This is a genomic window from Klebsiella sp. C360, assembly GCF_048822415.1.
Taxonomy (GTDB): Bacteria; Pseudomonadota; Gammaproteobacteria; order Enterobacterales; family Enterobacteriaceae; genus Klebsiella; species Klebsiella quasipneumoniae.
In genome coordinates, this window is the sequence record NZ_JBMEZZ010000002.1 from 222191 (window position 1) to 276469 (window position 54279).

Annotated in this window: 64 protein-coding genes, 1 tRNA gene and 1 pseudogene (2 of these 66 only partly in view); 56 read left to right on the top strand and 10 right to left on the bottom strand. The window is 56.4% G+C overall.

All coding sequences use genetic code 11. The features are described 5' to 3' along the window. From ACOI7D_RS07105 to ACOI7D_RS07235, 27 genes and pseudogenes are all read left to right on the top strand, one after another. On the top strand, positions 1-256 hold the 3' portion of the coding sequence (locus ACOI7D_RS07105; protein ID WP_281166458.1) for a structural cement protein Gp24. It extends 239 nt beyond the left edge of the window; 256 of the gene's 495 nt are visible here — the last part of the coding sequence; the start codon falls outside the window, past its left edge; it ends in the stop codon at positions 254-256. An 11-nt stretch (positions 257-267) separates the two neighbouring features. Then, positions 268-1206: a DUF2184 domain-containing protein gene (locus tag ACOI7D_RS07110; RefSeq protein WP_281166459.1), complete on the top strand. Its 939-nt coding sequence runs from the start codon at positions 268-270 to the stop codon at positions 1204-1206. A gap of 39 nt (positions 1207-1245) precedes the next feature. Then, positions 1246-1527: an STY1053 family phage-associated protein gene (locus ACOI7D_RS07115; RefSeq protein ID WP_085846333.1), complete on the top strand. Its 282-nt coding sequence runs from the start codon at positions 1246-1248 to the stop codon at positions 1525-1527. Further along, complete coding sequence (locus ACOI7D_RS07120; protein ID WP_021312708.1) at positions 1496-1915, top strand: DUF4054 domain-containing protein; 420 nt, start codon at positions 1496-1498, stop codon at positions 1913-1915. Before ACOI7D_RS07115 ends, ACOI7D_RS07120 begins: the two co-directional genes overlap by 32 nt. Next, positions 1912-2418: a hypothetical protein gene (locus ACOI7D_RS07125; protein ID WP_025269952.1), complete on the top strand. Its 507-nt coding sequence runs from the start codon at positions 1912-1914 to the stop codon at positions 2416-2418. The genes ACOI7D_RS07120 and ACOI7D_RS07125 overlap by 4 nt, the downstream gene beginning before the upstream one ends. Then, a complete protein-coding gene (locus tag ACOI7D_RS07130; RefSeq protein WP_281166460.1) occupies positions 2418-2822 on the top strand; it encodes a head-tail adaptor in 405 nt (134 codons plus the stop codon). Before ACOI7D_RS07125 ends, ACOI7D_RS07130 begins: the two co-directional genes overlap by 1 nt. Next, positions 2815-3366, top strand: a complete 552-nt coding sequence (locus ACOI7D_RS07135; RefSeq protein ID WP_109226937.1) for an LIC_12616 family protein — start codon at positions 2815-2817, stop codon at positions 3364-3366. The genes ACOI7D_RS07130 and ACOI7D_RS07135 overlap by 8 nt, the downstream gene beginning before the upstream one ends. A 1-nt stretch (position 3367) precedes the next feature. Beyond that, the gene (locus tag ACOI7D_RS07140; protein WP_281166461.1) at positions 3368-4519 is read left to right on the top strand and encodes a DUF3383 family protein; all 1152 of its coding nucleotides are present in this window, start codon (positions 3368-3370) and stop codon (positions 4517-4519) included. 10 nt (positions 4520-4529) lie between these two features. Beyond that, complete coding sequence (locus tag ACOI7D_RS07145; RefSeq protein WP_025269949.1) at positions 4530-4970, top strand: DUF3277 family protein; 441 nt, start codon at positions 4530-4532, stop codon at positions 4968-4970. A 3-nt stretch (positions 4971-4973) separates the two neighbouring features. Then, a complete protein-coding gene (locus tag ACOI7D_RS07150) occupies positions 4974-5393 on the top strand; it encodes a phage tail assembly chaperone (protein WP_040181217.1) in 420 nt (139 codons plus the stop codon). A 41-nt stretch (positions 5394-5434) separates the two neighbouring features. Next, complete coding sequence (locus ACOI7D_RS07155; protein WP_049073657.1) at positions 5435-5587, top strand: DUF6889 family protein; 153 nt, start codon at positions 5435-5437, stop codon at positions 5585-5587. After that, the gene (locus ACOI7D_RS07160; protein ID WP_281166462.1) at positions 5577-7499 is read left to right on the top strand and encodes a hypothetical protein; all 1923 of its coding nucleotides are present in this window, start codon (positions 5577-5579) and stop codon (positions 7497-7499) included. The genes ACOI7D_RS07155 and ACOI7D_RS07160 overlap by 11 nt, the downstream gene beginning before the upstream one ends. Then, a complete protein-coding gene (locus tag ACOI7D_RS07165; protein WP_117242083.1) occupies positions 7499-8074 on the top strand; it encodes a phage baseplate protein in 576 nt (191 codons plus the stop codon). Before ACOI7D_RS07160 ends, ACOI7D_RS07165 begins: the two co-directional genes overlap by 1 nt. Further along, the gene (locus ACOI7D_RS07170) at positions 8075-8377 is read left to right on the top strand and encodes a phage baseplate plug family protein (RefSeq protein ID WP_021312699.1); all 303 of its coding nucleotides are present in this window, start codon (positions 8075-8077) and stop codon (positions 8375-8377) included. Positions 8378-8379: 2 nt separating this feature from the next. After that, on the top strand, positions 8380-9444 hold the full coding sequence (locus ACOI7D_RS07175; RefSeq protein ID WP_281166463.1) for a hypothetical protein: 1065 nt from the start codon (positions 8380-8382) through the stop codon (positions 9442-9444). Next, positions 9444-9776, top strand: coding sequence for a hypothetical protein (locus ACOI7D_RS07180; protein WP_281166464.1), 333 nt, complete (start codon positions 9444-9446; stop codon positions 9774-9776). The genes ACOI7D_RS07175 and ACOI7D_RS07180 overlap by 1 nt, the downstream gene beginning before the upstream one ends. Positions 9777-9778: 2 nt before the next feature. Continuing rightward, positions 9779-10162, top strand: coding sequence for a hypothetical protein (locus ACOI7D_RS07185; protein WP_281166465.1), 384 nt, complete (start codon positions 9779-9781; stop codon positions 10160-10162). Positions 10163-10201: 39 nt separating this feature from the next. After that, positions 10202-10855: a Gp138 family membrane-puncturing spike protein gene (locus ACOI7D_RS07190; RefSeq protein ID WP_281166466.1), complete on the top strand. Its 654-nt coding sequence runs from the start codon at positions 10202-10204 to the stop codon at positions 10853-10855. A 1-nt stretch (position 10856) separates the two neighbouring features. Continuing rightward, positions 10857-11210, top strand: coding sequence for a hypothetical protein (locus ACOI7D_RS07195; protein WP_110247645.1), 354 nt, complete (start codon positions 10857-10859; stop codon positions 11208-11210). After that, positions 11210-12409 (top strand): baseplate J/gp47 family protein, encoded by a 1200-nt coding sequence (locus ACOI7D_RS07200; RefSeq protein ID WP_070544617.1) that lies wholly within the window; start codon positions 11210-11212, stop codon positions 12407-12409. Before ACOI7D_RS07195 ends, ACOI7D_RS07200 begins: the two co-directional genes overlap by 1 nt. Further along, entirely contained in the window at positions 12406-13179 is a 774-nt protein-coding gene (locus ACOI7D_RS07205; RefSeq protein ID WP_281166467.1) for a DUF2612 domain-containing protein, read from the top strand. Before ACOI7D_RS07200 ends, ACOI7D_RS07205 begins: the two co-directional genes overlap by 4 nt. Beyond that, positions 13179-13952, top strand: a complete 774-nt coding sequence (locus ACOI7D_RS07210; RefSeq protein ID WP_151675835.1) for a phage baseplate protein — start codon at positions 13179-13181, stop codon at positions 13950-13952. Before ACOI7D_RS07205 ends, ACOI7D_RS07210 begins: the two co-directional genes overlap by 1 nt. A 77-nt stretch (positions 13953-14029) precedes the next feature. Next, complete coding sequence (locus tag ACOI7D_RS07215) at positions 14030-16183, top strand: hypothetical protein (RefSeq protein WP_281166468.1); 2154 nt, start codon at positions 14030-14032, stop codon at positions 16181-16183. 7 nt (positions 16184-16190) lie between these two features. Next, positions 16191-16433, top strand: coding sequence for a hypothetical protein (locus ACOI7D_RS07220; RefSeq protein ID WP_226453139.1), 243 nt, complete (start codon positions 16191-16193; stop codon positions 16431-16433). A gap of 92 nt (positions 16434-16525) precedes the next feature. Beyond that, positions 16526-16738 (top strand): hypothetical protein, encoded by a 213-nt coding sequence (locus tag ACOI7D_RS07225; RefSeq protein WP_281166469.1) that lies wholly within the window; start codon positions 16526-16528, stop codon positions 16736-16738. Between the two features lie 18 nt (positions 16739-16756). Next, positions 16757-16939, top strand: a pseudogene (locus tag ACOI7D_RS07230) (hypothetical protein); the annotation flags it as partial. 202 nt (positions 16940-17141) lie between these two features. Next, positions 17142-17615 carry a gp53-like domain-containing protein gene (locus ACOI7D_RS07235; protein ID WP_281166470.1) on the top strand — a complete coding sequence of 158 codons (474 nt, stop codon included), beginning with the start codon at positions 17142-17144 and terminating at the stop codon, positions 17613-17615. 34 nt (positions 17616-17649) lie between these two features. Here the strand turns inward: ACOI7D_RS07235 and ACOI7D_RS07240 are convergent, their stop codons facing one another. The 3 genes from ACOI7D_RS07240 to ACOI7D_RS07250 form a co-directional block, all read right to left on the bottom strand. Then, entirely contained in the window at positions 17650-18810 is a 1161-nt protein-coding gene (locus ACOI7D_RS07240; protein WP_281166471.1) for a tyrosine-type recombinase/integrase, read from the bottom strand. A gap of 164 nt (positions 18811-18974) precedes the next feature. Then, positions 18975-19046: transfer RNA gene (locus ACOI7D_RS07245), tRNA-Arg, on the bottom strand. 89 nt (positions 19047-19135) lie between these two features. After that, on the bottom strand, positions 19136-20065 hold the full coding sequence (locus tag ACOI7D_RS07250) for a formate/nitrite transporter family protein (RefSeq protein WP_109547080.1): 930 nt from the start codon (positions 20063-20065) through the stop codon (positions 19136-19138). 289 nt (positions 20066-20354) lie between these two features. Here ACOI7D_RS07250 and mlaA point away from each other — a divergent pair, with 289 nt between their 5' ends. Then, positions 20355-21116 (top strand): phospholipid-binding lipoprotein MlaA, encoded by a 762-nt coding sequence (gene mlaA / locus ACOI7D_RS07255; protein ID WP_032453618.1) that lies wholly within the window; start codon positions 20355-20357, stop codon positions 21114-21116. 58 nt (positions 21117-21174) lie between these two features. Here mlaA and fadL read toward each other — a convergent pair whose 3' ends face one another. After that, the gene (gene fadL, locus ACOI7D_RS07260) at positions 21175-22497 is read right to left on the bottom strand and encodes a long-chain fatty acid transporter FadL (RefSeq protein ID WP_023290543.1); all 1323 of its coding nucleotides are present in this window, start codon (positions 22495-22497) and stop codon (positions 21175-21177) included. 373 nt (positions 22498-22870) lie between these two features. Between fadL and ACOI7D_RS07265 the strand changes: the two genes are divergently transcribed. The 4 genes from ACOI7D_RS07265 to sixA all read left to right on the top strand — a co-directional run bounded on the left by ACOI7D_RS07265 (position 22871) and on the right by sixA (position 27463). Next, positions 22871-23155 (top strand): YfcZ/YiiS family protein, encoded by a 285-nt coding sequence (locus tag ACOI7D_RS07265; RefSeq protein WP_023290542.1) that lies wholly within the window; start codon positions 22871-22873, stop codon positions 23153-23155. A gap of 158 nt (positions 23156-23313) precedes the next feature. After that, entirely contained in the window at positions 23314-24624 is a 1311-nt protein-coding gene (fadI, locus tag ACOI7D_RS07270; protein WP_048336257.1) for an acetyl-CoA C-acyltransferase FadI, read from the top strand. Continuing rightward, the gene (gene fadJ, locus ACOI7D_RS07275) at positions 24624-26768 is read left to right on the top strand and encodes a fatty acid oxidation complex subunit alpha FadJ (RefSeq protein ID WP_109547081.1); all 2145 of its coding nucleotides are present in this window, start codon (positions 24624-24626) and stop codon (positions 26766-26768) included. Before fadI ends, fadJ begins: the two co-directional genes overlap by 1 nt. A 209-nt stretch (positions 26769-26977) precedes the next feature. Beyond that, positions 26978-27463 carry a phosphohistidine phosphatase SixA gene (gene sixA, locus ACOI7D_RS07280; protein ID WP_004201794.1) on the top strand — a complete coding sequence of 162 codons (486 nt, stop codon included), beginning with the start codon at positions 26978-26980 and terminating at the stop codon, positions 27461-27463. Positions 27464-27481: 18 nt separating this feature from the next. Here sixA and smrB read toward each other — a convergent pair whose 3' ends face one another. Next, entirely contained in the window at positions 27482-28033 is a 552-nt protein-coding gene (gene smrB, locus ACOI7D_RS07285) for an endonuclease SmrB (protein WP_004201792.1), read from the bottom strand. Positions 28034-28200: 167 nt separating this feature from the next. Between smrB and prmB the strand changes: the two genes are divergently transcribed. Genes prmB through ACOI7D_RS07315 form a run of 6 tightly spaced genes read left to right on the top strand, consistent with a single transcriptional unit; the run spans position 28201 to position 32758 of the window. After that, positions 28201-29133: a 50S ribosomal protein L3 N(5)-glutamine methyltransferase gene (gene prmB / locus ACOI7D_RS07290; protein ID WP_023290538.1), complete on the top strand. Its 933-nt coding sequence runs from the start codon at positions 28201-28203 to the stop codon at positions 29131-29133. Positions 29134-29175: 42 nt separating this feature from the next. Beyond that, a complete protein-coding gene (gene aroC, locus ACOI7D_RS07295; RefSeq protein WP_044524280.1) occupies positions 29176-30261 on the top strand; it encodes a chorismate synthase in 1086 nt (361 codons plus the stop codon). A 2-nt stretch (positions 30262-30263) separates the two neighbouring features. Next, entirely contained in the window at positions 30264-31088 is an 825-nt protein-coding gene (gene mepA / locus ACOI7D_RS07300; protein ID WP_109547082.1) for a penicillin-insensitive murein endopeptidase, read from the top strand. Next, on the top strand, positions 31088-31897 hold the full coding sequence (locus tag ACOI7D_RS07305) for a sulfite exporter TauE/SafE family protein (protein WP_004201787.1): 810 nt from the start codon (positions 31088-31090) through the stop codon (positions 31895-31897). The genes mepA and ACOI7D_RS07305 overlap by 1 nt, the downstream gene beginning before the upstream one ends. Next, positions 31897-32445: an elongation factor P hydroxylase gene (locus tag ACOI7D_RS07310; protein ID WP_032453614.1), complete on the top strand. Its 549-nt coding sequence runs from the start codon at positions 31897-31899 to the stop codon at positions 32443-32445. Before ACOI7D_RS07305 ends, ACOI7D_RS07310 begins: the two co-directional genes overlap by 1 nt. A 31-nt stretch (positions 32446-32476) precedes the next feature. Then, positions 32477-32758: a YfcL family protein gene (locus ACOI7D_RS07315; protein WP_023290534.1), complete on the top strand. Its 282-nt coding sequence runs from the start codon at positions 32477-32479 to the stop codon at positions 32756-32758. Between the two features lie 159 nt (positions 32759-32917). Here the strand turns inward: ACOI7D_RS07315 and mnmC are convergent, their stop codons facing one another. Further along, positions 32918-34906, bottom strand: a complete 1989-nt coding sequence (gene mnmC / locus ACOI7D_RS07320) for a bifunctional tRNA (5-methylaminomethyl-2-thiouridine)(34)-methyltransferase MnmD/FAD-dependent 5-carboxymethylaminomethyl-2-thiouridine(34) oxidoreductase MnmC (protein WP_048336328.1) — start codon at positions 34904-34906, stop codon at positions 32918-32920. Between the two features lie 158 nt (positions 34907-35064). Here mnmC and fabB point away from each other — a divergent pair, with 158 nt between their 5' ends. Both fabB and ACOI7D_RS07330 read left to right on the top strand, forming a co-directional pair. After that, the gene (fabB, locus tag ACOI7D_RS07325; protein WP_002913291.1) at positions 35065-36285 is read left to right on the top strand and encodes a beta-ketoacyl-ACP synthase I; all 1221 of its coding nucleotides are present in this window, start codon (positions 35065-35067) and stop codon (positions 36283-36285) included. Between the two features lie 209 nt (positions 36286-36494). Beyond that, positions 36495-37670: an MFS transporter gene (locus ACOI7D_RS07330; protein WP_048336254.1), complete on the top strand. Its 1176-nt coding sequence runs from the start codon at positions 36495-36497 to the stop codon at positions 37668-37670. 86 nt (positions 37671-37756) lie between these two features. On the opposite strand, the gene flk is transcribed toward ACOI7D_RS07330, so the two are convergent. Continuing rightward, a complete protein-coding gene (gene flk / locus ACOI7D_RS07335; protein WP_109547083.1) occupies positions 37757-38734 on the bottom strand; it encodes a flagella biosynthesis regulator Flk in 978 nt (325 codons plus the stop codon). A gap of 110 nt (positions 38735-38844) precedes the next feature. On the opposite strand from flk, the gene pdxB reads away from it, so the two are divergent. The 10 genes from pdxB (at position 38845) to ACOI7D_RS07385 (ending at position 48672) form a co-directional block, all read left to right on the top strand. Continuing rightward, positions 38845-39981: a 4-phosphoerythronate dehydrogenase PdxB gene (gene pdxB / locus ACOI7D_RS07340; RefSeq protein WP_048297940.1), complete on the top strand. Its 1137-nt coding sequence runs from the start codon at positions 38845-38847 to the stop codon at positions 39979-39981. A 63-nt stretch (positions 39982-40044) separates the two neighbouring features. After that, the gene (locus tag ACOI7D_RS07345; protein ID WP_023290529.1) at positions 40045-41058 is read left to right on the top strand and encodes an aspartate-semialdehyde dehydrogenase; all 1014 of its coding nucleotides are present in this window, start codon (positions 40045-40047) and stop codon (positions 41056-41058) included. Further along, entirely contained in the window at positions 41058-41870 is an 813-nt protein-coding gene (gene truA / locus ACOI7D_RS07350) for a tRNA pseudouridine(38-40) synthase TruA (RefSeq protein ID WP_032453605.1), read from the top strand. Before ACOI7D_RS07345 ends, truA begins: the two co-directional genes overlap by 1 nt. Before the next feature lie 26 nt (positions 41871-41896). Then, positions 41897-42556 (top strand): DedA family protein, encoded by a 660-nt coding sequence (locus ACOI7D_RS07355; RefSeq protein ID WP_002913221.1) that lies wholly within the window; start codon positions 41897-41899, stop codon positions 42554-42556. Positions 42557-42742: 186 nt separating this feature from the next. Continuing rightward, positions 42743-43663, top strand: a complete 921-nt coding sequence (gene accD, locus ACOI7D_RS07360; protein ID WP_004201773.1) for an acetyl-CoA carboxylase, carboxyltransferase subunit beta — start codon at positions 42743-42745, stop codon at positions 43661-43663. A 75-nt stretch (positions 43664-43738) separates the two neighbouring features. Then, entirely contained in the window at positions 43739-45007 is a 1269-nt protein-coding gene (gene folC, locus ACOI7D_RS07365; protein WP_023290525.1) for a bifunctional tetrahydrofolate synthase/dihydrofolate synthase, read from the top strand. Then, a complete protein-coding gene (gene dedD / locus ACOI7D_RS07370; RefSeq protein ID WP_023290524.1) occupies positions 44997-45692 on the top strand; it encodes a cell division protein DedD in 696 nt (231 codons plus the stop codon). The genes folC and dedD overlap by 11 nt, the downstream gene beginning before the upstream one ends. 218 nt (positions 45693-45910) lie before the next feature. Continuing rightward, on the top strand, positions 45911-46399 hold the full coding sequence (gene cvpA / locus ACOI7D_RS07375; protein WP_023290523.1) for a colicin V production protein: 489 nt from the start codon (positions 45911-45913) through the stop codon (positions 46397-46399). Between the two features lie 33 nt (positions 46400-46432). Beyond that, positions 46433-47950 carry an amidophosphoribosyltransferase gene (purF, locus tag ACOI7D_RS07380; protein ID WP_004180758.1) on the top strand — a complete coding sequence of 506 codons (1518 nt, stop codon included), beginning with the start codon at positions 46433-46435 and terminating at the stop codon, positions 47948-47950. A gap of 137 nt (positions 47951-48087) precedes the next feature. After that, a complete protein-coding gene (locus ACOI7D_RS07385) occupies positions 48088-48672 on the top strand; it encodes a UbiX family flavin prenyltransferase (RefSeq protein WP_023290522.1) in 585 nt (194 codons plus the stop codon). A gap of 65 nt (positions 48673-48737) precedes the next feature. On the opposite strand, the gene ACOI7D_RS07390 is transcribed toward ACOI7D_RS07385, so the two are convergent. Further along, the gene (locus ACOI7D_RS07390; RefSeq protein WP_032424512.1) at positions 48738-48899 is read right to left on the bottom strand and encodes a hypothetical protein; all 162 of its coding nucleotides are present in this window, start codon (positions 48897-48899) and stop codon (positions 48738-48740) included. A gap of 40 nt (positions 48900-48939) precedes the next feature. On the opposite strand from ACOI7D_RS07390, the gene argT reads away from it, so the two are divergent. From argT to hisP, 5 genes are all read left to right on the top strand, one after another. Further along, positions 48940-49722 carry a lysine/arginine/ornithine ABC transporter substrate-binding protein ArgT gene (gene argT / locus ACOI7D_RS07395; protein ID WP_004180753.1) on the top strand — a complete coding sequence of 261 codons (783 nt, stop codon included), beginning with the start codon at positions 48940-48942 and terminating at the stop codon, positions 49720-49722. A gap of 267 nt (positions 49723-49989) precedes the next feature. After that, complete coding sequence (gene hisJ, locus ACOI7D_RS07400) at positions 49990-50772, top strand: histidine ABC transporter substrate-binding protein HisJ (protein ID WP_002913209.1); 783 nt, start codon at positions 49990-49992, stop codon at positions 50770-50772. A 66-nt stretch (positions 50773-50838) separates the two neighbouring features. Then, positions 50839-51525, top strand: a complete 687-nt coding sequence (locus tag ACOI7D_RS07405) for a histidine ABC transporter permease HisQ (protein ID WP_023290521.1) — start codon at positions 50839-50841, stop codon at positions 51523-51525. Beyond that, positions 51522-52238, top strand: a complete 717-nt coding sequence (gene hisM / locus ACOI7D_RS07410) for a histidine ABC transporter permease HisM (RefSeq protein ID WP_002913207.1) — start codon at positions 51522-51524, stop codon at positions 52236-52238. The genes ACOI7D_RS07405 and hisM overlap by 4 nt, the downstream gene beginning before the upstream one ends. 7 nt (positions 52239-52245) lie before the next feature. Beyond that, positions 52246-53019 carry a histidine ABC transporter ATP-binding protein HisP gene (hisP, locus tag ACOI7D_RS07415; RefSeq protein WP_002913206.1) on the top strand — a complete coding sequence of 258 codons (774 nt, stop codon included), beginning with the start codon at positions 52246-52248 and terminating at the stop codon, positions 53017-53019. A gap of 5 nt (positions 53020-53024) precedes the next feature. Here hisP and ACOI7D_RS07420 read toward each other — a convergent pair whose 3' ends face one another. After that, positions 53025-53552 carry a GNAT family N-acetyltransferase gene (locus ACOI7D_RS07420; RefSeq protein WP_109547084.1) on the bottom strand — a complete coding sequence of 176 codons (528 nt, stop codon included), beginning with the start codon at positions 53550-53552 and terminating at the stop codon, positions 53025-53027. A 128-nt stretch (positions 53553-53680) separates the two neighbouring features. On the opposite strand from ACOI7D_RS07420, the gene ACOI7D_RS07425 reads away from it, so the two are divergent. Next, positions 53681-53788, top strand: coding sequence for a hypothetical protein (locus tag ACOI7D_RS07425; protein WP_032429195.1), 108 nt, complete (start codon positions 53681-53683; stop codon positions 53786-53788). Here ACOI7D_RS07425 and ACOI7D_RS07430 read toward each other — a convergent pair. Then, on the bottom strand, positions 53768-54279 hold the 3' portion of the coding sequence (locus ACOI7D_RS07430; RefSeq protein ID WP_109547085.1) for a TIGR01777 family oxidoreductase. Its footprint extends 382 nt past the window's final position; the window shows 512 of its 894 coding nt (coding positions 383-894); its start codon lies off the right edge, out of view; it ends in the stop codon at positions 53768-53770. The genes ACOI7D_RS07425 and ACOI7D_RS07430 overlap by 21 nt on opposite strands.

Consider the following 54279-nt stretch of genomic DNA (forward strand, 5'->3'; position numbering starts at 1 on the left):
GCAGGTAGGCAGCGGTAAAAACTTCACCGGCGATTGCCTGGTACGTGGTTACGTCACGGTAAACATCGGCGCGGATGCATCCAGCGTTGCGCTGCATAGCCCGGTCTACATGCGAGTGGCCACACCATCCGCCTCAAGCCCTCTCGGCGCGTTCCTTGCCGCCGCTGATGGCTCGAATACCGTCCAGATCACCAATGCTTACTTTAATGGCCCTGGTGACACCAGCGGCAACATTGAGCTGGCCTTCAATATTTAAGGAAATCGCAAATGCAGACATTTGACCAGGCGACAGTCGACGGTACTGGTGCCTTTCTTATCCATGAACTGGAACGTCTCGATCAGACACTGAATCTGCCGCTGGTGAATTACACCTGGTCGCGCGATATCCAGTTGCGTGAAGACGTGTCTATTGCTGACGAGATCAGCTCGTTCACTAACACCACCTTTGCCGCTGCCGGTACACCGAATGCCAACGGTAAAAACTGGCTGAGCAAAGCCGCGACCGCGATGGCTGGACTTAACGTCGACATCGCAAAAACTGGCTTCCCGCTCACACTGTGGGGTATGGAGCTTGGCTGGACCGTTCCAGAACTGCAGGCAGCTGCGCAGGTTGGTCGCCCGATCGACACGCAGAAGTACGACGGCATGCAACTGAAGTGGAACATGGACACGGACGAGCAGGTTTATATCGGCGATGCCGGTCTGAACGTTAAAGGCCTGATGAACCTGACGCAGGTTACGCCGACCAACGCCGCGAAGACCTGGGCGACCTCCACCGCTGACGAAATCCGGGCGAGCATTAATGCCGGGCTAAGTGCAGCGTGGGCCAACTCGGCTTACTCCATGGTACCGACGGACCTGCTGATCCCGCCGGAGCAGTTCTCTCTGCTGGCAAGCACCATCGTATCCAGCGCTGGTAACCAGTCCCTGCTGACCTATCTGGAAACCAACACCATCGCATACCACCAGAACGGGCGTCCTCTGAACATCCGTCCGGTGAAATGGGCGAAAGGTCGTGGCGTGTCGAACTCTGATCGCATGATGTTCTACACCAACGACAAGAAATACGTTCGCTTCCCGATGGTTCCGCTGATGAGCGTGCCGATCCAGTATCGCGGCCTGTATCAGCTCGTAACCTATTACGGCAAGCTGGGTGCAGTAGAGCCGGTTTATCCGGAAACTCTGGCCTACGTCGACGGCATCTAACCTGCGGCGGCCCGAAAGGGCCGCTCATGAGGACTTGCAATGAAAAAGATTTACGTACTCTCCCCGTTTAACTTCAACGACGGCAAAGAGCAAAAGCATTTCCAGGTTGGCTTCCACGACGTCGATGATACCGTTGCTGATCACTGGTTCGTAAAAGCGCACTGTTCACCGGATGGCGAAGCGCCAGCGGTCGCAGAAGACCCGCGCATTGCTGAGCTGGAAGCAAAAATCGCCGAGAAAGACGCGCGTATTGCTGAACTCGAAGCGCAATTGCCGGAGACTACCGATAATGGCAAGAAATCAAAGTCTGCCGACGCCTGAGCAGTTCAGGTTAACCTTTCCGCAGTTCGCTGACGAAACAAAGTACCCCACGCCAATGATCCAGACTCGACTAAATCTTGCTGATGCCATGCTGAGTGAGTCGCGCTTTGGCGTGGATATCTTTCCCTACATCGTCGGGCTGTATGTTGCGCACTACATGTACCTTTACGCCGCCGATATGCGTGGTATGGCTGTGGGTACTGCTGGTGGTGTAAATAGCGGCATACAGACCGCGAAATCAGTGGATAAGGTTTCAGCCAGTTACGACGCAAGCGCAACTCTGGACCCTAATGCCGGTTTCTGGAACAACTCCCGTTACGGATCGGAGTTCTGGGAATACCTGATGATGTTTGGTGCCGGAGCGGTTCAACTGGGGACGCCGGAATGAAAAGCGGGCTCACAATTCGGGAAGACAACTACAGTGTCGTTCTGGATGCGCTGAAACAGCTGTCAGGCACTGATGTACTGGTTGGTATCCCGGCAGGTCCTCCGCGCGATGATGCGCCGCTGAGCAACGCTGAGCTGGGGTATCTCCAGTCCACCGGGGCAACCGTAGAGATAGACGGTGAGACCGTTACTCTGCCGCCAAGGCCATTTCTGGACATGGGCATTGAGGATTCCCGGGATAAAACGACCGAGCGTTTAAAGCTGGCCGCTCAGTCTGCGCTTGAAGGTAAGGCAGATGTGGCGTCGATGCATCTTGAAGCCGCAGGCCAGATTGCGCGTGATGCCTCAAAGGCTGTCATTGAGGCAGGCGATCGTCTGACCCCACTATCTGAAAAGACCATCAAGAAGCGCAGAGAAATGAAACCGCCCATCCTCGGCGATAAGCCGTTACGTGCCCGCGGATTCCTTTTCAGAGCGATTCAGTATGTCGTGAGGAAAAAATAATGCCGTTTCTCGATGTGACTGATGTTCTGCTTGATCCGGACTTTGTCGACCTGTCTCTGGTGTGTTATCGACAGGTACAGACGGTGGACGAAGATAATTTTCCGACCAATACCGCGCAGGCTATTCCGTTCTCTGGTGTCGTAACCGTCGATCGCTCGCTTGAGGCAAAGCGAATGGCCGCCGGGCAAAACATCAATGGCGCCATCCTCATTGTTACCCAGTTCAGGCTAACTCAGGGGATGCCAGCCAGTGACTCAACGCCAGAACTGGACGCTGATATCGTTTTATACAGCGGCAGACGGTACCGCGTGACCTTTGTCGATCCGTACACCCGATACGGTGCCGGGTTCGTACAGGCACATTGCGAGCTGCTGGAGCTTAACGGAGGGATCCCCGTTGAGTAACGACAGCACAGAGCCTGGGTATCTAACCCCCGTCGGGGAAGCTCCTGAGTACGATAAGGAGCTGGAAAAGCAACTGAGTCGCTGGGTAAGAGGCGTGACAGGGATTGCGGTTAACCTGGTATTGCCCCGGTTTACCGATCCCCAGTCCAAAATACCGCCGAACGGTGAGACGTGGTGCGGGTTTAACTTTTCCACGCTCTCACGTCCCGGCACTCCTGCAAATGTCCAGGTAAGCGAAGAGCAGAGCGAGCAATGGTCATGGGAAAGCATTCAGGTGCTTTTCTGTTTCTATGGCCCCGGCGGTTCCGGGATGGCCACGCGGTTTCGTGACGGAATGTTTGTAGATCAAAACGCAGATACGTTGCGACGAATCTCGGGTTTGTCGCTGGTGAGCGCTGATGATATACGAAACCTCCCCGAATTGATCAACAACCAGTGGGTGCGCCGGTATGACCTTGCCGTGACCCTTTCCCGCAAAAACACCCGTACCTACAACGTTAAATCTGTCGTTGACCCTAACGTCACGATAGTTACCGGAGACTAACATGGAAAAAGGGCTTCCCCTTAACCGTATCGCTAACGTGACGGTGACGCTTTCTGCTCGGGCCGCGCAGGGGCGCAATTTTGGCTCAATGCTCATCCTGGGCAACTCAACTGTTATTCCGATTTCTGAGCGTCTGCGCCTTTACTCCAGCGCTAATGATATCGGCGATGACTTTGGTGTAGACAGCCAGGAATATGCAGCGGCTGTTATCTGGTTCTCCCAGCAACCGCAGCCGACTCTTGTGTATGTCGGTCGCTGGGCGAAAACGCTGGCAACGGGCGAAACAGGCAGCGCAGAAAGCCTCCTGCAGGCGGTTAACGCTTTGCTGGACTGGAATTCATGGTATGGCCTTCATCTTGCCGTTCCGGTAGCGGATTACCCTTCCGACACCGACATTATCAGTGTGGCGGCGGCTATCGAAGCCGCGAGTGTATCCCGCATCTTTGGCGTTACCTCGGCTGATTCAACGATTCTTAACGCGGCTACCACGACGGATCTGGCTTCCAAGCTGAAAGCAGCGAAATACAGCCGTACCTTTATCCAGTATTCGACCAGCAGTCGCTATGCTGCGCTGTCCTCGTTTGCACGTGCGTTCACTGTTGATTTCACCGGAAGCAACACGACGATCACCCTCAAGTTTAAACAGCTGCCGGGCGTTACCTACGAAACCCTTGGTACCTCGCAGGCTAACAACCTGGAAGCGAAGAACTGCAACGTTTACGTGTACTACGAAAACGATACAGCGATTCTTGAGCAAGGCGTTATGGCAAACGGCGATTTCTTCGACGAACGCCATGGCCTCGACTGGTTGCAGAACGCCGTACAGACGGCTGACTACAACACGCTCTATACGAGCACAACCAAAATCCCTCAGACCGACGCCGGTACCACAACCCGTATCGCCAACATTGAGCTGGTGCTTGATAAGGCTGTGCAAAACGGTCTCTTTGCGCCGGGTAAATGGACTGGTGGCCCGATTGGCCAGCTCAATACCGGTGACATGCTGACGAAGGGCTATTACACCTGGGCAGAAAACGTTGATGACCAGCTTCAGGTCGATCGCGAAGCGCGTAAAGGTGTGCCAATTCAGGTTGCCGGGAAACTGGCCGGAGCCGTTCATTACGGCACCGTCGCAATCACGGTCGTGCGCTAAGGAGCCATAGATGTCTACGTATTCGTTTCTTGATGTTTCGGCCTCTCTCGCAGGGCCTACCGGGTTAGTTGAGCTTGGCTACGGTTCAGCGAACGCCGAAGAGGGCATTACTGTCACAATGACAGAGGCCAAAAACACCATGACCATTGGCGCCGATGGCGAGGTGATGCACAGCCTGCACGCCGGAAAGAGCGGCACTATAACGGTAACGTTGCTGAAAACCTCCCCGGTAAACAAAAAACTCTCGCTGATGTACAACGCACAGAGCCTGTCATCGGCGACGTGGGGCAATAACGTCATCGTCATTCGCAACAAAGTATCAGGTGATACCACTACAGCGCGTTCTTGTGCTTTCCAGAAGCAACCCGATCACGCTAACGCCAAAGTCGGCAATACGGTTTCCTGGGTCTTTGACTGCGGCAAGATTGATCAGCTGCTCGGGGAGTTTTAACAGATGGAATTTGAAATCAAAGGGGTTAATTACCGAACCGCCAAACTTGACGTATTCCAGCAACTGAAGGTCAGTCGTAAGCTTCTGCCCGTGCTGGCTGGTCTGGTCAGTGAATTCTCTACGCTGAAGGCTCAGGTCGCCGCCGGTAACTCCGGCGCTGTGCTGGAAAGCGTACTGCCGAAAATTGCCGATACGCTGGCAGCGCTGCCGGACGACGACGTTAACGCGGTGATTTATCCGTGCCTGAGTGTCGTTTCCCGCCAGCACGAAAAGGGCTGGGCGAAAGTCTTCGATCAGGGCGTGCTTATGTTCGACGATATCGACCTGTTTACTATGCTGCAGCTGGTGGCGCGGGTGGTCGCCGATAGTCTGGGAAATTTTTTGAAAGAACTCCCCGCCAGCGAGACGCCTACCCAGCCATAGGTCCAGCCCTGGAATCCATGCCAGAAGGCGAGGATTTCCTGATGCGCCCGGTGGATGCCGGGTACATCCCTTACACCGCCCTGAAAGACGGATCGGTAGACCTGGCCGATATTGCCCGTATGAATGACTGGCTTGACCTGAAAGCCGATAACGAAAACCGTATAGCGAAATGGAGAGAGGCTAATGAACGCTGAAACGCTCAAGGACTTTCTGATCTCGCTTGGGTTCAAAGTGGATGAGGCTGGCGCCAGAAAATTCGATGCCGTCGTTGCCGGGACAACGCTTAAAGCGATTGAACTGGGCGTCAAAGTTGAAGCAGCAGCGCTTTCCGTCGTGGCGTTCACCGCAAAAATTGCCAGCGGTCTCGACGACCTGTACTGGGCCTCCCAGCGCACTGGCGCGACGGTGGAGGGCATTAAGCAGATTGGGTATGCGGTAAGTCAGGTTGGCGGCAGTGTCGACGGAGCCCGCGGCTCTCTCGAAAATCTTGCCAGGTTCATGCGTAACAATCCCGGCGCTGAGGGTTTCCTGAACCGGCTGGGGGTTCAAACGCGTGATGCCAGCGGCAACATGCGGGATATGGCGACGATCTTTACCGGCGTCGGCCAGCGTCTTAGCAGCATGCCGTATTACCGCGCTAACCAGTACGCTGAGATGCTGGGTCTGGATGAAAATACCCTGATGGCAATGCGGCGTGGTATCAGTGAGTACATGGGTCAGTACAACGCCATGAAAAAGGCCATCGGGTTTAACCCGGATCAGGCAGCGGCTGCATCCAACCGGTTTATGACTTCGCTCCGCACTCTCAGTGAAGCGGCCAGCATGGCGCGCGACAAAATCGGCTCTAATCTGGCTGATGGTCTGGCTGGTTCGCTGGACCGGCTACGGAGCCAGATTCTGGATAACTTCCCGAAAATCGAAGGGGCAATCACCGCGACGGTTAAGGGCATCCTCTGGGCTGGTGAAATGGTTGGTAGGGTTATTTACCGTCTGATCCAGTTAGGTGAGGGTATCAGCAATTGGTGGGATTCTCTCGATAAACAGTCTCAGGAGCTGATAGAACTACTCAGCGCGCTTACCGCTGCATGGTGGCTGCTGAACCGCGCTATGCTCGCGTCTCCGATTACGTGGGTGCTCGGTCTTGCCGCTGCCATCGCTTTGCTATGGGAGGATTACAAAACCTTCAGAGAAGGTGGTAAAAGCCTTATCGATTGGGAGAAATGGAAGCCTGAAGTAGACGCAGCACTGAAGATGGTCGGTGACCTGAAACAGACTGTCCTCGATCTCGGAAAAGCGCTGGCAAAGTTGCTCAATATCGACCCTAAATCCTGGTCTTTGAAATGGGATTTCAGCAATTTCATTACCCAGATGGGTGAGTTTGGCAAGATGCTGAGTATGATCGGCGACCTGCTGAACGCTATCAAGGACGGTCGCTGGTCGGATGCTGCAAGCATTGGCCGCGCTCTTCTCAAGCAAGGTAGTGATCAGCCCGATGCCCTTCCAGGCGTAACCAGTAGCGCAGTCAATGCGCGAGGAAAAATTCTGGGGTTTTGGGAGGAGGTTAAATCCCGCTTCAGTGATGGCGGCTGGTATCAGCATGAGCAGAACACGCTTGCCGATCGCAACAACAATCCCGGGAACATTCGGCCCGTAGGCGGTGGTGGCTTTCGTGCGTTTGGTTCTGCGCTGGAAGGCTGGGAGGCCATGAAAAACCAGCTCATGCGGTACTTCACAGGGAAAACGACCGGGCGTCGCCTGCAGACTATCATGGATATCGTCAGCACCTGGGCGCCCGCGGGCGACAATAACGACCCGCAGCAGTACGCCAGACAGGTCGCCGGGTGGATGGGCGTATCTCCTACAGCAGCGTTGAATCTGTCCGACCCAAATACGATGGGGGCGCTGATGCAGTCTATGGCCCGCAAGGAGGGCTATTCAAACTGGAACAGCCCGATGGCGTATCAGGCTGCTGGTGCACAGATCCTGCAAAACAACACATACCACATTCAGGGCTCGAACGCCCAGGAGATCGGACTGGAAGTCGGCCAGCGTCAGCTTGACGCGAATGCAAGGGTGTTACGTACTAACCAGAGCGGGGCAGGCTAATGGATATCCTTTCAACGCTGTTTCAGCAGCAGAGCAGGCGGATCGGGCTGATAGTCCCCAGTGTCGTTATTTCAGAAAAACATACTGACTCGCTTGAAATCACCGAGCACCCCGTGGAGGTTGGCGCAGCAATTTCCGACCATGCATTTCGACGTCCCTCGGAAGTGGTTATGCAGGTCGGTTTCGCTGGTGGCGGTTCCTTGCTTGACTTAGTAGATGCGTCTTCTCTTGGGCTGAGCGTGGGTATTGGCCCGAAGGAGACTTATCAGGAGCTGTTAGATCTGCAGAACAGCAGGGTGCCTTTAGATGTGGTGACCGGTAAGCGGATGTACACCAATATGCTGATCCGTGCGCTTGAGGTTACTACCGACAGGACGTCGGAAAATATTCTCTCTGCCGTGCTGACGCTCCGGGAAGTGATTATCACAAGCACAACCACTACACAGGTAGCCCCAAAGTCTAATATGAAGTTAGGGGCGAATACCTCAGCGGTGCAAAACTCCGGGGTGAAAACGCCAGTGCAAAAAAATGAATCCATTCTTAGCCGGTTAAGCGGCTTTGTAGCGGGAGGGTAAATGACGATCAGCGAAATCCCTCTTTCCCCTGAAAACCAGCGATTCTCCATATCCGTGGCAGGTCAAAGTCTGCAAATGGCTGTGACCTGGCGTGCTGCTTTCTGGTGTCTGGATATTATGGATAGCAGCGGTGCGGACCTGATAAAGGGGATTCCGCTTATCACCGGCGCCGACCTGCTGGCGCAGTATCGCTATCTCGGGCTTGGCTTTTCGCTTTATGTTGGCTGCGATAACCAGTCCAGCGAAAATCCCACTGAGGCCGATCTGGGGATTTATAGCCATCTTTATGCGGTAACGGAGTAAAAATGTCCCAAAACTGGATGCGGCATTTTGAGCTGCAGCTTGTCGACTCGAAAGGCAATACTACTGACTTCGGCACCTTCAAGGTCACGTTTACCATTGACTGGTTTAACCTCAGTAGCGAAACCCGCGTAGGCACCTTCAAGATTTATAACCTCGCCGCAGATACCGTTAACCGCATCGTTGGTGATGAGTTTTCCCGGATCAGAGTGATTGCCGGGTACGACGGGATTGCGGCTGATGTTTCCGCCAGCCAGGCTGGCGTAGCGCGAACGGTAAACCCCGACGAAGTGGGTCAACTGGACGGGCGCAATTACGGGTTAATATTTGACGGCGAGATCCGCTATACCATCACCGGTAAAGATAACCCCATCGACAGCTTTGTGCTTATCCAGGCTGCTGATTCTGACCGCGCATTTGCCACCTCTATCACGACCCAGACGCTGGCGGCCGGGTATACGGTTGCCGACGTCAATGCGGCGCTGATGAAGGACTTCAACGCCAAAGGCGCAACTGAAGGGAATACGCCTGCCATGCCGGCTACGGTATTCCCGCGCGGACGGGTGCTGTTCGGTATGACGCGTCACCTGATGGATAACGTTGCTGATCAGTGCCGGGCTGACTGGATGTTTGTTGATGGCAAGCGGGAGATGGTGGCGAAAAACGAAGTGGTTCACGATGCTATCAAGCTGAACAGCGCCACCGGTTTGATCGGCATGCCGCAGCAGACCATCGGCAGCGGCGTTAACGTTCGTTGCCTGATTAACCCCAACATCCGGGTTAATGGCCTGATTGAGCTGAATCAGGCCTCTGTCTACCGCACGGTTCTGGGTAATAACGATATCGCCATGACGCAGGGGCGCATCACCGACCAGAACAACAATGGTAACATCACCGTTGAGGGCACGACAGCACAGCCAGCCAGTATTGCGACTGACGGCGTTTATATTGTGCGTGGCATTATGTACACTGGCGACACAAGGGGCCAGGCGTGGTACATGGATATGATGTGTGAAGCGCGTGGCGCGGCGGATCTGGTCTCCTCATCTGCGCGGGAGAGAGGGCTCTAATGAAACAGTTTTGCTTGGCATTAGCTGTGATGGTATCCATGCCGACGATGGCTGCAATCCAGTGTGGCAATTACATAATGACCGGTGAAGGCATGACCGTGATCAATGGTGAGACTGTCACATCACAGAAAGTAAAATTCTTGGGGAAGGATGGCGATTACGCAAACATGAAAATGGACATGGGTCTTATGCCTGCTCGCGATGGTAATAATTACGGCTTTGAATTCGTGAAGCGTAACGGTAAGGCGTTCCTTAATGTCCAACTTCTGCAAAACAGTATGGATGCCCCGAAAATCATCGGGTCGTTCCCCTGCAGAAAGGTGCCCAGATAATTATGTATCACGTTAAATTGTTAACTACTTTGTTTATAAGCTCTCCCCTTCTTGCTTTTGCTTCTGGGGTGTCCGGCCCGCCAATAAATATAATTTGCGGCAAAGATAATTACATATTATATGAGAGTGTAAATTATCAGCACGCAGCAATTAAAAATGGCGTATTGATGAGCGATACCAAAGGGTTTTCAAATCCCTATGAAGATGACGAAAACGCCATTATTTTTGAGTTTGATGAATGGGGGCAGAATGGAGGCATTCACGTGCATCATTTTCTCGTATTCAATACCATTCATAAAACGATGACGCTGCAAAAGCGTACTCTTGATGCCGATAATCTACCAAGAGGTGACGGCATCACTGAAAAATGCAAGCTTAAAAAATAACCCGCTCCGGCGGGTTTTTTAATGCCCGGAGTAAAGCAAATGGCGGTATCCGATAAAACTCGCAGCGGTGCGCTGGCGCAGGTTCTGGCGTCAGAGAGAAGGACGCTCAACGAACAACTTCGCGTTGCAATGCCCGGCATCATCCAGTCTTTTGATCCTGACGCAGTGACCGCCGTAGTGCAGCCGGCTATCCGCTACATCGAACGCGATAACGACGGCAACAAATTAACGAATGATTATCCGCTACTGGTAGATGTACCTGTCCTATTCCCCCGCGGCGGGGGCTGTACGCTGACGTTTCCAGTTATGGCTGGTGATGAATGCCTTGTTATCTTTGCGGACCGTTGTATTGATTTCTGGTGGCAGAGCGGAGGTATTCAGGAGCCGGTAGACGAGCGCATGCACGATTTGTCTGATGCGTTCTGTATCGTCGGCCCGCAGTCGCAGGCGAAGAAAATCGGCGGCATCAGCACCAGCGCGGTAGAGCTGCGCAGTGATGACGGGGAAACAAAGTTGAGCCTTAATCCTGCCAGTGGAGCTATCAACGGTACGGCGCCGGGAGGTTTTAACCTCAACGGGCTTAAAATCCTTTCTGATGGCCGCCTGCAGCTGGTGGATGGCTCAATCGTCGATAAGCATACGCATGGTGGCGTTGAGTCAGGCGGGAGTAACACAGCACCACTCGGAGGATGATATGCGATACCGTCGAGAAGATGATGACGGGGATTACACCTTCGGTCAGGGTGATGATGCCTGGCTGGTTAACTCCCCTGAGGCCGTCGCGCAGGCCATTAAAACGCGCTTCCTGCTTTGGTACGGGCAATGGTTTCTGGATACCACAGCGGGTACGCCGTGGATTCAGTCAGTACTGGGTAAGCAAAAGCCAGACACCTATAACCTCGCCATTCGTAAACGCATTCTCGAAACACGCGGGGTAAAATCCATCACCGAATTTAACACTGAAGTTGATGGCCGTACGCGGCGTGTAACGTTCACAGCGACAGTGGAAACCATCTACGGGACAACCACAGTAACTTCGGAGGCGTAATGTCTTTGGACCTCGACACACTCGGCTTATCGGCAACGGTAACCGCTGAGGGGATAAGTGCGCCCGACTATCAGACCGTGCTGGACACCATCACCGGTTATTTTCAGCAGATTTATGGCAGTGATGCCTATCTCGATCCCGATAGCAAAGACGGCCAGATGGTGGCGCTGGTGGCCCTGGCTATTCACGACGCCAATAACACGGCCATTTCGGTTTACCGGTCGTTCTCGCCAGCGACGGCAGTGGGTGACGCACTGACGAGCAACGTCAAAATTAATGGCATCACCCGGCGTGCAGCGACCAATTCAACTGTCGACCTGCTGCTAACCGGAACCGTCGGTACAGCCATCACCAACGGCTCGGTACGCGATACCAATAGCGTGATCTGGAATCTGCCGGCGACGGTGGTGATCGGCACTGACGGTACCGTGGTCGCTACGGCAACGTGTGCGAATAGCGGGGCGGTTGCTGCGGTCGCCGGGTCGGTAAACGGCATCAATACACCGACGCGCGGGTGGGCCTCAGTAACTAACCCGCTGGCGGCCACCGTTGGTATCGAGGCGGAAACTGACGCTGAACTACGGGTGAGGCAGTCACAAAGCGTTGCCCTGGCCTCTCTCACACCATTTGCCGCGGTAGACGGTGCGATTGCCAACGTTGAAGGCGTGACCCGGCACAAGCTGTTTGAGAACGATACAGAGACTACCGATGCTAACGGGCTACCGGCTCACTCCATTTCGGCAATCGTCGAGGGTGGGGATGCGACGGAAATCGCAAACACGATACGAAGCACTAAGGGGCAGGGCGTATCAACGTACGGTACGACGGCGGTAATAGTCACCGACAAATACGGCAACCCTTACACCATTCGTTTCTCTCGCCCGGTCGACGTGCCGATCTATGTGTCGATAACGATTCAGGCGCTGACGGGTTATAGCTCTGAGGTCGGAGACGAAATGAAGGCGGCGGTGGCGGCGTATATCAATTCGCTGGCCATCGGTGACAGCGTTCTGCTGAGTCGGGTTTATTCCCCGGCTAACCTGGGTGTCGTCAGCGGCGGGAACGCACGTTATTACGACATAATGGAGCTGTTGATCGGTCGAACGGCAGAGGGGGTCGCCGCGGCTAATGTGGTGCTTGCGTACGACGAGTCGGCATCCTGCAGCGTGGATAACATCGCACTGGTGGTGACGCCATGAGCAAACACACCGACCTGATCACCAATTACCACGCAGGAAAGCCGAAATTCTTCGACCACGTTGATTTATCAACGCGGCCACTTATTGATGTTTCCGATGCGACAGCCGGACTAATCACTGCTTTCGACGTCGATACCGCCGTTGGCGACCAACTGGATATCCTCGGAAAGTGGATCGGCGTTTCACGCGCGGTAGCGGCACCTATTACCGGCGTTTTTCTTGAATGGGATAAAGAGCGTGTCGGTTGGGATCAGGGGATCTGGCTGGGCCCTTACCAGTCCACCGATGCGCTGACGTATCTCAGCGATGATGTTTACCGCGTGGTGCTGAAAGCCCGCATAGGGATAAACAACTGGAACGGCCAGAACGGAACACTGCCGGATATCTTGGAAACGGCATTAGCAGGAACAGGAATTAAACTGGTTATTCTGGATAATCAGGATATGACGATATCGGTTTTAATCGTCGTGGATGATGAATATATCATTCCCAATATTGACAGGTTGATATTTGACTCAGCAATTAACCACGGCCCGTTTATTCCTCTGCCGGAAGGATATGAGCCTTCTCGCTACGATATAAACCCGATAGATAAACTTCCTGCTGAATTTGTTTTTGTAGTTCGTGCTGGCCTCCTTACGGTAAAAGCGGCCGGAGTAAGAGTTAGAGAAACGGTTACGCCCTCAAACGGGTATAAATTTTTTGGTTTTGATGTTGAAAATGACTATATCGCCGGTTTCGAAACCGGCGCATGGGGAGAGAACTTCTGATGCCAGTTAATAATTTTAAACCGTTCGCGATAGCTTCCGGGGCAAACGTGGCGACACAGGCTGAGTGGGAGGCGCTCATCGCTTTGTCTACTGGGTTTACAGCGGGCATTGCTCGTTCAGGTCAGGTCAATAAAGCACTGAGGCAGGCAACGGTAATTGCATCTGCTATTGCGCAGTTCATTTCCGATCAGTCCGATGTTGACGTTCTCGATGACGGAGATATGGACAAACTGGGAGGACAGTTGCGGTCTGCTCTGACGTCGCTACAGGTTGATTCCGTTTACCCCGTTGGAATCGTGCTGTTTTTCGCACAGAACAAAAACCCCAACACACTGTTTCCGGGTACGACGTGGTTATACGCAGGTGAAAACAAAACCATTCGCCTGGGCCTTCAGGATGGCGCAGACGTTTTGACTACGGGGGGATCGGATACCGCCACTATTGGTAAATCTAATTTACCGGCTGTGTCATTGACCGTTTCCGGATCGGCGGCGTCCGTGGATCTCGGGACAAAAACCACCAGCAGTAATGGCAATCACACCCATGGCTGGGGTTCTTCAATGCAGAAACAGGGAGGTAGTGATCAGGCCGTCGGTAATAATTCGGGGACAGATTTCGGCACTACATCTACCGCTGGCGCCCACACGCACAGCGTCGCTCTTGGCTCCCACACACATGCCGTTTCCGGTACTACAGAAAATATGGGTACCGGCGCTGCCCTGACAGTTACTAACGCCTACGTCAAGTTGATGGGCTGGTATCGCACCGCCTGATTAACCCGGCGCATATTTTTTGAGGTAATCCCCCTATGCCATTTTATTTGACGCGGGACCCGGTCCCGTCGGCAGACATGCGCAACGTATTCGATAATGCGCAGAATTTAGACCTGGCCCTGAACGATATTACATCCTCTTTCTGGAGTGATCGGCTCGGTCGTAGCCGTATGTCATGGTTCGGACTGGAGTCTGCGTTTACGGTAAAATTGAGTGACTTTGAGTCCCGTTTTTCCACCCAGATAGTCGAGCAGGAAGGTATTTTTGAATCATCTCAGACGGATAAAGAAAATCGCTTCCAGCAGTTTCTTGTTTCATCCGGTTATGTCTTCCTGGGGGATTACGAAAATGGCCCATTCCAGTTTAGCGCTCGTAACCAGTACATCCGCTATAACAACCAGTATTACCGCCTGAATGCTGCTACTGACGTCGGCTTTACGACCACCGGAACCGATGCGACCAGCTTTGCGAACGACGTCACTCACTTTGTTCTGATGGATGGTGATACGCTTCGCCAGGACTTGGCTTCAAGAGAATATGGCCTGGGGGCTTATCTTGACGGTTGGGCCAGGAACTACTCCTGTGAGGCTGCTGCAAATGTCGCAGTGTTTTTGTCCGCTCAGAAAATAAATCTCTGGGAGTATCAACATCTCTGCGTTCCGAAGGTTGGCGATCCAACAACACTGGACTGGGCTCCAGCATTACTTAAGGCTTTAAAAGATGGCGCAAAAAATCGTAAGGCTGTTTATGCTCCAGGCATTGAAAACGGATATTACGTATCAAAAATTGATGAGATACTGACTAACCTTGATACCTCTGGTGCTGAATCACGTATGAGCGTGTATGCACTGGTGGGTGATGGCGCTAATAATACCAGATTCTATTCTGATGAAATGTCATCACCTGTGATGGAACTTTCCCTGTGCCGTTTAATGTGGAAGGGCTGGTCTTTATCAGGCCCGGGGATTAACTCAACATACGGGATTAAACTGGGTGAAGCTACGACGATCAGTGCCGTTCGTCTGTCGTATATTGAAGATGTTAAAGTTGGTTGGTTCAGCAACCCCCTAGTGGTTGGCCACATGTGGGATTCTATTTTTAATAACTTACATATCCAAAACTGGGGCAGAAACGCCGTATATATCCAAGAACGCACCGATGATAACTCCAACAATTTGACATTTAACCACATGCAGTTGGAACCTACTGAATATGCAGGGTCTGATACTTGTCGTGGTTTTGTTTGCATGGGGGGCTCGACTGCGAATACTAAGCACCACAGTATCAAAGTGAATCAGCCTCATGTTGAACCTCGCAATTGGAATTGTCAGCATTTTTATATTTCCAACTGTGTGGGTGTAGATGTTGACGCCCCCAGTATAAACCGCAATAACAGTATGGTAGACGATAATGGGGACGCTCTTGTAGCAAATGCCAATATTGCGCCAGCAGTTCGTATTATATCCAGCGTTGGTGTCCATTTTAATGGTGGTCAAATAACCCACATCGGGCCGAGGGCGGACGACATAGCCCCGATTATCAAAGTTGAAGGTATCGTAAAAGATATCAGGTTTAGCAGCTACATCGACACGGGCCGAGCATCCGTAGCTAACTTTGCGGGTGGCATTGACTTAAGCAACAGCCCCAATGCATCACGTGAAGTATATTTCGATGGCGCCCCGGTCGGTTCGTTTACATCTTTCTCAAGCGTTCGGAACATGTGGCGACTGTCTGTTATGGCAAATATTCAGAGGACAGTATCAGCTCTTGCAGAACAGTACTCCATAGCCGGAACAACAGATACCGGGACCGTGCTCAAATTTCTGATGGGTAATACAGCGGACCCGTCAACAGCACCAACGGAAATAATGCGGATGTATAGTGAGGGGTATCTTTATAATAAAGGATATGTATCACCAACGGTGACAATAGCTGCCGGGGCGACATATACGCATATCGTCGGCGCCGGAGTAAACAACCGTCGAGGCGAGTACAAAATAACTGGGCTCGAAGATGATAATACTCTTTTCGGTTCTTTCTTTAACGTGCCTAACAAAGCCCCGAAACCTACTGGAATTATTGGTGATGGTATCAACCTTTCTCAGTCGCAGCCTGACTCATCAGTAACAAACAAACTCTGTATTTACCAGAGCGGGCAGTATATAGTATTAGAAAATCGCCGCAGAACATCCGTTACTCTGGCAATTCGTTTCGATTCAGGTATCAGCTGAGGTATTTATGTCTACATTAATTACATATCGATCCACTAAAACTGTTCAGGCAATGTTGATTAACAATATTGTCATCAACCAGGATTATACGGCTACCATAACCGATGCTAATGGTAATGATTTTGTTGTTTCATCAGATTATGTGTTGCGGGAGAAGCCAAGGTCAGGCGGTTACTACATGATAAATGGGGAGGGGTTTGAAAGCTTCATTGATAAGGATATTTTTGAAGCAGATTTCGCTCTCGTCTGAATGCTTGTTTTTCAGATGGCTATTCCTGTCGATTCAAGCTGGTATAGCCATCACTTCAATTCGTCTGATTGTCATCAGGCTAGGTGGAGATTATGGATTATATTGGTTTTGATACAATTTTAATCTGGTATACTGGGGTAGGTTTCTTTTTATGGACTTTCGCCCAGGTGACCAGGGCGGATGAAACAAATGGAGTATTCAATAATATTGCATGCCTGTTGCTGTTTGTTATCGCATGGCCGAAGATAATGTGGACACTTTGCTGCCTTATTGTAAAGAGACTTTTTGATGTTGATCATCAATGATTATCAGAAAGCAGAGGTGTCAAGCGAGGCGGCGTGACGGAGCTTGCCACGCTGAGAGGAAAGGCGCTGATAACCGAAGATGGTGAAGCGATCGAGGGTGAAGTCCTGGACGATGTTACTGTCATCGGCGTCGTGACGTTCACTATATGCGATGTTCGTTCTGATAATTCTATTATTAAACTGGGGTATATATGGCGCTGACTCTATTAGCCAATAATAACGCAAAAAGTGTTCTCGCTGCTGGTATTAGCGCGTCCGCTACAGTTATTACCGTCGGTACGGGAGCGGGGCTTTATTCCCCGTTCCGGTATCTGGCCAGAGTTATTTCAAATTAACGATAACCGATGCAGCCACAAAAACCATTTCCGAAATCATGCACGTCACGTCTGTTTCTGGTGATGTGATGACGGTAATTCGTGGGCAGGAGGGGACCACTCCGCGCGTATGGTCAACAAACGATATTGTTGCGAACTTGATGACCGCAGGAACTTTCACATCCTGCTTGCAAATTGCTAATAACCTCTCAGAAATAAAAGACGCTGGTAGCGAAGCCGTCGACCAGGCGTTATCAAACTTAGGGTTTGCAAAGAGAATATTCGGCGCCTCTGATTATATAAGGATTCCAGATGTTGATGGCGGGCTGATTATTCAGTTTGGCTCTGGAGTTATTAATTCACCTTCAGGTAGCGTTGTCTTCCCTACGCCATTCCCAAACTCTGCTTTGGTTTTTGTGCCTGTAAAAAACTCTGATGCAGCAGCTCGTTTTGTGTCTTTCTCAAACCTGACCAAAACGGGAGTGGATGTTTATGGCTGGATAGCCGGAGGGACCACTACAGCGAACGTCGATAACTTCAACTGGATAGCAATCGGTAACTGATGGCTCATGATCCAGGCAGGTTGTGCATGACGGATTACTCGCCTGCGCGACCATCGATGTAATCAGCCCACCACTGCATCATCTCTCTGCGTTTATCCAGATACTGAGCATGGTTGTAAATTCCGCGTATTGACCCGCTGGCGGTGTGCGCGAGTTGTTTTTCAATCGCGTCCGCTGGCCAGCCATGCTCATTCATTATTGTGCTGAACTGGTGGCGGAATCCATGCCCGCTCGCCAGCCCCTCATAGCCAATCTGCCTGATAACTAATAATACGGCATTCTCGCTGATCGGCTTTTTCTTATCATTCCGCCCGGCGAACACAAAAGAGGAAACAGGGCTGGTGATCGGCTTGAGGGTGTTAAGGAGATTTATTACCTGATCTGACATCGGAACCACATGAACGCAGCGCCCCTTCATTACTTCTTCGTCAATGGTTATCATCCTGTTTTCAAAGTCGACGTTTTCCCATTGCATAGAACGGAGCTCTTTTGTGCGCAGCGCTGTATATTGCAAAACCTGCGTGGCAATTTTCGAAATAATACTTCCGGAAAAGCCAGATAGCGCATTATTGAATGCCGGTATCTGATCTGCAGGGAGGAAAGGGTAGTTTTTCTTTCTATATCCCTTCATGGCATCAGCAAGATCAGGAGCCGGATTATATTTGGCCCTTCCTGTAACGATCGCATACCTGAATACCTCGCCACATCTTCTTCTGGCTTTATTTGCCCTCTCCATTGCCCCACGTTCTTCAAACCTCCGGATCACCTCCAGTATCTGCATTGGCTCAATATCCTGTATTTCCAGATATCCTATCATCGGCAGAATATCGTCACGGAACATGCGGGAAAGCTCATCCGCATATCCTTCTGACCAAACCTGCCGCTTGTGGTCGTACCATTCATGATAAATAGCTGAAAATGAATTGTCCTTCACAGACAACTTTTTGGCCTTAATCGGATCGACCCCGACAGAAACATCCTTCCTTGCAGTCCACGCTTTATCCCTGGCTTCCTGCAATGACATGAGAGGGTATTTGCCCACTGTCAGCACCTTCTCTTTGCCGTCGAGCTTATAGCGTAATTGCCACACCTTTTTGCCAGACACCGGAACGTACAGGTACAGGCCATTGCTGTCGAGCATGCGGTATGGTTTGTCTTTAGGCTTGGCGGCCTCTATCTGCTTAACGGTGAGCATGGGTAAAATTCCGGTGGGTAAAGTTGTTTTACTCGTTTTTTACCCGCCAAAAGGTGTGGCTGTCAACGGTCTGAGGCGAACTACTGCGAACAGGGATTTCATGAGAGGCTTGATACTGGCGGGATTCGGCGGACTATGACGGATTGCGGCGAACTCTAAACAAGTGTCCCCTGCAGGAATCGAACCTGCAACTAGCCCTTAGGAGGGGCTCGTTATATCCATTTAACTAAGGGGACAAGGCGGCACGAGTATAGCGTTTTTCGCCCGCCTGAGTAAGAGCTATACCGTCTGACTGCTTAAACCCTCGCCATTCTAAGCGCTTTTTTTATGCCCGGTCGGCATTTTTGGCTTTTGCAGCGGCCTGCGCGCGGGATTCCGCTTTTCGCTTGTTGCTCATGTCGTTACGGATCTGCGCATGGCTAAGCAGTGCGAAGATGAAGGTCCCGCCGCAGATATTACCCGCCAGCGTCGGCAGGGCGAAAGGCCAGATGAAGTCGCTCCAGGGCAGGCTTCCGTTAAACACCAGATAGAGGATTTCCACCGAGCCCACCACGATATGGGTGGTATCCGCCAGGGCGATAAGCCAGGTCATCAGAATGATCACCACGATCTTGGCCGCGCCGGCGAGGGGAAACATCCAGACCATGGTGGCGACCAGCCAGCCGGAAATAATCGCATTGGCGAACATCTCCGTCGGGCTGTTTTTCATCACATCTTCGGCGATGCTGACGAAGGCCTGGCGGGTCGGCTCATCAAAAACAGGCATATAATTGAAGGCCCATGCGGCCACCGCGGTGCCGATGAGATTGCCCGCCAGCACCACAGACCATAGCCGCATGAGTAAACCGACGTTTCCGGGGGTGGGATTGTGCATCACCGGCAGTACGGCGGTGACCGTATTTTCCGTGAACAGCTGCTGGCGGGCCATAATCACGATAATAAAGCCGAAGGTATACCCGAGGTTCTCGAGTAAAAACCCTCCCGGGATCCCCTCCAGCTTGACGTGAAAAATCCCTTTCGCCAGCAACGAGGCGCCCATCGACAGACCGGCCGCAATCGCAGACCACAGCAGGGCCAGCGCATCGCGCTCCATCTCTTTTTCCCCTTCCTGACGAATATGTTCATGGATCGCCATCGCCCGCGAGGGAAGACGGTCTTCATCCACTTCTATCTCCTCCCCGCGCTGCTTTTCTTCACTTTCGACCTCACGTTCGTCGTCCGCTGGCTTTAATTTGTTATCATCAAGTTCATCCATTTCGTGGCCCTCGCTATCACTCTGTATAGTAATAGCGTAGCGGCTTTACCTGGCGTCTGGCTGGGCATACTCTGAAATCGCAAAAATGGTAACGTCAGATTTTTGTCGCTCCGCTAGAATAGGAGCCCCGCGATCTCGTTATTCCCAGGCTATGATCAAATCAACAACTTGGGTGATATAGACATCGTTCAACGTGCTGTTACAATCGCTCACATCTGTACGGGCGGAAACGTTGTCTTTCCGTCATGGATGGCAACTCGCGATAGCCATAAAAACCAGGGAGACATCTATGAATTATCGCCTGTCGGCGCTTGCGCTTGGCGCCACATTGCTGGTGGGATGTGCCAGTTCCAGCTCTGGCGATCGGCCGCAGGGGCGCTCAGACCCGTTAGAAGGGTTTAACCGCACGATGTTTGACTTCAACTTTAACGTGGTTGATCCTTACGTGCTTCGTCCCGTCGCGGTGGCATGGCGTGACTATGTTCCGCAGCCGGCGCGCAATGGCTTAAGCAACTTCACCAGCAACCTGGAAGAGCCGGCGGTGATGGTGAACTCCTTCCTGCAGGGCGACCCGTATAAAGGTATGGTCCACTTTACCCGCTTCTTCCTGAACACCATCCTCGGGATGGGGGGGCTGATCGATGTCGCCGGGATGGCTAATCCGCAGCTGCAGCGCGTTGAACCGCATCGTTTCGGCAGTACGCTCGGCCACTATGGCGTCGGCTATGGCCCGTATGTGCAACTGCCATTCTACGGCAGCTTTACCCTGCGTGACGAAGGCGGCGATATGGCCGATGGCCTCTATCCGGTGCTCTCCTGGCTGACCTGGCCGATGTCGATCGGCAAATGGGCGGTAGAAGGGATTGAGACACGCGCTCAGCTGCTGGATTCCGACGGCCTGCTGCGTCAGTCTTCCGATCCTTACATTCTGGTGCGTGAGGCTTACTTCCAGCGTCATGACTTTATCGCCAACGGCGGTAAGCTGACCCCGGCGGACAATCCGAACGCCCAGGCCATTCAGGATGAACTGAAAGATATCGATTCACAGTAATCTGCGAATAAAAAAAGGGTGAACATGATGTTCACCCTTTTTTGTTGCGCGCTGCTTATCAGAAGCGGTAGTTGAAGTTGGCGCCGTACAGCCAGGCGGTCCCTTCGGAGCGGAAGGTATACGGGCCTTCCTTGATTTCCACATGCTGCCCGTGCATATAGGAAATCCCGACGTCAACCGACGCATCCTTGTTGAACGCGTAGGTGGTACCCGCGCTCAGCCACAGGCGATCCTGGTCCGGAATGGAAATGGAGCGATTGTTGGCCGGTACCGGGCTGTCGTCGAAGGCGATACCGGTGCGGAAGGTCCAGTTATCGTCGTAATAATAGGTCGTCCCCAGCGCTACGCGGTAGGCGTCCTTAAAGCCTTCCTCTTTATAGAACAGCGTCTGGCCGTTGCTGCCGGTGGCTTTCAGCTCCTGGAACTGGCTCCAGCTGGTGTAGGTCAGACTATAGTGGACCGCCCACTGCGGCGCCACGCGGTTATAGCCCGACAGTTCCCACATTTCCGGCAGGTTAAGGGTCAGTGAACCGCCGGTGGTCTGGCCGTTAGTACCCGCCGGCAGACCGAAGTTGCCAAGGATCTGGTTATAGGCCGCTGGCAGACTGCTGCGATAGTTACCGTCGAAATCGATCTTGACCTCGGAACGGTAGGTTAAACCGTAGCGGTTGTTCTTATCCAGCTCATAGAGGATACCGGCGTTCCAGCCAAAGCCCCACGCATTGCCGTTAAGATGGGCGATCTGCGTGTCGGCTGGGATCTTCGCCACCTGGCCTGCCAGCGCCGGCGGCAGCGCGCCAGAGCCAGCGACAATCTGACCCAGATCGCCTGCATAGCGCTCGATCTTCGCCTTAGCGTAGACCGCATCGAAACCTAAGCCAAAGCTCCAGTTGCTGTCGAGGCGATAGGCGCCGCTCAGGTTGAAGTTAGCCGTAGTCAGGTCGGTTTTACCGCCCATGCTGCCGGCCGCATAATCATCGTTATACTCTGTTGCCAGGCCGTAGTTGGAGGTGATGGACGCCCCCCAACCGAACTGATCGTTAATCGGCGCGACAAAGTGGAAGTTGGGTACCCACGCTGTCGGGGCGATATTGTCCGCATTCAGGCTTTTGCCGGTGGGGGAAGTCCCGGAGACATTGACGCCCGGGTCGACAAAAACGGCGCCCGCCGACATAGTCGGACGGTCAAACATCATAATTAATGCCGGGTTACGACTGGCATTGCCTGCATCGTCTGCGATAGCCCCTTCACCGGAATAGGCCCGACCCAGCCCTGATGAAGAGAATTCGTTGAGCTGGAAGCCTGCTGACCAGGCCTGGGTGGAAACAAGTGCGACAGCCACTGCAAGGGCAGATTGGGTAAAGCGGGTTTTCTGGCTCATGCCCATAACCTCATTGAGTTATTTTTTTTTAAACTATGTTACATGCCGTAACAGAAGCGCGGAAGTGTAGGGTCTGCGGTACAACAGAGAAATCAGACCAGTGCGCTGAGTATAGGTCTGACCAGATGAGTTGTTGCAAGTTTGTTTATGAAGTTTTTCAATTGTGATAACAGAAACGCGATCCAGCTGGCAAAATTGTCGGGGGGAAGGCGACGGAGAAAAGGTGATTTTTGTTTTAGATCATTTTTAAGTGTGATTTCTGTCACTTAACGCCGTGATAGCGATTATCGGCTGGAGGCAAACCGGAGGGCGGGCGTAAAATAGGCACATTAATTGTCTGGCACCGCAGGTGCATATCCAGAGGAAATCTACGATGAGTAAATGTAGCGCTGATGAAACCCCGGTTTGCTGCTGTATGGATGTTGGGACCATTGTCGACAACACCGACTGCACCGCCTCATACAGCCGCGTATTCGCCAACCGCGCGGAAGCAGAGCAAATGCTCGCCGCGCTGAGCGAAAAAGCCCGCAGTGTGGAATCTGAACCGTGCAAAATTAATCCCGTCTTCGCCGACGTTGACGGCGGCGTAAAGCTGGATATCGATTTTGTGTTTAGCTGTGAAGCCGAATCCCTCATCTTCCAGCTGGGTCTGCGTTAATCCCTCCGCTTAGCGCCCCGTGAACGGGGCGTTATCTTTTCTGTTCAATGTGTTTTGGCTCTCAATTTTTCGCTTCCCCGATTGGCTTAATGTAAAAAATTAGTTAACAATGCTATCAGGTCAGACCACTTGGTTGTCTTGGTTAACAGGGGAGAGTTATGAGTCAGGCATTACCGCTTATCACCCGTCAGGGCGATCGCATTGCCATTGTCACAGGGTTACGCACGCCGTTTGCGCGTCAGGCGACGGCATTTCATGGCGTTCCTGCCGTTGATTTAGGAAAAATGGTGGTTGGCGAAATGCTGGCGCGCAGCGACATTCCTGTGGAAGCCATTGAGCAACTGGTCTTCGGTCAGGTCGTGCAGATGCCGGAGGCGCCGAATATCGCCCGGGAAATTGTGCTCGGTACCGGAATGAGCGTGCACACCGACGCCTACAGCGTCAGTCGCGCCTGCGCCACCAGCTTCCAGGCCGTGGCGAATGTCGCTGAAAGCCTGATGGCCGGCACCATCCGCGCCGGTATCGCCGGCGGTGCCGATTCCTCCTCTGTGCTGCCTGTCGGCGTCAGCAAAACGCTGGCCCGCGCGCTGGTCGATGCGAACAAAGCCCGCACGCTGAGCCAGAAACTGAAGCTGTTTTCCCGCCTGCGGCCGCGCGACCTGCTACCGGTCCCCCCGGCGGTGGCGGAATATTCAACCGGCTTACGGATGGGCGATACCGCCGAACAGATGGCGAAAAGCTGGGGGATCAGCCGGGAACAACAGGATGCGCTGGCGCATCGTTCACATCAGCTGGCGGCTAAAGCCTGGGAAGAGGGAAAGCTGTCCGCGGAGGTGATGACCGCCTATGCGCCCCCCTTCCGCCAGCCGCTGGAGCAGGACAACAACATCCGTAAAAATTCAACCCTCGCAGATTACCAAAAGTTACGCCCGGCCTTCGACCGTAAACATGGCACCGTTACCGCCGCCAACAGCACGCCGCTGACGGATGGCGCGGCGGCGGTGATCCTGATGACCGAGTCGCGGGCCAAAGAGCTGGGTCTGACGCCGCTGGGTTATCTGCGCAGCTATGCCTTTACCGCCATCGACGTCTGGCAGGATATGCTGCTGGGGCCCGCATGGTCCACGCCGCTGGCGCTGGAGCGCGCTGGCCTGACGCTGGCGGATCTCACGCTTATCGATATGCATGAAGCTTTCGCCGCGCAGACGCTGGCCAATCTTCAGTGTCTGGCAAGCGACCGCTTTGCCCGCGAGGTGCTGGGCCGCGCGCAAGCCACCGGTGAGGTGGATGAGAGTAAATTTAACGTCCTCGGCGGCTCTATCGCCTACGGTCATCCCTTTGCCGCCACCGGCGCGCGGATGATCACCCAGACGCTGCATGAGCTGCGGCGACGGGGAGGGGGATTTGGTCTGGTGACGGCCTGCGCGGCAGGCGGTCTGGGCGCGGCGATGATTGTGGAGGCTGAATAATGGATACGGTTTCCGCTTTTAAGCTTGAGGTCCGTGCGGACAACATCGCGGTGATTACCATCGATGCCCCGGGTGAAAAAATGAATACCCTGAAGGCCGAGTTCGGCAATCAGGTGCGGGGACTGATACGCCAGATACGCGACGATAAGTCGGTGCGCGGCGTGGTATTTATCTCCGCCAAAGCCGATAACTTTATCGCCGGCGCAGATATCAACATGATTGCCCGCTGCCGCAGCGCGCAGGAGGCGGAAGCGCTGGCGCGCCAGGGGCAGCAGATTATGGCCGAGATCCATGGCTTGTCGATTCCGGTCATTGCCGCCATCCATGGCGCTTGTCTGGGCGGCGGACTGGAGCTGGCGCTGGCCTGCCATGGCCGCATTTGTAGCGATGACGAAAAAACCCGACTCGGGTTGCCGGAGGTACAGCTTGGCCTGCTGCCGGGTTCCGGCGGGACGCAGCGTTTACCGCGGCTGATCGGCGTCAGCACGGCGCTGGATATGATGCTCACCGGCAGGCAGTTACGGCCGCGCCAGGCGCTGAAGGCCGGTCTGGTGGACGAGGTGGTTCCGCAGACAATTTTACTGCAGGCGGCGGTGGAGCTGGCGCTGAAGGGGCGCCCGGCCAGCCGCGAGGTGCCTGTTCGCGAACGCGTGCTGGCGGGCCCCCTGGGTCGCCATCTGTTATTCCAGTACGTCGGCAAGCAAACGCAGCGCAAGACCCAGGGCAACTACCCGGCGGTGAAGCGAATTTTGCAGGTCGTCGAGAATGGTCTGGCCCATGGCTGCAGCAGCGGTTACGCCGAAGAGGCCCGCGCGTTTGGCGAACTGGCGATGACCCCGCAGTCGCAGGCGCTGCGATCGATCTTCTTTGCCAGTACCGATCTGAAAAAAGACCGTGGCGCTGAGGCGGAACCCGCTCCGCTGAGAAGCGTTGCCGTCCTGGGCGGCGGCCTGATGGGTGGGGGGATCGCCTATGTGACTGCCTGTAAAGGCGGACTGCCGGTGCGAATCAAAGATATTCAGCCGGGCGGGATCAACCACGCCTTAAAGTACAGCTGGGATCTGCTGAACAAACAGGTTCGCCAGCGTCGACTGCGCCCCAGCGAGCGCGATCGTCAACTGGCGCTGATCACAGGCACTACCGACTATCAGGGCTTTACCCATCGCGACGTGGTGATTGAGGCGGTATTCGAGGACCTGGCGCTGAAACAGCGGATGGTCAGTGAAGTGGAGCAAAACGGCGGGCCGCAGACTATCTTTGCCTCGAATACCTCGTCGTTACCGATAGGCGATATAGCCGCCCATGCCAGCCACCCTGAGCGGGTGATCGGCCTGCACTTTTTCAGCCCGGTGGAGAAAATGCCGCTGGTTGAGGTGATCCCGCATAAGGGAACCGATCCGCAGACCATCGCCACGGTGGTGCAACTGGCTAAACGTCAGGGGAAAACGCCGATCGTGGTGGCGGACAAAGCGGGCTTCTATGTGAACCGCATCCTCGCGCCTTATATAAATGAAGCGATGCGCCTGCTGGTGGAGGGAGAACCGGTTGAGGTGATTGATAAGGCGCTGGTGAAATTCGGCTTCCCGGTGGGACCGATTCAACTGCTGGATGAAGTGGGTATCGATACCGGCACCAAAATTATTCCCGTGCTGGAGAATGCCTTTGGAGAGCGTTTCAGCCCGCCTGCAAACATCATTGACGCGATTTTGAAGGACGATCGCAAAGGTAGAAAAAATAATCGTGGTTTCTATCTTTATGAGACAAAAGGGCGTAAAAGCAAAAAACGGCCCGACCCGGCAGTCTATCCGCTGCTGGGCATCGACCGCCCCCAGTCGCGGTTGTCCGCGCAGCAGGTGGCGGAGCGCTGTGTGATGATGATGCTTAACGAGGCGGCGCGCTGCTTTGATGAGCAGATTATCCGTAGCGCGCGCGATGGTGATATCGGCGCCGTATTTGGTATAGGGTTTCCGCCATTTCTTGGCGGCCCGTTCCGGTATATGGATACTATCGGCGCGGGTGAAGTTGCCGCGATCCTGCAGCGCCTGGCCGCCCAGTACGGCCCACGTTTTACACCCTGTGACACTTTATTACGCATGGCCGAACAGGGGACCACCTTTTGGCCAGCGGATGAACGGATGACCTAAGTTATGGTCAAAGAAGGTAAATCCGGCTGCGGATGACGCTGTTGATTGGCTGTTTTGTAAACAATCATTGACTATACTTACGCCATTGAGGTAAAAAACAGCGTTTCATTCGTTGAATGGATCAGGCACAATGCCCGGCCACCGGGTCACCTGCGTATTGTCTTCGCAGGCCAAACTACGGTGCTTCTGGTTAACAAAAGCGGTGCAATATGCAAGTTTTTATTATGCGTCACGGCGACGCTGCCCTCGATGCAGCCAGCGACTCGGTTCGTCCATTAACCGTATGCGGTTGTGATGAGTCTCGTCAGATGGCAACCTGGCTGAAAGGTCAAAAAGTGGATATTGAGCGCGTTCTTGTCAGTCCCTATCTGCGTGCGGAACAGACGCTGGATATTGTTGGGGAGTGCATGAACCTGCCGAAACATGTCGACGTGATGCCGGAACTCACGCCGTGCGGCGATGTGGGAATGGTGAGCGCCTATCTGCAGGCGCTGGCAAATGAAGGCGTGGCGACGGCGCTGGTCGTCTCCCACCTGCCGCTGGTGGGGTACCTGGTCTCAGAGCTGTGCCCGGGGGAAACGCCCCCGATGTTCACCACCTCGGCTATCGCCTGCGTTAATCTGGACGCCGACGGCAAGGGTGAATACCTCTGGCAGAAAAGCCCCTGCAATCTCAAGATGGCCAACGCCATCTGACGACCCCGGAGCTCGCCGTCAAGGCAGCTCCGGCGGTTGCCACTCCTCGACCTCAATCAGAATCAGCAGTGCGGCGTCACCGCCGTACTCTTTTGGCGCCTGATGAAAAGCCATGATGTGCGGATGCTGCGCCAGCCACAGCGGGGTTTGCTGTTTGAGAATGTGCTTACCGTGCCCGTGCATCACGCAGGCGCAAAACACATGCTCGCGGCGGCAGGCGGCAATCAGCGCGCCCAGTTCCTGTTTGGCCTGCTGCTGGGTGAGCCCATGCAGATCGAGAAACAGTTCCGGCGAATAATCCCCACGGCGCAGCTTTTTCAGCTCAAAATGGCTGACGTCGGCGCGGACATATTTTGTCGAGCCTTCGGTATTCAGTAACGGCTGAAACTCATCGGAAAAATAGTGGCTGTTGTCGGCCTGTTCCTGCAGCAGACGCTTAGGGGCAACCTCGGTGATTTTCTTGCGCTGCGGGCGATGAACGATGGTGTCCTGTTTGATCTTCCGCGTGCCGGTCATCAGCTGACGGAACAGCGCCTGATCCTCCTCGCTAAGCGATGTCTTCTTTTTCATTGTCCGCTCTCATTAATACTTTGCGCTAGTTTACCCGACTCAATATCCCTTCGGGCAAGGAAAACCTGTTTTTTCCCCCGCCACCCCACGCAAGAATGCTGATTTATCGCCGTCTTCATGGCACACTAGCCGCCGAATTTATAGCAGAGTGTGCCCTGGAGGATGTCGTGGATAAAATTTTTGTTGATGAGGCAGTCAATGAGCTGCATACCATTCAGGACATGCTGCGCTGGGCGGTAAGCCGTTTCAGCGCTGCTAATATCTGGTACGGTCACGGGACTGACAACCCATGGGACGAGGCGGTACAGCTGGTGCTGCCTTCGCTGTATCTGCCGCTGGATATTCCGGAAGATATGCGCACTGCGCGCCTGACCTCCAGCGAGAAACACCGCATTGTAGAGCGGGTGATTCGCCGCGTGAACGAGCGTATTCCCGTCGCCTATCTGACCAACAAAGCGTGGTTCTGCGGCCATGAGTTTTACGTCGATGAGCGAGTGCTGGTGCCGCGCTCCCCGATCGGCGAACTGATCAATAACCAGTTTGCCGGGCTGATTACCCATAAGCCGCAGCATATCCTTGATATGTGCACCGGCAGCGGCTGCATCGCCATTGCCTGCGCCTATGCCTTCCCGGAAGCCGAAGTCGACGCCGTGGATATCTCCCCGGACGCGCTGGCCGTCGCCGAGCACAATGTGGAATCCCATGGCCTGATCCATCACGTGACGCCGATCCGTTCCGACCTGTTCCGCGACCTGCCGAAGCTACAGTACGATCTGATCGTCACTAATCCGCCGTATGTCGATGAAGAGGACATGGCCGATCTGCCGGAAGAGTATGAGCATGAGCCGGTTCTGGGTCTGGCCTCCGGAAGCGATGGCCTGAAGCTGACGCGCCGCATCCTCGGCAATGCGCCGGATTATCTCAGCGATGACGGGATTCTGATTTGTGAAGTCGGTAACAGCATGGTACATCTGATGGAGCAGTATCCGGACGTGCCGTTTACCTGGCTTGAGTTTGATAACGGCGGCGACGGCGTCTTTATGCTGACCAAACAGCAGCTGATTGACGCTCGCGCGCACTTCGGTATTTATAAAGACTAAAAAAAACAACACGCCAACATAACGACAAAGAATGGAGCCGTGATGGCAGGAAATACAATTGGACAACTCTTTCGCGTCACCACCTTCGGCGAGTCGCACGGCCTGGCGCTGGGCTGCATCGTTGACGGCGTGCCGCCGGGCATTCCGCTGACCGAAGCCGATCTGCAGCACGACCTCGATCGTCGTCGCCCGGGTACCTCGCGTTACACCACGCAGCGTCGCGAGCCGGATCAGGTCAAAATCCTCTCCGGCGTCTTCGAAGGCGTCACCACCGGGACCAGTATCGGGCTGCTGATTGAGAACACCGATCAGCGCTCGCAGGATTACGGCGCGATCAAAGATCTGTTCCGTCCTGGCCATGCGGATTACACCTACGAGCAAAAGTATGGTCTGCGCGACTATCGCGGCGGCGGTCGCTCCTCCGCCCGCGAAACCGCGATGCGCGTGGCGGCCGGGGCGATTGCCAAAAAATTCCTCGCCGCGAAGTTCGGCATCGTCATTCGCGGCTGCCTGACGCAGATGGGCGACATTCCGCTGGCTATTAAAGACTGGGATCAGGTTGAACAGAATCCTTTCTTCTGCCCGGACCCGGAGAAAATCGACGCTCTCGATGAACTGATGCGCGGTCTGAAAAAAGAGGGCGACTCCATTGGCGCCAAAGTGACCGTCGTCGCCGACGGCGTACCACCGGGCCTTGGCGAGCCGGTCTTTGACCGCCTTGACGCCGATATCGCCCACGCGCTGATGAGCATCAACGCCGTGAAAGGCGTGGAGATTGGCGACGGTTTCGACGTGGTGAAGCTGCGCGGCAGCGAAAACCGCGATGAGATCACCAAAGCCGGATTCCAGAGCAACCACGCCGGCGGCATTCTTGGCGGCATCAGCAGCGGTCAGCAGATCGTTGCCAACATCGCGCTGAAGCCGACCTCCAGTATTACCGTTCCCGGTCATACCATTAACCGCTTTGGCGAAGAGGTGGAGATGATCACCAAAGGGCGTCACGATCCGTGCGTCGGCATACGCGCCGTACCGATCGCTGAGGCGATGCTGGCGATTGTCTTAATGGATCACTTTATGCGTCAGCGCGCGCAGAATGGCGACGTGACGACGACAATTCCACGCTGGTAACCATGAAAAACACCGTTATCGCCCTGCTGGCGCTGCTGGCCAGCGCCGGCAGCCTGGCCGCCACGCCATGGCAGAAGATATCCCAGCCAATCGGCGGCAGCGCGCAGTCGATTGGCGCGTTCTCCAATGGCTGTATCGTTGGCGCCGAGGCGCTGCCGCTGAACGCCGCCGGCTATCAGGTGATGCGTACCGATCAGCGTCGCTACTTCGGTCATCCGGATCTGCTTCAGTTTATTCAGCGCCTGAGCAATCAGGTGCACAATAAAGGCATGGGGACCGTGCTGATTGGCGACATGGGGATGCCGGCAGGCGGCCGCTTTAACGGCGGCCACGCCAGCCATCAGACGGGCCTCGATGTCGATATCTTCCTCCAGCTGCCGCAGACGCGCTGGACATCGTCCCAGTTGCTGAAGCCGCAGGCCCTGGATCTGGTCGCCAGCGATGGCAAACGCGTGGTGCCGTCGCTGTGGAGTCCGCAAATCAGCCAGCTGATCAAGCTGGCGGCGGAAGATAGCGAAGTGACCCGCATCTTCGTCAACCCGGCGATTAAACAGCAGCTGTGTCTGGATGCGGGCAACGACCGCCAGTGGCTGCGCAAAGTTCGTCCCTGGTTCCAGCATCGCGCCCATATGCACGTCCGTCTGCGCTGCCCGGCGGGCAGCCTGGAGTGCGAAGATCAGGCGCCGCCGCCGGCCGGCGATGGCTGCGGTGCGGAGCTGCAGAGCTGGTTTGAGCCACCTAAACCCGGGTCTACCCCACCTGTGAAGAAGACGCCGCCGCCGTTGCCGCCTTCCTGCCAGGCGCTACTGGATGAGCATGTGCTGTAATGGATAGTTTTATCGAGTTGTTTTCCGTATCGCCGCTGGTGCTGGTGGTGCTTTTCTTTGTCGCCATCCTGGCCGGTTTTATTGACTCACTGGCCGGGGGCGGGGGCTTACTGACCGTGCCGGCGCTAATGGCCGCCGGTATGCCGCCGGCCCAGGCGCTGGCGACCAATAAGCTGCAGGCCTGCGGCGGATCGCTGTCGGCGACCCTCTATTTTGTCCGCCGCAAGGTGGTCAATCTCGCCGATCAGAAGCTGAATATTCTGATGACCTTTATCGGTTCAACCGCCGGCGCGCTGCTGGTTCAGCACGTGCAGTCCGATATTCTTAAGCAGATCCTGCCATTGCTGGTGATCGGCATCGGTCTCTATTTTCTGCTGATGCCGAAACTGGGCGAAGCGGACCGACAGCGTCGGCTCTACGGCCTGCCGTTTGCGCTGGTCGCCGGCGGCAGCGTCGGGTTTTACGATGGCTTTTTCGGCCCCGGCGCCGGTTCGTTTTATGCGCTGGCGTTTGTCACCCTGGCAGGGTTTAACCTGGCGAAGTCGACGGCCCACGCCAAACTGCTCAACGCCACCTCGAACGTCGGCGGCCTGCTGCTGTTTATTATCGGCGGAAAGGTTATCTGGGCCACCGGCTTTGTGATGATGGCCGGCCAGTTTATTGGCGCCCGCGCCGGCTCCCGGCTGGTGCTGAGCAAAGGGCAATCGCTGATCCGACCGATGATCGTTATCGTTTCGGCGGTGATGAGCGCGAAACTTCTCTACGACAGCCACGGGGCTGAGATTTTGCAGTGGTTGGGAATTCATTAATGCAACAGCAACACCATTATCAGCAGCTTATTGACCTCTTCGACAGCTGCTTTGCCGCAGATTTTAATACTCGCCTGGTGAAAGGCGACGATGAGCCGATCTACCTCCCGGCGGACGATGACACGCCATATCACCGTATCGTCTTCGCGCACGGTTTTTTTGCCAGCGCTCTGCATGAGATCTCCCACTGGTGCATCGCCGGCAAAGCCCGCCGCGAGCTGGTGGATTTTGGCTACTGGTACTGTCCGGACGGCCGCGATGCGATGACACAAAGCCAGTTTGAGGACGTGGAGGTGAAACCGCAGGCCCTGGAGTGGCTGTTCTGCGTGGCGGCGGGATTTCCGTTTAACGTCAGCTGCGACAATCTGGAAGGTGACGTTGAACCCGATCGCATCGCCTTTCAGCGCCGGGTACATGCCCGGGTGATGACTCTGCTTGAACAAGGGATCCCCGAACGTCCGGCGCGTCTTATTCGCGCATTACAACACTATTATCAAACGCCGCCATTGACGGCAGAACACTTTCCGTGGCCGGAAGACCTGCACTAAGGCCACACATTACATGACAAGAGGTAAGATGATGATCGCGGAGTTTGAATCACGCATTCTGGCGCTGATTGACAACATGGTAGACCACGCCAGTGATGATGAACTGTTTGCCGGCGGTTATCTGCGCGGCCACCTGACGCTGGCGGTGGCTGAGCTGGAAGGTGAGGGCGAACATTCAGCGGAAGCGGTACACAGCAAAGTCAGCCATAGCCTGGAGAAAGCCATCGGCGCTGGCGAACTGTCGCCGCCGGACCAAATTCTGGTGCAGGGCATGTGGGAAAACCTGTATCAGCAGGCGAAAAATCAGGCCTGATCCATGATGTAGGTCGGATAAGCGTAGCGCCATCCGACACGCTAACGGCGCAACCAGGATTTACCCTGTTTGCGCTGTGCTTCGCCGGGCTACCGTGTTGGTCGCCCGGACGAGGCCGGGAATGTCGCGCTTCCCAGGGATTTTTCTCCCCTTGCGCTGTTACTTCACCGCTTTTCCCTTCAGCAGTTTTCTCACCCATAGCCGATTCGGATTCAGCGCCGCCAGGGTGCCGCTATCCAGCGGCAGCGGTTCTGCGCTCATCTGCGCCGCCAGCAGCTCAGCGCTTAACGGCGCGGTGCAAATGCCTCGCGATCCGAGGGCGCCAAGCATAAACAGGTTATGAAAGACCGGCGCGCTACCGGCGTTATCCTGCCGTTCGTGGAGGCTGGCGTATTGCGTCAATGTCGCCGCATAGTCCGGCACGTTGCCGACCATCGGCAGATGATCGCGGGTGGCGCAGCGCACGCCGCAGCGGGCGTCACTGGCGCTAATATCCACGTCCTGCGGCCACTCCGCGCCCGGGAAGCAGTCGATCAGCCGTTGCCGGTTGTGCTGCTGATCTTCTTCGCTGAAGGTGGTGTCGGTTTTGCCGCGATGGTAGCTGGCGCCAATGCAGTGCTGCTGATTTTGCGGATTCTGCGGCGTCAGGTAGCCGTCGTAGCACAGCACCTGGCGCAGGGCGGAAAGCCGCGGGGTGGTGGGTATATGGCTGACCTGGCCGCCAACGGGGTAGACCGGCAACGGCGCGGTTTGCGCAAAATCCGATATGCGGTGGCCGTTGGCCAGCACGACCGCCTGATGATAGCGCTGCCGGTTGAGCAGCCAGCCATCGCCCTCCGCGCTCAACGTCTCGACCTGATAACCATAATGCACGTGCAGTCCGCGAGTCGCCGCCAGCGCCAGCAGCTCGGCGGTGAGCTGCTGCGGGCACAGCCAACCGCCGGCTGGATAGGTTATGCCGCCGCAGCCGGTCTCGACGCCGGTCAGCTCCGCAGCCTGCTCCGCCGTCACCGCGCAGGCAATATCAGGGGGCAGCTCCAGGGCCAGCATCTGATTGATTTTGTGTGCGCTTTTTTCATCCCAGCCAAGCTGGGTGACCCCGCACCATTGATGATCGAACAGCACCGGCAACGCGTCGTAGGTGCGGCGGGCGAAGGTAAAGGCGGCCGGGAAAAAGCGCGCCAGCGCCGGATCGTGCTGGCTTAACAGCGGGTAGAGCGCGCCCTGGCGATTACCGGAGGCGCCCTGCGCCGGGGCGTCGTCCGCACAGTAAAGGGTCACCTGCCAGCCGCGACGCAGCAGCGCCAGGGAGAGCAGGGCGCTGGCGATACCGCCGCCGACGATGGCCGCCTCGCGGGCCTCGCTCCCGGGGCGGGCGAACCAGGGCGCGCGCGCCGGAAAGGTCAGCGTTTGCGCCATCTCGCCGGTCAGCATCTCCCGTTTGCGGCCGAAGCCTTTGGTTTTACGCAGGGTAAACCCGGCTTCCTGGAGGCCGCGGCGGACAAAACCGGCGGAGGTAAAAGTGGCCAGCGTCCCGCCGGGACGCGCCAGGCGCGCCATGGCATTGAACAGATCCTGGGTCCACATGTCGGGATTTTTCGCCGGGGCAAAGCCGTCGAGAAACCAGGCGTCCACCTGCTGATTCAGCGAATCATCCAGCTCTCTGGTCAGCTCGTTGATATCGCCAAACCACAGATCGAGCGTGACCCGTCCGCCGTCGAGCAGCAGACGATGGCATCCGGCGAAGGCCGAAGGCCACTGCGCCTGCAGCTGTTCCGCCCATGGAGCCAGCTCTGGCCAGCGCTGGTGCGCCAGGCGGAGATCTTCCGCCTTCAGCGGATATTTCTCAAAACTGATGAAATGTAACCTTTGCAGGGTAACGTCCGGGTTATCGCGAACAAAAACGTCAAACGCCTGCCAGAGGGTGAGGAAATTGAGCCCGGTGCCGAAGCCGCTCTCCGCGACGATCAACAGCGGGCGAGGGTGGCTGGAGAAGCGCTCCGGCAGATGATTTCCGCCGAGAAAGACGTAGCGTGTCTCTTCCAGACCGTTGTCATTGGAAAAGTAAACATCGTCAAAATCTCGGGAAACAGGTGTACCCTCAGCATTGAATTCCAGGTTGGCGGGTTGTATAGCGTTTTGTTTCACGTAAGTTACTCGAATCACAAGGCGTAGCGCGATCTTAGCGATGTGTGCCTGAGGGCGCAAATTTATACACAAAATGTCTGATCGGACTTGTTCGGCGTACAAGTGTACGCTATCGTGCGACACGAAACTTAAAATAGTGCGACTTACAGAGGTATTTAATGAAACGTGCAGTGATTACTGGCTTGGGCATCGTTTCCAGCATCGGTAATAACCAGCAGGAAGTCCTGGCATCTCTGCGTGAAGGACGTTCAGGGATCACTTTCTCTCAGGAGCTGAAAGATTCAGGGATGCGCAGCCACGTATGGGGCAACGTCAAACTGGATACCACTGGCCTCATTGACCGCAAAGTAGTGCGCTTCATGAGCGACGCCTCCATCTATGCTTACCTGTCCATGGAACAGGCCGTTGCCGACGCAGGTCTGGCGCCGGAAGCATACCAGAATAACCCGCGTGTCGGCCTGATCGCAGGCTCCGGCGGCGGCTCCCCGAAATTCCAGGTCTTCGGCGCCGATGCCATGCGCAGCCCGCGTGGTCTGAAAGCCGTGGGTCCGTATGTGGTCACCAAAGCGATGGCTTCCGGCGTTTCCGCCTGCCTCGCCACGCCGTTTAAAATCCACGGCGTTAACTACTCCATCAGCTCCGCCTGCGCCACTTCCGCACACTGCATCGGTAACGCGGTAGAGCAGATCCAGCTGGGCAAACAGGATATCGTCTTTGCCGGCGGCGGCGAAGAGCTGTGCTGGGAAATGGCCTGCGAGTTCGACGCCATGGGCGCGCTGTCCACCAAATACAACGACACGCCGGAAAAAGCCTCCCGCACCTATGACGCCAACCGTGACGGCTTCGTTATCGCCGGCGGCGGCGGTATGGTCGTGGTGGAAGAGCTGGAACACGCCCTGGCGCGCGGCGCGCACATCTATGCGGAAATCGTCGGCTACGGCGCAACCTCCGATGGCGCAGACATGGTAGCCCCATCAGGTGAAGGCGCAGTGCGCTGCATGCAGATGGCGATGCACGGCGTTGATACCCCGATCGACTACCTGAATTCCCACGGTACTTCCACGCCGGTCGGCGACGTGAAAGAGCTGGGCGCGATCCGCGAAGTGTTCGGCGACAACAGCCCGGCTATCTCGGCGACCAAAGCAATGACCGGGCACTCGCTGGGCGCTGCTGGCGTGCAGGAAGCTATCTACTCCCTGCTGATGCTGGAGCACGGCTTTATCGCGCCGAGCATCAACGTCGAAGAGCTGGACGAGCAGGCTGCCGGTCTGAACATCGTCACCAAACCGACTGACGCTAAGCTGACCACTGTGATGTCCAACAGCTTCGGCTTTGGCGGCACCAACGCCACGCTGGTGATGCGTAAATACAACGCCTAATCGGCACGCGATGCACTGAGGGGAGCCACCAGCTCCCCTTTTTTGTCATCTTGACAGGGTAAGAGCCCGCAGTCACACTGCTGGCGGATCCATTAGTCTCTCCACTAATGCGTAAGCGTTTAACGTCAACCAACGCGCCTTAACCCTGATAGTCAGGTGGAGGGGGCGTGTCGCTTTGCTCGCCTTACTCTGCGAATCTGGAGTAATGCATGTCCGCAGTCACTGAAACAACATCTCATTCTTCCGCGAATTTTTCGCTTTTTCGCATTACGCTCGCCGTCTTTTTGACCTATATGACCGTCGGTTTGCCGCTGCCGGTGATCCCGCTGTTTGTCCATCAGGAGCTGGGATTGGGTAACACCATGGTCGGCGTAGCGGTGGGGATCCAGTTCCTCGCCACCGTTCTTACCCGCGGCTACGCCGGGCGCCTGGCAGACCAGTACGGCGCCAAACGCTCCGTCCTGCAAGGGATGCTGGCCTGCGCCCTGGCCGGCGCGGCCTGGCTGGCCGCTGCGCTGCTGCCGCTGCCGGTGTTCGCGAAGCTGGGCCTGTTGCTGCTGGGCCGCCTGATCCTCGGGTTTGGCGAAAGCCAGCTGCTGACCGGCAACCTGAGCTGGGGGATGGGGCTGGTGGGGCCGGCCCGCTCAGGCAAAGTGATGTCATGGAACGGCATGGCGATGTACGGCTCGCTGGCAGTGGGCGCCCCGCTGGGATTGTTAATTTACAGCCACTTTGGCGTGGCGGTCCTGGCCTGCGTCACCATGGGACTACCGCTTGTCGCCTTGCTCATCAACGGCACGGTGCGCAAAGTGGCGGCGCACGGCGGCGAGCGGCCTTCACTGTGGAGCGTCATCGGCATGATCTGGCGGCCGGGTATTGGCCTGGGCCTGCAGGGCGTCGGCTTTGCGGCGATCGGCACCTTCGTCTCTCTCTATTTTGCCAGTCAGAACTGGCCGATGGCCGGATTTACCCTGACGGCGTTTGGCGGCGCCTTTGTGCTGATGCGGGTGCTGTTTGGCTGGATGCCGGATCGGTTTGGCGGCGTTAAAGTGGCGATGGTCTCGCTGCTGATAGAGGCGGTCGGTCTGACGCTGCTGGGACTGGCGCCCGGCGTCTGGGTGGCGCTGGCCGGCGCGGCGCTGACCGGATGCGGCTGTTCGCTTATTTTCCCGTCGCTTGGCGTGGAGGTGGTGAAGCGCGTCCCGGCGCAGGTGCGCGGCACTGCGCTCGGCGGCTATGCGGCCTTTCAGGATATCTCTTATGGCCTGACCGGGCCGCTGACCGGTCTGCTGGCCACTTCGCTGGGCTACTCGTCGGTATTCCTTGCCGGCGCCCTCTGCGCGGCGCTGGGGATCCTCGTCACCCTCATCTCATTTCGCCGCTAGGTTGTTGTCAGACCAGAAACCGCCGTAGTAAACACTGCGGCGTTTGGCATCAAAGGGTGCCGTGAACGCCGCCAGTGCCTGCTGGGCTACAGCAGGAGCCACAGCACCAGGAGCAGGACAACCGCGCCCAGCGCCAGCTGCCAAGGCTTAGCGGCCCATGCCCGCCGGGGCGCGGGCTCCTCCTGCGGGATCGCCAGCGTCTCCTGGGCGCGGGCCACCCGCAGCACAAACACCTTATTCAGCAGCGCCAGGATCTGCGCCGGGCTCAGCGTGGTCTGCGGCGTGACCTGCCAGTTGCGACGGGCAAAGTCGACAATCTTCTGCCACTCCGCGGCCTCCAGCGGCTGCTTGAGCGCCCCCTGCAGCGAGGTAAGCGTGGGCGCGCTTTGCGCGCTGAGCGTCTGCCGCGCCTGCAGCCAGTACGAAAGCGGCGTGAAGTGCGTCGCCGGGATCAGCTCCCCGGACTTGACGCCGCAAAGTTCCAGCATGGACTGCCAAATCAGTTTGCTCGGTTCGCCGGTGGCGGCCGCCAGCTTAGTCACCAGCTGATTGAGCGTGTTGTGCTCGGCCGGCAGCAGTGGACGAAGGGTCGGCGGGCGCTGCTGCGGCTGCGGGATCGACAGCTGACCACGCTGCAGCAGATGCAGAATGTTCTCCAGTTGCGACTGGCTGAGGGCATGCAGCGCCGTTTGCCCATAATGCTGACGAATATAATCGCTCACCGCCTGGCGGTTATTGCCCTGGCCGAGCAGATCGCTGAGCTGCGCCAGGGTCTGGCGATGATGATGATTGTCCTGCGCGGCGGCCAGGCGCTGGTTGAGACTGGCCTCGGCGGCGCTGAAATGGCGGGCCAGCAGGGGCGTGTCGCCTTTCAGTCCGAGGTCATGTTTGACGCAGGCCCACACTTCCGCATTCTGCTGCGAGGTCAGCGCCACCAGGCGCGTGATCAGTCGCTCCAGGACGGTGCGTTGCTGCATGGAAAGCGAAGGTTCGCCGGTGGCGGCAGTGCCTGATGGGCCTCGCCCTGGAGGACGGTCTGGCATATCTGCAAGGGGGTGCGTCATGATTCATCCTTTCGATATCGCGGTGCTGGAACCAGGTGATGAGTATGCCTGGCGGCCAGATTATGGCACACTTCCCCGGTTAACTCTCGTTCTCAGACAGGTACTGAACTGTGAAAATCCTCGTTGATGAAAATATGCCCTATGCCCGTGAGCTTTTTAGCCGTTTAGGCGACGTGCAGGCGATCCCGGGCCGCCCGGTCCCGGCCGATGCCCTGACCGATGCGGATGCCTTAATGGTGCGCTCGGTCACCCGGGTCAATGAAGCATTGCTTGCCGGCAAGGCCATCAGGTTCGTCGGCACCGCGACCGCAGGCACCGATCATGTCGATCAGGCGTGGCTGCAGCAGGCGGGGATTGGTTTCTCCGCGGCGCCAGGCTGCAACGCCATTGCGGTGGTGGAGTATGTCTTTTCATCGCTGCTGATGCTGGCCGAACGTGACGGCTTCTCGCTGCGCGATCGCACCGTCGGGATTGTCGGCGTCGGTAACGTCGGCGGGCGACTGCAAAAGCGTCTGGAGGCGCTGGGCATCAAAACTCTGCTCTGCGATCCGCCGCGCGCTGACCGCGGCGACGAAGGCGACTTCCGCTCCCTTGACGATCTGGTCCAGCAGGCCGATGTCCTCACCTTCCATACCCCGCTGTATAAAGAAGGACAATATAAAACGTTGCATCTGGCGGATGAGGCGCTGATTAGCCGCCTGAAGCCCGGAACGATTTTGATCAACGCCTGCCGCGGGCCGGTGGTGGATAACGCCGCGTTGCTGAAACGCCTGGAAGCCGGTCAGTCCCTGAGCGTGGTGCTGGACGTTTGGGAGCCGGAGCCGGATCTCAACATAGCGCTTCTCAAGCGGGTGGATATCGGCACGGCGCATATCGCCGGCTACACCCTTGAAGGGAAGGCGCGCGGGACGACGCAGGTATTCGAAGCCTATAGCGCCTTTATCGGTCATCCGCAGCAGGTGGCGCTGGATACCCTGCTGCCGGCCCCGGAGTTTGGCCGCATCACCCTGCATGGCCCGCTCGATCAGCCGACGCTGAAAAGACTGGTTCATTTGGTGTATGATGTGCGCCGCGATGATGCGCCGCTGCGGAAGGTGGCGGGCGTCGCCGGTGAATTCGACAAGCTGCGTAAAAATTATCAGGAACGTCGCGAATGGTCTTCGCTGTACGTGCAGTGCAGCGATGAGCAGGCGGCGACGCTGTTGCGCCAGCTCGGTTTTAACGCCGTGCATCATCCTGTTCGTTAATGTCTTCTTAATGCCCCTGCCGGATACTCCGGCAGGGCCGCTTTATTTCTGGAGTAAACCACCATGTCTGAAGGCTGGAATATTGCCGTACTGGGCGCAACGGGCGCCGTAGGCGAAGCCCTGCTCGAAACTCTCGCTGAACGCCAGTTCCCGGTGGGGGAGATTTTTGCTCTGGCGCGCAACGAAAGCGCGGGCGAACATCTGCGTTTTGGTGGCAAGTCGGTGATCGTCAAGGACGCCGCCGAGTTTGACTGGACCCAGGCCCAGCTGGCTTTCTTTGCCGCAGGCGTCGAAGCCAGCGCAGCGTATGTCGAAGATGCGACAAACGCCGGATGTCTGGTTATCGATCTCAGCGGCCTGTTTGCGCTGGAGCCGGACGTACCGCTGGTGGTGCCGGACGTGAACCCGTTCGTGTTAGGCGATTACCGCAACCGCAATCTGATTGCGGTGCCCAATAGTTTGACCAGCCAGCTGCTGACGGCGCTGAAGCCGCTTATCGATCAGGGTGGACTGTCGCGCATTAGCGTCACTAACCTGCTCTCCGCCTCTGGGCAGGGGAAAAAAGCGGTGGATGCGCTGGCAGGGCAGAGCGCCAAGCTGCTGAACGGCATCCCCATCGATGAAGACGATTTCTTTGGCCGCCAGCTGGCCTTCAACATGCTGCCGCTGCTGCCGGATCGTGAAGGTAGCGTGCGCGAAGAGCGCCGTATCGTCGATGAAGCGCGCAAAATTCTTCAGGATGACGGGCTGATGATCTCCGCCAGCGTCGTCCAGTCGCCGGTCTTCTACGGCCATGCGCAGATGGTGAACTTTGAAGCGATGCGTCCGCTGGCGGCGGAGGAGGCGCGTGACGCCTTTACCCGCGGCGAGGAGATCGAACTTTCTGAAGAGGGCGAATTTCCCACTCAGGTTGGCGACGCTTCCGGCAACGCCCGTCTCTCCATCGGCTGCGTGCATAATGATTACGGCATGCCGGAGCAAGTCCAGTTCTGGTCGGTGGCGGATAACGTCCGCTTCGGCGGCGCGCTGATGGCGGTGAAGATCGCCGAGAAGTTGATTGAGGAGTACCTGTACTGATGTCTGAGATGGAGCAACAGCCGGTCTGTAAAATCGCGCTGGGCATCGAGTACGACGGTAGCAAATATTACGGCTGGCAGCGGCAAAACGAAGTACGCAGCGTGCAGGAGAAGCTGGAAAAGGCGCTCTCGCAGGTGGCGAACGAACCCATTACCGTCTTTTGCGCTGGCCGCACCGACGCCGGTGTCCATGGCACCGGCCAGGTGGTGCATTTCGAAACCCGGGCGCAGCGTAAAGATGCCGCCTGGACGCTGGGGGTAAATGCGAATTTACCTGGTGACATCGCGGTGCGTTGGGTCAAACATGTCCCGGCGGATTTTCACGCCCGGTTCAGCGCCACGGCGCGCCGCTATCGTTACGTCATCTATAATCATCGCCTGCGTCCGGCGGTATTAAGTCAGGGCGTCACGCATTTTCACCAGCCGCTCGACGCCGCGCGCATGCAGCGTGCCGCACAGTGTCTGCTGGGGGAGAATGACTTTACCTCGTTTCGCGCGGTGCAGTGCCAGTCGCGTACCCCGTGGCGCAACGTAATGCACATTAACGTTACCCGCTACGGCGCTTATGTGGTGGTGGATATCAAAGCGAATGCCTTTGTACATCATATGGTCAGGAATATTGTGGGCAGCCTGATGGAAATCGGGGCCGGAAACCAGCCGGAGAGCTGGATGGCAGAACTGCTGGCAGCAAAAGACAGGACGCTCGCTGCGGCAACGGCAAAAGCGGAAGGGTTGTATCTGGTGTCGGTGGATTACCCGGCCCATTATGATTTACCGGTGCTGCCAATGGGCCCGCTGTTTCTGGCGGACTAATAGGGTCATTAAGGGTAAAGACAAACATGGACTTGATTCACTTTTTAATTGATTTCATCCTGCATATTGATGTGCACCTGGCCGAGCTGGTCGCCCAGTATGGCGTCTGGGTTTATGCCATTCTGTTTTTGATTCTGTTCTGCGAAACCGGGCTGGTGGTAACGCCGTTCCTGCCGGGGGATTCCCTGCTGTTCGTCGCGGGCGCGCTCTCGGCCCTGCCCACCAACGATCTGAATGTCCACCTGATGGTATTGCTGATGGTCATCGCGGCTATCGTCGGCGATGCGGTCAACTACACCATTGGCCGGCTGTTCGGCGAAAAGCTGTTCAGCAACCCGAACTCGAAGATTTTCCGTCGCAGCTATCTGGATAAAACCCATAGCTTCTACGAACGTCACGGCGGAAAAACCATTATCCTGGCGCGCTTTGTGCCGATAGTCCGAACCTTCGCGCCGTTTGTGGCGGGAATGGGGCATATGTCCTATCGTCATTTTGCGGCCTATAACGTCGTCGGGGCGCTGCTGTGGGTGCTGCTGTTCACCTACGCCGGTTATCTGTTTGGCGATCTGCCGGTGGTGCAGGAGAACCTGAAGCTGCTGATCGTGGCGATCATCGTGCTTTCCGTCCTGCCGGGTGTGATTGAGATTATTCGCCATAAGCGGGCGGCGGCGAAGCAGGCGAAGTAGTTTAGCCTGCGTTGCGCGTGACGGTGCACGAGCGTCACGCGCAGCGGTTTGACCACTTTTTTATCCCATGTTCCGGGATGATATGATTTAATGTGCAACATTCATGGTCTGTAAGAGGCAAAAATGGCATTATGCGCCCCTTACGACAAAACTGGCATCGACCAGGTTCAGGCAGAAAGGTTATCAATGAGCTGGATTGAACGAATTAAAAGCAACATCACTCCCACCCGCAAGGCGAGCATTCCTGAGGGTGTATGGACCAAGTGCGACAGCTGCGGTCAGGTACTCTACCGCGCCGAGCTGGAGCGCAACCTGGAGGTTTGTCCTAAGTGCGATCACCATATGCGCATGTCGGCGCGTAATCGCCTGCATAGCCTGTTGGATGAAGGTTCCCTGGTGGAACTGGGTAGCGAACTTGAGCCAAAAGATGTGCTGAAGTTCCGCGATTCAAAAAAATACAAAGACCGCCTGGCGTCCGCTCAAAAAGAGACGGGCGAAAAAGACGCGCTGGTGGTGATGAAAGGTACGCTCTACGCGATGCCGGTGGTGGCCGCGGCCTTTGAATTCTCCTTTATGGGGGGATCGATGGGTTCCGTCGTTGGCGCACGCTTTGTGCGCGCGGTGGAGCAGGCGCTGGAAGATAACTGCCCGCTGATCTGCTTCTCCGCCTCCGGTGGCGCCCGTATGCAGGAAGCGCTGATGTCGCTGATGCAGATGGCGAAAACCTCCGCGGCGCTGGCAAAAATGCAGGAGCGCGGATTACCGTACATCTCTGTGCTGACCGACCCGACCATGGGCGGCGTATCGGCGAGCTTTGCGATGCTGGGCGACCTGAACATTGCCGAGCCGAAAGCGCTGATCGGCTTTGCCGGTCCTCGCGTCATTGAGCAGACCGTACGTGAGAAGCTGCCGCCGGGATTCCAGCGCAGTGAGTTCCTGATTGAAAAAGGGGCGATCGATATGATCGTTCGCCGTCCGGAAATGCGTCTCAAGCTGGCCAGCATTCTGGCGAAGCTGATGAACCTGCCGGCGCCGGTTGCCGCTTCGGAAACGCCTCATGAAGGCGTGGTGGTGCCGCCGGCACCGGATCAGGAACCCGAGGCCTGATAAAGCAGAGGGCAGGGCCTGGCGGCGCTGCCCTTTTTTATTCAAACGCGTTAACCGTCAATTCTTGCGGGCATCATGGAAAAAGATCCTATTCCTCAGGCCACGTCGCCCCTGGCTACGTGGCTTTCTTATCTGGAACATCTGCACAGTAAAACCATCGACCTGGGGCTGGCGCGCGTCAGCGAGGTCGCGCGGCAGATGGATATCGTCAAACCGGCGCCGTTCGTCTTTACGGTCGCGGGCACCAATGGCAAAGGAACCACCTGCCGCACGCTGGAAACGGTCCTGATGGCGGCCGGCTATAAAGTGGGGGTTTACAGCTCTCCGCATCTGGTGCGCTACACCGAACGCGTGCGCATCCAGGGCGCGGAACTGCCGGAGGCAGCGCATACGGCCTCGTTTGCGGAGATTGAAGCGGCGCGGGGCGACATCTCGCTGACCTATTTTGAGTACGGCACGCTCTCTGCGCTATGGTTGTTTAAGCAGGCGCAGCTGGATGTGGTGATCCTGGAAGTGGGCCTCGGTGGCCGTCTCGACGCCACCAATATCGTGGATGCCGACGTCGCCGTGGTCACCAGCATCGCCCTCGATCATACCGACTGGCTGGGACCGGATCGCGACAGTATCGGCCGGGAGAAAGCCGGTATCTTCCGTGCCGGTAAACCGGCGGTGGTAGGGGAGCCGGATATGCCGCACACCATTGCTGAAGTGGCGCGCGAGAAGGGCGCGCTGCTCCAGCGCCGCGGCGTCGACTGGCGCTATGAGGTGGAAGGCGAGACATGGTCCTTCCGCGACGCGGGCGGGGCGTTAAGCCGCCTGCCTCTGCCTCAGGTGCCGTTGCCGAATGCCGCCACGGCCGTGGCGGCGCTGCGCGCCAGCGGCCTTGCCGTGGATGACGCTATCCTGCGCGCGGGGATCCGCGACGCGATGCTGCCGGGACGCTTTCAGATTATCAGCGACGCCCCGCGGGTGATCCTCGATGTGGCGCATAACCCGCACGCGGCGGCTTATCTCGCCGGGCGTCTCAAAACGTTAGCGAAAACGGGACGCGTGCTGGCGGTTATTGGTATGCTGCATGATAAGGACATCGCCGGTACGCTGGCCAATCTGACGCCGGAAGTTGACGTCTGGTACTGCGCGCCGCTGGAGGGTCCGCGCGGGGCGACGGCGGAGCAGCTGGTGGAACATTTGCGTGGCGGCACAGTCTATAGCAGCGTGGCGCAGGCATGGCGCGCGGCCATGGCTGACGCTCAAGCGGAAGATACAGTGCTGGTGTGTGGTTCATTTCACACGGTAGCGCAGGTAATGGAAGAGATTGACGCGGGGAGAATCGGTGGCGAGTAAGTTTCAGAACCGTTTAGTCGGGACAATCGTGCTGGTGGCGCTGGGGGTGATTATCCTGCCAGGGCTGCTGGACGGGCAGAAAAAGCATTATCAGGATGAGTTTGCCGCGATCCCGCTGGTGCCGAAACCCGGCGATCGCGATGAACCTGATATGCTGCCGGCGGCGACTCAGGCGCTGCCTTCGCAGCCGCCGGAAGGGGCGGCGGAGGAGGTGCGGGCTGGCGATGCCGCTGCGCCATCGTTAGATCCGTCGCGTATCCCGGTGAACAGCAACAGCTTCGATGACGTTCAGGAGCCGGTGGTTGCCGCGAAACCGCAGCCTAAACCCCAGCCGAAGCCGCAGCCGAAGCCGCAACAGCAGGCTGCTACGCCTACCCCTCCGCCGGCTAAGCCTCAGCAGCAGCAACCACCGCAGCAGCAGGCGGCCCTGCCGGCACCGACCGGCAAGGCCTATGTGGTCCAGCTGGGCGCGTTGAAGAACGCCGATAAGGTGAACGAGATCGTCGGTAAGCTACGGGCATCGGGCTTCAAAGTCTATACGTCGCCTTCGACGCCGGTACAGGGTAAAATTACCCGTATCCTCGTCGGCCCGGATGCGTCAAAAGACAAGCTGAAGGGCCAGTTGGGCGATCTGCAACAGATCTCCGGGCTCAGCGGGGTGGTGATGGGCTTCACCCCGAACTGATGGTTTTTTTCCGCCATGCGGAGAGAACGCGGCGGGGCTAAACGCCCCGCAAACCCTGTCTCAGCCGCCCTGAAGAGGCGAAAGGCAGTCTGGCGTTGAATGTTTTTTCAGCGCCATTTTTATTTCTGTAGGGCAAGGAAATCCCTACGCAAACGTTTTCTTTTTCTGTTAGAATGCGCCCCGAACTGGACGACAGGGCGTAAAATCGTGGGACGTATATGGTCTGGATTGATTACGCCATTATGGCGGTGCTGGGTCTTTCTTGCCTGGTCAGCCTGATCCGCGGCTTCGTTCGCGAAGCTTTATCGTTAGTCACGTGGGGTTGCGCGTTTTATGTCGCCAGCCACTACTACGCTGACCTGTCTGTCTGGTTTACGGGCTTTGAGGATGAACGGGTTCGAAATGGGATTGCTATTGCGGCGCTGTTTATCGTGACGCTCATCGTTGGCGCTATCGTGAACTATGTGATAGGCCAGCTGGTGGAGAAGACCGGTTTGTCAGGTACCGACAGGGTATTGGGGATCTGCTTCGGCGCGCTACGTGGGGTGCTGATCATCGCCGCTATCCTGTTCTTCCTTGACACCTTTACCGGGATGGCGAAGAGCGATGACTGGCAGCAGTCGCAGTTTATTCCCTATTTTACCCCCGTCATCAGATGGTTTTTTGAATACCTGCAAAGCTCGTCAAGTTTCTTGCCTAAAGTATAGACTTTGGGTCGTTGCTGAACGAGGAAAAGACGTATGTGCGGTATTGTCGGTATCGCCGGTGTTATGCCGGTTAACCAGTCGATTTATGATGCGCTAACGGTGCTCCAGCACCGTGGACAGGATGCCGCTGGCATCATCACCATTGATGCCAACAACTGCTTCCGGTTGCGTAAGGCTAACGGGCTGGTAAGCGACGTATTCGAAGCCCGCCATATGCAGCGTATGCAGGGCAATATGGGGATTGGCCACGTGCGTTACCCCACGGCGGGCAGCTCCAGCGCCTCCGAAGCGCAGCCGTTTTACGTCAACTCGCCGTATGGCATCACGTTGGCGCATAACGGCAACCTGACCAACGCCCATGAGCTGCGTAAAAAGCTGTTTGAAGAAAAACGCCGCCATATCAATACCACCTCAGATTCCGAAATCCTCCTCAATATTTTCGCCAGTGAGCTGGATAACTTCCGTCACTACCCACTGGAAGCGGACAACATCTTTGCCGCGATTGCGGCGACCAACCGCCTGATCCGCGGCGCGTACGCTTGCGTGGCGATGATCATCGGTCATGGCATGGTGGCCTTCCGCGACCCGAACGGCATTCGTCCGCTGGTGCTGGGTAAACGTGACGTAGGCGATGGCCGCACCGAGTATATGGTGGCCTCGGAAAGCGTGGCGCTTGACACCCTTGGCTTTGAATTCCTGCGCGATGTGGCGCCGGGTGAAGCGGTTTATATTACCGAGAAGGGCCAGCTGTTTACCCGTCAGTGCGCCGATAACCCGGTCAGCAACCCGTGCCTGTTCGAGTATGTCTATTTTGCCCGTCCGGACTCGTTTATCGACAAAATTTCCGTCTACAGCGCCCGCGTCAATATGGGGACTAAGCTTGGCGAAAAGATTGCCCGCGAGTGGGAAGATCTGGATATTGACGTCGTTATCCCGATCCCGGAGACCTCCTGCGATATCGCGCTGGAGATCGCCCGCATCCTTGACAAGCCTTATCGTCAGGGCTTCGTGAAGAACCGCTACGTCGGCCGCACATTTATCATGCCGGGTCAGCAGCTGCGTCGTAAGTCTGTGCGCCGCAAGCTCAACGCCAACCGTGCGGAGTTCCGCGATAAGAACGTGCTGCTGGTGGACGATTCCATCGTCCGCGGCACCACCTCGGAACAGATCATCGAGATGGCGCGCGAAGCAGGGGCGAAAAAAGTGTATCTGGCCTCAGCCGCGCCGGAAATTCGTTTCCCGAACGTGTACGGTATCGATATGCCGACCGCCAACGAACTTATCGCCCATGGCCGCGAAGTGGATGAGATCCGCCAGATCATCGGCGCCGATGGCCTGATTTTCCAGGATCTCAACGATCTGATCGAAGCGGTGCGCGCGGAAAATCCGGATATTCAGCAGTTTGAATGCTCAGTGTTCAACGGCGTATACGTCACCCGGGATGTCGACCAGCAGTACCTCGACTACCTCGATTCCCTGCGTAACGATGATGCCAAAGCGGTCCAGCTGCAGAACGAAGTCGAAAACCTCGAGATGCACAACGAGGGTTAAGCCGTTCGCGCGTCGCGGGCCCGCCGTTTCTGATGGACGGCGGGCCTTTTTTTCGCCTGGCAACCGTGCGTCAATGGTTGCGCCAACGGCTATAATCCGGCAAAGTCTGCGGCACGACGCGCAAGGGGTAACTGAACGTGAAACGACTGATTATTGGCATTTCCGGCGCCAGCGGCGCCATCTATGGCGTGCGGATGCTGCAGGTGCTACGGGATGTGCCGGATATTGAAACCCATTTGATCCTCAGCCAGGCGGCGCGCCAGACGCTGGCGATGGAGACCGACTTTACCGTGCGTGAAGTGCAGGCGCTGGCTGATGTGGTGCATGATGCCCGCGACATCGCCGCCAGCATCTCCTCCGGCTCGTTTAAAACCGCCGGGATGGTGATTTTACCCTGCTCAATGAAAACGCTCTCGGGTATTGTCCATAGCTACACGGATGGTCTGCTGACGCGGGCGGCGGATGTGGTGCTGAAGGAGCGTCGTCCGCTTGTGCTCTGCGTGCGGGAGACCCCGTTCCATCTTGGCCATCTGCGTCTGCTGGTGCAGGCCGCGGAGCTGGGGGCGGTGATTATGCCGCCGGTGCCGGCCTTCTACCATCGGCCGCAAAGCCTGGATGATGTTATCAACCAGACCGTCAACCGGGTGCTCGATCAGTTCGACATTAGCCTGGAACAAGACTTGTTTACTCGCTGGCAAGGGGCACAGGATTGCACCAAATAGGTGCGTGAAATGTACGCTTGCGCTGCGGTGGTGCAAATTTGTCGCCCCGATCAAATCCTCGACATTTATTTCGTCTTTTTGCGCTCAGGCGCTGCGGTTTCGCCAGTAATGCTGGTATCTTCCCTTTTAAGACAATCCTGCAACTTTATTTTAACAAATTTAACCCTGTTCCCGGCACGCACCGGGAAGATGGCACAAAAACTGCAGGATTGCTCGGCAATCACCATAACAAGCAACGCACCACATCACGACACTTAAGGGTACTGTATGAAGAAGACGATTCTGGCTCTCTCTTTACTCGTGGGAATGAGCAGCACGGCCAGCGTGTTCGCTGCTCTGCCGCAGAGCATTCGCATTGGCACTGACGCGACCTATGCGCCGTTTTCGTCGAAAGACGCGAAAGGGGACTTTGTTGGCTTTGATATCGATTTAGGCAATGAACTGTGCTCCCGTATTAAGGTGAAATGTACCTGGGTCGGCAGTGATTTTGACTCCCTGATCCCCTCCCTCAAGGCGAAGAAAATTGACGCCATCATCTCCTCGCTCTCCATCACCGAGAAGCGCCAGCAAGAGATCGCCTTCTCTGACAAGCTTTATGCCGCCGACTCCCGTCTGATCGCGGCCAAAGGCTCGCCGATCCAGCCGACGCTGGAGGCGCTGAAAGGTAAACACGTCGGCGTGCTGCAGGGCTCCACGCAGGAAGCCTATGCTAACGATCGCTGGCGCAGCCAGGGCGTTGACGTGGTGGCCTATCAAAACCAGGACCTGATCTATTCCGACCTCTCCGCGGGTCGTCTGGATGCGGCGCTGCAGGATGAAGTCGCCGCCAGCGAAGGCTTCCTCAAACAGCCCGCCGGGAAAGATTTCGCCTTCGCCGGCCCGTCGGTTAAAGACAAAAAGTACTTTGGCGACGGCACCGGTATCGGCCTGCGTAAGGACGACGCCGAGCTGAAAGCCGCGTTTGATAAAGCGCTGGGCGAGATGCGCAAAGACGGCACCTACGACAAAATGGCGAAGAAATACTTCGATTTTAACGTCTACGGCGACTAAGACTGCCGCAGGCCCGCGCTATCGGGTGGGCCTGCCGCCATGCTCGTGTAAAAGCCCCGAAAAGGTGCATCGCCAGACGCTGTGGATCATTTTAGTGCAAAGGCGGCCGCTTTTGTGGCTAAAAAATGCATAGTTAAGCGTTTGTGATGCAAAAAAATGGCCTTTCTGGTGCATAAATCTTTGCCCTCAAGGGGCGAATAATGGCACGATAACTGGTGTTAATAGTTCTAATAAACCCGTTAGAATGACAGTCTGTCGAGGATAGTTATGAAAAAACTGGCGTTGTCTCTCTCTTTAGCGCTGGCCCTTTCCAGCGTTTCCACGGTCTTTGCCGCTATTCCGCAAAAAATTCGTATCGGTACCGATCCGACTTATGCTCCCTTCGAATCGAAGAATGCGCAGGGGGAATTGGTGGGTTTTGATATCGATCTGGCAAAAGAGCTGTGTAAGCGTATTAATACCCAATGTACCTTTGTGGAAAACCCGCTGGATGCGCTGATCCCCTCTTTAAAAGCGAAGAAAATCGACGCGATTATGTCTTCGCTGTCGATTACCGAAAAGCGTCAACAGGAAATCGCTTTCACCGACAAACTGTATGCGGCTGATTCGCGTCTGGTGGTGAAAAAGGGCAGCCCCGTGACGCCGGACCTCGCCACCCTGAAGGGGAAGCGCGTGGGCGTGCTGCAGGGCACGACGCAGGAAACTTATGGTAATGAGCACTGGGCGCCGAAAGGTATCGAGATTGTCTCTTATCAGGGACAGGACAATATCTATTCCGACCTGACCGCCGGCCGTATTGATGCCGCTTTCCAGGATGAGGTCGCGGCCAGCGAAGGGTTCCTGAAACAGCCTATCGGTAAAGATTACCAGTTTGGCGGTCCGTCGATTAAAGACGAAAAGCTGTTCGGCGTCGGCACCGGTATGGGGCTGCGTAAGGAAGACAACGAACTGCGTGAAGCGCTGAATAAGGCGTTTGCAGAGATGCGTAAGGACGGCACCTACGACAAGCTGGCGAAAAAATATTTCGATTTTAACGTATACGGCGAATAATTCTCACGCCTCACCACGGCGCGTCCGATTCACGCGCAGTGGTGGATGACAGACAGGGTAGGCAGCATGCTGTATGGGTTTTCACAGGTTATTTTGCAGGGTGCGCTCGTCACCCTGGAGCTTGCGCTCAGCTCGGTCGTTCTCGCCGTCCTGATCGGGCTGGCGGGCGCGGGCGCAAAGCTATCGAGCAACCGTCCTCTGGCGCTGGTGTTTGAAGGCTATACCACACTGATCCGCGGCGTCCCCGACCTGGTGCTGATGCTGTTGATTTTCTACGGCCTGCAGATTGCGCTCAACAGCGTCACCGACGCGTTGGGCATGTCGCAGTTTGATATTGACCCGATGATCGCCGGGATAATTACCCTTGGCTTTATCTATGGCGCCTATTTTACGGAAACCTTCCGCGGCGCCTACCTGGCGGTGCCGAAGGGGCATATCGAAGCGGCCACCGCCTTTGGCTTCAGCGGCGGGCAGACGTTCCGGCGCATCCTGTTCCCGGCGATGATGCGCTACGCGCTGCCGGGGATCGGCAACAACTGGCAGGTTATCCTCAAGGCGACGGCGCTGGTCTCGCTGCTGGGGCTGGAGGATGTGGTCAAAGCCACGCAGCTGGCGGGCAAAAGCACCTGGCAGCCGTTCTACTTCGCCATCGTCTGCGGTCTGATTTATCTGGTGTTTACCACCCTGTCTAATGGCGTACTGCTGCTGCTCGAACGCCGCTATACCGTTGGCGTGAAGAGGGCTGACCTGTGATTGAAATTATTCAGGAGTACTGGAAATCACTGCTGTGGACCGACGGCTATCGCTTTACCGGCGTGGCGATTACCTTATGGTTGCTGATCTCTTCGGTGGTCATGGGGGGCATCCTGGCGGTCTTTCTGGCAATCGGCCGCGTTTCGAGCAATAAGTTCATCCAGTTTCCCATCTGGCTGTTTACTTACATATTTCGCGGCACGCCGCTGTACGTGCAGCTATTGGTCTTTTACTCCGGCATGTACACCCTGGAAATCGTCAAAGGCACTGAACTGCTGAACGCCTTTTTCCGCAGCGGGTTAAACTGTACGGTGCTGGCGCTGACCCTGAACACCTGCGCCTATACCACCGAAATTTTCGCCGGCGCGATCCGCTCGGTACCGGCGGGCGAAATTGAAGCGGCGCGGGCCTACGGCTTCTCTTCGGTCAAACTGTACCGCTGCATCATCCTGCCTTCCGCGCTGCGGATTGCGCTGCCGGCCTACAGTAACGAAGTGATCCTGATGCTGCACTCAACGGCGCTGGCGTTTACCGCCACGGTGCCGGATCTGCTGAAAATCGCCCGCGATATCAACTCGGCCACCTATCAGCCGTTCACCGCCTTCGGCATCGCCGCGGTGCTCTATTTAATTATCTCGTATGTGCTGATTAGCTTGTTCCGCAAAGCGGAAAAGCGCTGGTTGCAGCATATCAAACCTTCTTCAACGCATTGAGAACGCCATGTCCGACAATAAATTAAACGTTATCGATCTGCATAAACGCTATGGGGAACACGAGGTGCTGAAGGGCGTCTCGCTGCAGGCGAAAGCCGGGGACGTTATCAGTATCATCGGTTCATCGGGTTCCGGGAAAAGTACCTTTTTGCGTTGTATTAACTTCCTTGAAAAACCGAGCGAAGGCACGATCGTCGTCAGCGGCCAGAATATTGGCCTGGTACGGGATAAAGACGGCCAGCTGAAGGTAGCCGACAAGAACCAGCTGCGCCTGCTGCGCACCCGGTTGACCATGGTGTTTCAGCATTTCAATCTGTGGAGCCATATGACGGTGCTGGAGAACGTCATGGAGGCGCCGATTCAGGTGCTGGGCTTAAGCAAACAGGAAGCGCGCGAACGGGCGGTAAAATACCTGGCCAAGGTCGGGATAGACGAACGTCAGCAGGCGAAATACCCGGTGCATCTTTCCGGCGGCCAGCAGCAGCGTGTCTCTATTGCCCGCGCGCTGGCGATGGAGCCGGAGGTGCTGCTGTTTGATGAGCCGACCTCCGCGCTGGATCCGGAGCTGGTGGGCGAAGTGTTACGCATTATGCAGCAGCTGGCGGAAGAGGGGAAAACCATGGTGGTGGTGACCCACGAAATGGGCTTTGCCCGCCACGTCTCTTCGCATGTCATTTTCCTGCATCAGGGAAAAATTGAAGAAGAAGGGCATCCGGACGCGCTGTTCGGCGCGCCGAAAAGCCCGCGCCTGCAGCAGTTTCTGAAAGGTTCGCTGAAATAAACGGCTCACCCGGCGTCCGCGGGCGCCGGGTGGGATCCACGCTCCAGCCGGTAGATCCAGTCATCGTAATCGACGCCGTTCAGATGATAGGCTTTCTCCAGCACCTGCGTGCGTACAAAGCCCTGCTTCTCCAGCAGGCGCGATGAGCCACGATTCTCTGCCAAAACCCAGGCATTGATAGCCCGCACCCCCAGCGTACTGAAACCATAATCGCAGATCGCCCGCAGCGCTTCGCTGGCATACCCTTTTCCCTGAGCCTCGGGCAGCAGCGCATAGCCGACGTCGGCCTCGTGCGGATTTTTAGGGCTGACGCGAAGCCCAATATCGCCCAGCGCATCGCCGCGCTGATTACGCAGAACATACACGCCGGGATCGGCGCAGCGACAGGCGAACACGCTGCGCAACGCCTCCTCGCTTAACATTTCGCCCATAAAACGCATCACCTGCGGATCCTGGCGCAGGCGCAGAAAAAAGGGCCAGTCATCGGTAACAAAGTGGGTAAGCGAAAGGCGAGGCGTGGTGATGGTCGTCATAAAGCAGTCAATACAAAGAAGGAAAGGCCTACCTTAGCACTTTACTCCGCCTGTTAACACCGGCGAACCGGCCCGCTGGCGATGAACTCAGGCGCTTCAGGGCGCGGGTTGCCCGGGATAGGGCGACGCTGCAGCGCCAGGCTGAGACCATCCTGGCGTGGGGCATTAGCCAGCAGAATGGAATCAGGGGAGCCAATGCCCCCCCTTGTCAGCCATTAACTCAGCACATCCTTTAGCGCTTCGTCGAGATCGTACCAGCGGAAGGCGAAGCCGGCGGCTTCCAGCCGCTTAGGCAGCGCGCGCTGACCGCCGAGCACCAGGACGGCGGATTCGCCCATCAGCAGGCGGATGGCGGCGGCGGGGACGCGGAAAATCGCCGGTCGATTGAGCGCATGACCCAGCGCGTGGGCGAACTGCTCGTTATGCACGGGATAGGGCGAAACCATATTGAACGGGCCGCGCAGATCGTTATCCAGCAGCCACAGAATGCCGTTAACCATATCGTCGATATGGATCCAGGCCAGGTACTGTCTGCCGCTGCCGATAGGCCCGCCGAGGCCGAGCTTAAAGGCTGGGGTCATTTTGCCGAGAATACCGCCCCGCGGCGCCAGTACCACGCCGGTGCGCAGCAGACAGACGCGAGTGCGCTCGCTTTGCGCTTCGCAGGCAATTTGCTCCCAGCGGGCGCAGAGCTTATGGGTAAACTCATTGTGCGGCGGCTCTTCTT

Bases quoted from the DNA above. Each gene is read 5' to 3' on its own strand.
- ACOI7D_RS07155 (WP_049073657.1), top strand. From the start codon at position 5,435: ATGCGCCCGGTGGATGCCGGGTACATCCCTTACACCGCCCTGAAAGAC.
- flk (WP_109547083.1), bottom strand. From the start codon at position 38,734: ATGACGCACCCCCTTGCAGATATGCCAGACCGTCCTCCAGGGCGAGGC.
- ACOI7D_RS07165 (WP_117242083.1), top strand. From the start codon at position 7,499: ATGGATATCCTTTCAACGCTGTTTCAGCAGCAGAGCAGGCGGATCGGG.
- ACOI7D_RS07240 (WP_281166471.1), bottom strand. From the start codon at position 18,810: ATGCTCACCGTTAAGCAGATAGAGGCCGCCAAGCCTAAAGACAAACCA.
- purF (WP_004180758.1), top strand. From the start codon at position 46,433: ATGTGCGGTATTGTCGGTATCGCCGGTGTTATGCCGGTTAACCAGTCG.
- ACOI7D_RS07235 (WP_281166470.1), top strand. From the start codon at position 17,142: ATGACGGTAATTCGTGGGCAGGAGGGGACCACTCCGCGCGTATGGTCA.
- hisP (WP_002913206.1), top strand. From the start codon at position 52,246: ATGTCCGACAATAAATTAAACGTTATCGATCTGCATAAACGCTATGGG.
- ACOI7D_RS07170 (WP_021312699.1), top strand. From the start codon at position 8,075: ATGACGATCAGCGAAATCCCTCTTTCCCCTGAAAACCAGCGATTCTCC.
- fadJ (WP_109547081.1), top strand. From the start codon at position 24,624: ATGGATACGGTTTCCGCTTTTAAGCTTGAGGTCCGTGCGGACAACATC.
- ACOI7D_RS07210 (WP_151675835.1), top strand. From the start codon at position 13,179: ATGCCAGTTAATAATTTTAAACCGTTCGCGATAGCTTCCGGGGCAAAC.
- ACOI7D_RS07180 (WP_281166464.1), top strand. From the start codon at position 9,444: ATGAAACAGTTTTGCTTGGCATTAGCTGTGATGGTATCCATGCCGACG.
- ACOI7D_RS07220 (WP_226453139.1), top strand. From the start codon at position 16,191: ATGTCTACATTAATTACATATCGATCCACTAAAACTGTTCAGGCAATG.
- fadI (WP_048336257.1), top strand. From the start codon at position 23,314: ATGAGTCAGGCATTACCGCTTATCACCCGTCAGGGCGATCGCATTGCC.
- argT (WP_004180753.1), top strand. From the start codon at position 48,940: ATGAAGAAGACGATTCTGGCTCTCTCTTTACTCGTGGGAATGAGCAGC.
- ACOI7D_RS07160 (WP_281166462.1), top strand. From the start codon at position 5,577: ATGAACGCTGAAACGCTCAAGGACTTTCTGATCTCGCTTGGGTTCAAA.
- ACOI7D_RS07145 (WP_025269949.1), top strand. From the start codon at position 4,530: ATGTCTACGTATTCGTTTCTTGATGTTTCGGCCTCTCTCGCAGGGCCT.
- hisJ (WP_002913209.1), top strand. From the start codon at position 49,990: ATGAAAAAACTGGCGTTGTCTCTCTCTTTAGCGCTGGCCCTTTCCAGC.
- sixA (WP_004201794.1), top strand. From the start codon at position 26,978: ATGCAAGTTTTTATTATGCGTCACGGCGACGCTGCCCTCGATGCAGCC.
- folC (WP_023290525.1), top strand. From the start codon at position 43,739: ATGGAAAAAGATCCTATTCCTCAGGCCACGTCGCCCCTGGCTACGTGG.
- ACOI7D_RS07175 (WP_281166463.1), top strand. From the start codon at position 8,380: ATGTCCCAAAACTGGATGCGGCATTTTGAGCTGCAGCTTGTCGACTCG.
- ACOI7D_RS07205 (WP_281166467.1), top strand. From the start codon at position 12,406: ATGAGCAAACACACCGACCTGATCACCAATTACCACGCAGGAAAGCCG.
- ACOI7D_RS07215 (WP_281166468.1), top strand. From the start codon at position 14,030: ATGCGCAACGTATTCGATAATGCGCAGAATTTAGACCTGGCCCTGAAC.
- ACOI7D_RS07140 (WP_281166461.1), top strand. From the start codon at position 3,368: ATGGAAAAAGGGCTTCCCCTTAACCGTATCGCTAACGTGACGGTGACG.
- mepA (WP_109547082.1), top strand. From the start codon at position 30,264: ATGAAAAACACCGTTATCGCCCTGCTGGCGCTGCTGGCCAGCGCCGGC.
- ACOI7D_RS07405 (WP_023290521.1), top strand. From the start codon at position 50,839: ATGCTGTATGGGTTTTCACAGGTTATTTTGCAGGGTGCGCTCGTCACC.
- fabB (WP_002913291.1), top strand. From the start codon at position 35,065: ATGAAACGTGCAGTGATTACTGGCTTGGGCATCGTTTCCAGCATCGGT.
- ACOI7D_RS07345 (WP_023290529.1), top strand. From the start codon at position 40,045: ATGTCTGAAGGCTGGAATATTGCCGTACTGGGCGCAACGGGCGCCGTA.
- ACOI7D_RS07120 (WP_021312708.1), top strand. From the start codon at position 1,496: ATGGCAAGAAATCAAAGTCTGCCGACGCCTGAGCAGTTCAGGTTAACC.
- ACOI7D_RS07130 (WP_281166460.1), top strand. From the start codon at position 2,418: ATGCCGTTTCTCGATGTGACTGATGTTCTGCTTGATCCGGACTTTGTC.
- ACOI7D_RS07115 (WP_085846333.1), top strand. From the start codon at position 1,246: ATGAAAAAGATTTACGTACTCTCCCCGTTTAACTTCAACGACGGCAAA.
- ACOI7D_RS07185 (WP_281166465.1), top strand. From the start codon at position 9,779: ATGTATCACGTTAAATTGTTAACTACTTTGTTTATAAGCTCTCCCCTT.
- ACOI7D_RS07305 (WP_004201787.1), top strand. From the start codon at position 31,088: ATGGATAGTTTTATCGAGTTGTTTTCCGTATCGCCGCTGGTGCTGGTG.
- ACOI7D_RS07190 (WP_281166466.1), top strand. From the start codon at position 10,202: ATGGCGGTATCCGATAAAACTCGCAGCGGTGCGCTGGCGCAGGTTCTG.
- ACOI7D_RS07330 (WP_048336254.1), top strand. From the start codon at position 36,495: ATGTCCGCAGTCACTGAAACAACATCTCATTCTTCCGCGAATTTTTCG.
- ACOI7D_RS07310 (WP_032453614.1), top strand. From the start codon at position 31,897: ATGCAACAGCAACACCATTATCAGCAGCTTATTGACCTCTTCGACAGC.
- ACOI7D_RS07195 (WP_110247645.1), top strand. From the start codon at position 10,857: ATGCGATACCGTCGAGAAGATGATGACGGGGATTACACCTTCGGTCAG.
- ACOI7D_RS07250 (WP_109547080.1), bottom strand. From the start codon at position 20,065: ATGGATGAACTTGATGATAACAAATTAAAGCCAGCGGACGACGAACGT.
- ACOI7D_RS07420 (WP_109547084.1), bottom strand. From the start codon at position 53,552: ATGACGACCATCACCACGCCTCGCCTTTCGCTTACCCACTTTGTTACC.
- ACOI7D_RS07150 (WP_040181217.1), top strand. From the start codon at position 4,974: ATGGAATTTGAAATCAAAGGGGTTAATTACCGAACCGCCAAACTTGAC.
- ACOI7D_RS07355 (WP_002913221.1), top strand. From the start codon at position 41,897: ATGGACTTGATTCACTTTTTAATTGATTTCATCCTGCATATTGATGTG.
- cvpA (WP_023290523.1), top strand. From the start codon at position 45,911: ATGGTCTGGATTGATTACGCCATTATGGCGGTGCTGGGTCTTTCTTGC.
- truA (WP_032453605.1), top strand. From the start codon at position 41,058: ATGTCTGAGATGGAGCAACAGCCGGTCTGTAAAATCGCGCTGGGCATC.
- ACOI7D_RS07125 (WP_025269952.1), top strand. From the start codon at position 1,912: ATGAAAAGCGGGCTCACAATTCGGGAAGACAACTACAGTGTCGTTCTG.
- aroC (WP_044524280.1), top strand. From the start codon at position 29,176: ATGGCAGGAAATACAATTGGACAACTCTTTCGCGTCACCACCTTCGGC.
- ACOI7D_RS07200 (WP_070544617.1), top strand. From the start codon at position 11,210: ATGTCTTTGGACCTCGACACACTCGGCTTATCGGCAACGGTAACCGCT.
- accD (WP_004201773.1), top strand. From the start codon at position 42,743: ATGAGCTGGATTGAACGAATTAAAAGCAACATCACTCCCACCCGCAAG.
- ACOI7D_RS07110 (WP_281166459.1), top strand. From the start codon at position 268: ATGCAGACATTTGACCAGGCGACAGTCGACGGTACTGGTGCCTTTCTT.
- fadL (WP_023290543.1), bottom strand. From the start codon at position 22,497: ATGAGCCAGAAAACCCGCTTTACCCAATCTGCCCTTGCAGTGGCTGTC.
- ACOI7D_RS07225 (WP_281166469.1), top strand. From the start codon at position 16,526: ATGGATTATATTGGTTTTGATACAATTTTAATCTGGTATACTGGGGTA.
- ACOI7D_RS07315 (WP_023290534.1), top strand. From the start codon at position 32,477: ATGATCGCGGAGTTTGAATCACGCATTCTGGCGCTGATTGACAACATG.
- mlaA (WP_032453618.1), top strand. From the start codon at position 20,355: ATGAATTATCGCCTGTCGGCGCTTGCGCTTGGCGCCACATTGCTGGTG.
- ACOI7D_RS07390 (WP_032424512.1), bottom strand. From the start codon at position 48,899: ATGGTGATTGCCGAGCAATCCTGCAGTTTTTGTGCCATCTTCCCGGTG.
- ACOI7D_RS07265 (WP_023290542.1), top strand. From the start codon at position 22,871: ATGAGTAAATGTAGCGCTGATGAAACCCCGGTTTGCTGCTGTATGGAT.
- smrB (WP_004201792.1), bottom strand. From the start codon at position 28,033: ATGAAAAAGAAGACATCGCTTAGCGAGGAGGATCAGGCGCTGTTCCGT.